General features: G+C 47.4%; 44 protein-coding genes and 1 pseudogene (2 of these 45 cut by a window edge). 28 read left to right on the top strand and 17 right to left on the bottom strand.

Annotation, left to right across the window (positions count from 1 at the left end; all coding sequences use genetic code 11):
- A protein-coding gene (locus tag R7F64_RS01050; protein WP_017634478.1) for a sodium:solute symporter crosses the window boundary here: on the bottom strand, window positions 1-961 show its 5' portion. It extends 581 nt beyond the left edge of the window; the window shows 961 of its 1,542 coding nt (coding positions 1-961); its start codon is at window positions 959-961; its stop codon lies off the left edge, out of view.
- A 339-nt stretch (window positions 962-1,300) separates the two neighbouring features.
- Here R7F64_RS01050 and R7F64_RS01045 point away from each other — a divergent pair, with 339 nt between their 5' ends.
- From R7F64_RS01045 to R7F64_RS01035, 3 genes are all read left to right on the top strand, one after another.
- Window positions 1,301-2,596, top strand: coding sequence for an MFS transporter (locus R7F64_RS01045; RefSeq protein WP_005374774.1), 1,296 nt, complete (start codon window positions 1,301-1,303; stop codon window positions 2,594-2,596).
- Window positions 2,597-2,697: 101 nt separating this feature from the next.
- Window positions 2,698-3,714, top strand: coding sequence for a nuclear transport factor 2 family protein (locus tag R7F64_RS01040; RefSeq protein WP_053350178.1), 1,017 nt, complete (start codon window positions 2,698-2,700; stop codon window positions 3,712-3,714).
- A 177-nt stretch (window positions 3,715-3,891) separates the two neighbouring features.
- Window positions 3,892-4,977 (top strand): porin, encoded by a 1,086-nt coding sequence (locus tag R7F64_RS01035; RefSeq protein WP_062730895.1) that lies wholly within the window; start codon window positions 3,892-3,894, stop codon window positions 4,975-4,977.
- A gap of 63 nt (window positions 4,978-5,040) precedes the next feature.
- Here R7F64_RS01035 and R7F64_RS01030 read toward each other — a convergent pair whose 3' ends face one another.
- From R7F64_RS01030 to hisD, 4 genes are read right to left on the bottom strand one after another with little or no spacing between them, the layout of a single operon-like run.
- Window positions 5,041-5,760, bottom strand: coding sequence for an alpha/beta fold hydrolase (locus R7F64_RS01030; RefSeq protein ID WP_258473891.1), 720 nt, complete (start codon window positions 5,758-5,760; stop codon window positions 5,041-5,043).
- Window position 5,761: 1 nt separating this feature from the next.
- Window positions 5,762-6,766: a cupin domain-containing protein gene (locus R7F64_RS01025; RefSeq protein ID WP_186585589.1), complete on the bottom strand. Its 1,005-nt coding sequence runs from the start codon at window positions 6,764-6,766 to the stop codon at window positions 5,762-5,764.
- Window positions 6,767-6,813: 47 nt separating this feature from the next.
- Window positions 6,814-7,548 (bottom strand): SDR family NAD(P)-dependent oxidoreductase, encoded by a 735-nt coding sequence (locus R7F64_RS01020; RefSeq protein WP_025768659.1) that lies wholly within the window; start codon window positions 7,546-7,548, stop codon window positions 6,814-6,816.
- 1 nt (window position 7,549) lies between these two features.
- The gene (hisD, locus tag R7F64_RS01015; protein WP_186585588.1) at window positions 7,550-8,842 is read right to left on the bottom strand and encodes a histidinol dehydrogenase; all 1,293 of its coding nucleotides are present in this window, start codon (window positions 8,840-8,842) and stop codon (window positions 7,550-7,552) included.
- Between the two features lie 289 nt (window positions 8,843-9,131).
- Here hisD and R7F64_RS01010 point away from each other — a divergent pair, with 289 nt between their 5' ends.
- From R7F64_RS01010 to R7F64_RS00955, 12 genes and pseudogenes are all read left to right on the top strand, one after another.
- Window positions 9,132-9,881 (top strand): HpcH/HpaI aldolase family protein, encoded by a 750-nt coding sequence (locus R7F64_RS01010; RefSeq protein WP_053307977.1) that lies wholly within the window; start codon window positions 9,132-9,134, stop codon window positions 9,879-9,881.
- 150 nt (window positions 9,882-10,031) lie between these two features.
- The gene (locus R7F64_RS01005) at window positions 10,032-10,988 is read left to right on the top strand and encodes a LacI family DNA-binding transcriptional regulator (protein ID WP_104976388.1); all 957 of its coding nucleotides are present in this window, start codon (window positions 10,032-10,034) and stop codon (window positions 10,986-10,988) included.
- Window positions 10,989-11,255: 267 nt separating this feature from the next.
- Complete coding sequence (locus tag R7F64_RS01000; protein WP_025768662.1) at window positions 11,256-12,251, top strand: TRAP transporter substrate-binding protein; 996 nt, start codon at window positions 11,256-11,258, stop codon at window positions 12,249-12,251.
- A 58-nt stretch (window positions 12,252-12,309) separates the two neighbouring features.
- Window positions 12,310-12,873, top strand: coding sequence for a TRAP transporter small permease (locus R7F64_RS00995; RefSeq protein ID WP_025768663.1), 564 nt, complete (start codon window positions 12,310-12,312; stop codon window positions 12,871-12,873).
- On the top strand, window positions 12,870-14,150 hold the full coding sequence (locus R7F64_RS00990; RefSeq protein WP_005383432.1) for a TRAP transporter large permease: 1,281 nt from the start codon (window positions 12,870-12,872) through the stop codon (window positions 14,148-14,150). The genes R7F64_RS00995 and R7F64_RS00990 overlap by 4 nt, the downstream gene beginning before the upstream one ends.
- Window positions 14,151-14,664: 514 nt before the next feature.
- Window positions 14,665-15,638 (top strand): annotated as a pseudogene (locus R7F64_RS00985) (ester cyclase).
- A gap of 49 nt (window positions 15,639-15,687) precedes the next feature.
- Window positions 15,688-16,683, top strand: coding sequence for an ester cyclase (locus R7F64_RS00980; RefSeq protein ID WP_017634491.1), 996 nt, complete (start codon window positions 15,688-15,690; stop codon window positions 16,681-16,683).
- Window positions 16,676-18,409: a sodium:solute symporter family transporter gene (locus tag R7F64_RS00975; protein WP_005374733.1), complete on the top strand. Its 1,734-nt coding sequence runs from the start codon at window positions 16,676-16,678 to the stop codon at window positions 18,407-18,409. The genes R7F64_RS00980 and R7F64_RS00975 overlap by 8 nt, the downstream gene beginning before the upstream one ends.
- 217 nt (window positions 18,410-18,626) lie before the next feature.
- Window positions 18,627-19,634, top strand: coding sequence for a LacI family DNA-binding transcriptional regulator (locus R7F64_RS00970; protein WP_017820101.1), 1,008 nt, complete (start codon window positions 18,627-18,629; stop codon window positions 19,632-19,634).
- 146 nt (window positions 19,635-19,780) lie between these two features.
- A complete protein-coding gene (locus R7F64_RS00965) occupies window positions 19,781-20,425 on the top strand; it encodes a recombinase family protein (protein WP_318071381.1) in 645 nt (214 codons plus the stop codon).
- A complete protein-coding gene (locus R7F64_RS00960; protein ID WP_054576560.1) occupies window positions 20,422-21,606 on the top strand; it encodes a multidrug effflux MFS transporter in 1,185 nt (394 codons plus the stop codon). The genes R7F64_RS00965 and R7F64_RS00960 overlap by 4 nt, the downstream gene beginning before the upstream one ends.
- Window positions 21,607-21,683: 77 nt before the next feature.
- Window positions 21,684-22,328: an START domain-containing protein gene (locus R7F64_RS00955; protein WP_268207997.1), complete on the top strand. Its 645-nt coding sequence runs from the start codon at window positions 21,684-21,686 to the stop codon at window positions 22,326-22,328.
- An 80-nt stretch (window positions 22,329-22,408) separates the two neighbouring features.
- On the opposite strand, the gene R7F64_RS00950 is transcribed toward R7F64_RS00955, so the two are convergent.
- Window positions 22,409-24,163, bottom strand: a complete 1,755-nt coding sequence (locus R7F64_RS00950; protein WP_269128476.1) for a hypothetical protein — start codon at window positions 24,161-24,163, stop codon at window positions 22,409-22,411.
- 427 nt (window positions 24,164-24,590) lie between these two features.
- Between R7F64_RS00950 and R7F64_RS00945 the strand changes: the two genes are divergently transcribed.
- Window positions 24,591-25,544: a M23 family metallopeptidase gene (locus R7F64_RS00945; RefSeq protein ID WP_005374721.1), complete on the top strand. Its 954-nt coding sequence runs from the start codon at window positions 24,591-24,593 to the stop codon at window positions 25,542-25,544.
- Window positions 25,448-25,900, top strand: a complete 453-nt coding sequence (locus R7F64_RS00940) for a polymer-forming cytoskeletal protein (protein ID WP_318071380.1) — start codon at window positions 25,448-25,450, stop codon at window positions 25,898-25,900. Before R7F64_RS00945 ends, R7F64_RS00940 begins: the two co-directional genes overlap by 97 nt.
- An 87-nt stretch (window positions 25,901-25,987) precedes the next feature.
- On the opposite strand, the gene R7F64_RS00935 is transcribed toward R7F64_RS00940, so the two are convergent.
- Window positions 25,988-28,738, bottom strand: coding sequence for a M16 family metallopeptidase (locus R7F64_RS00935; protein ID WP_318071379.1), 2,751 nt, complete (start codon window positions 28,736-28,738; stop codon window positions 25,988-25,990).
- A 364-nt stretch (window positions 28,739-29,102) separates the two neighbouring features.
- Here R7F64_RS00935 and R7F64_RS00930 point away from each other — a divergent pair, with 364 nt between their 5' ends.
- On the top strand, window positions 29,103-30,989 hold the full coding sequence (locus tag R7F64_RS00930) for a methyl-accepting chemotaxis protein (RefSeq protein ID WP_025768674.1): 1,887 nt from the start codon (window positions 29,103-29,105) through the stop codon (window positions 30,987-30,989).
- A gap of 117 nt (window positions 30,990-31,106) precedes the next feature.
- Here R7F64_RS00930 and fecE read toward each other — a convergent pair whose 3' ends face one another.
- The 6 genes from fecE to R7F64_RS00900 form a co-directional block, all read right to left on the bottom strand.
- A complete protein-coding gene (gene fecE / locus R7F64_RS00925; RefSeq protein ID WP_054700603.1) occupies window positions 31,107-31,871 on the bottom strand; it encodes a Fe(3+) dicitrate ABC transporter ATP-binding protein FecE in 765 nt (254 codons plus the stop codon).
- A gap of 2 nt (window positions 31,872-31,873) precedes the next feature.
- Window positions 31,874-32,845, bottom strand: a complete 972-nt coding sequence (locus R7F64_RS00920; RefSeq protein WP_005374716.1) for a FecCD family ABC transporter permease — start codon at window positions 32,843-32,845, stop codon at window positions 31,874-31,876.
- Window positions 32,842-33,801 (bottom strand): FecCD family ABC transporter permease, encoded by a 960-nt coding sequence (locus tag R7F64_RS00915; RefSeq protein WP_372034734.1) that lies wholly within the window; start codon window positions 33,799-33,801, stop codon window positions 32,842-32,844. Before R7F64_RS00915 ends, R7F64_RS00920 begins: the two co-directional genes overlap by 4 nt.
- Before the next feature lie 74 nt (window positions 33,802-33,875).
- Window positions 33,876-34,799, bottom strand: coding sequence for a Fe(3+) dicitrate ABC transporter substrate-binding protein FecB (locus tag R7F64_RS00910; RefSeq protein WP_170897383.1), 924 nt, complete (start codon window positions 34,797-34,799; stop codon window positions 33,876-33,878).
- Window positions 34,800-34,900: 101 nt separating this feature from the next.
- Window positions 34,901-37,048: a TonB-dependent siderophore vibrioferrin receptor PvuA gene (gene pvuA / locus R7F64_RS00905; protein WP_170897384.1), complete on the bottom strand. Its 2,148-nt coding sequence runs from the start codon at window positions 37,046-37,048 to the stop codon at window positions 34,901-34,903.
- Between the two features lie 120 nt (window positions 37,049-37,168).
- Window positions 37,169-39,205 (bottom strand): TonB-dependent siderophore receptor, encoded by a 2,037-nt coding sequence (locus R7F64_RS00900; RefSeq protein ID WP_318071378.1) that lies wholly within the window; start codon window positions 39,203-39,205, stop codon window positions 37,169-37,171.
- Between the two features lie 250 nt (window positions 39,206-39,455).
- Between R7F64_RS00900 and R7F64_RS00895 the strand changes: the two genes are divergently transcribed.
- Genes R7F64_RS00895 through R7F64_RS00875 form a run of 5 tightly spaced genes read left to right on the top strand, consistent with a single transcriptional unit; the run spans window position 39,456 to window position 46,707 of the window.
- The gene (locus R7F64_RS00895; RefSeq protein ID WP_318071377.1) at window positions 39,456-40,667 is read left to right on the top strand and encodes a hypothetical protein; all 1,212 of its coding nucleotides are present in this window, start codon (window positions 39,456-39,458) and stop codon (window positions 40,665-40,667) included.
- Window positions 40,664-42,496: an IucA/IucC family protein gene (locus R7F64_RS00890; protein WP_318071376.1), complete on the top strand. Its 1,833-nt coding sequence runs from the start codon at window positions 40,664-40,666 to the stop codon at window positions 42,494-42,496. The genes R7F64_RS00895 and R7F64_RS00890 overlap by 4 nt, the downstream gene beginning before the upstream one ends.
- A 6-nt stretch (window positions 42,497-42,502) precedes the next feature.
- Window positions 42,503-43,708, top strand: coding sequence for an MFS transporter (locus tag R7F64_RS00885; RefSeq protein ID WP_213969240.1), 1,206 nt, complete (start codon window positions 42,503-42,505; stop codon window positions 43,706-43,708).
- The gene (locus R7F64_RS00880; RefSeq protein ID WP_318071375.1) at window positions 43,680-45,509 is read left to right on the top strand and encodes an IucA/IucC family protein; all 1,830 of its coding nucleotides are present in this window, start codon (window positions 43,680-43,682) and stop codon (window positions 45,507-45,509) included. Before R7F64_RS00885 ends, R7F64_RS00880 begins: the two co-directional genes overlap by 29 nt.
- Window positions 45,502-46,707, top strand: a complete 1,206-nt coding sequence (locus R7F64_RS00875) for a type III PLP-dependent enzyme (protein ID WP_193273225.1) — start codon at window positions 45,502-45,504, stop codon at window positions 46,705-46,707. Before R7F64_RS00880 ends, R7F64_RS00875 begins: the two co-directional genes overlap by 8 nt.
- Window positions 46,708-46,781: 74 nt before the next feature.
- Here R7F64_RS00875 and R7F64_RS00870 read toward each other — a convergent pair whose 3' ends face one another.
- The 3 genes from R7F64_RS00870 to R7F64_RS00860 are packed head-to-tail and all read right to left on the bottom strand — an operon-like array spanning window position 46,782 to window position 50,156.
- On the bottom strand, window positions 46,782-48,026 hold the full coding sequence (locus R7F64_RS00870; protein WP_182038144.1) for an ABC transporter substrate-binding protein: 1,245 nt from the start codon (window positions 48,024-48,026) through the stop codon (window positions 46,782-46,784).
- Between the two features lie 2 nt (window positions 48,027-48,028).
- Entirely contained in the window at window positions 48,029-49,459 is a 1,431-nt protein-coding gene (locus R7F64_RS00865) for a HAMP domain-containing sensor histidine kinase (protein ID WP_318071374.1), read from the bottom strand.
- Entirely contained in the window at window positions 49,449-50,156 is a 708-nt protein-coding gene (locus tag R7F64_RS00860) for a response regulator (protein ID WP_025631180.1), read from the bottom strand. The genes R7F64_RS00865 and R7F64_RS00860 overlap by 11 nt, the downstream gene beginning before the upstream one ends.
- Before the next feature lie 253 nt (window positions 50,157-50,409).
- On the opposite strand from R7F64_RS00860, the gene ptsG reads away from it, so the two are divergent.
- Complete coding sequence (gene ptsG / locus R7F64_RS00855; protein WP_025500127.1) at window positions 50,410-51,852, top strand: glucose-specific PTS transporter subunit IIBC; 1,443 nt, start codon at window positions 50,410-50,412, stop codon at window positions 51,850-51,852.
- Between the two features lie 95 nt (window positions 51,853-51,947).
- On the opposite strand, the gene R7F64_RS00850 is transcribed toward ptsG, so the two are convergent.
- Complete coding sequence (locus tag R7F64_RS00850; protein ID WP_318071373.1) at window positions 51,948-52,394, bottom strand: DUF302 domain-containing protein; 447 nt, start codon at window positions 52,392-52,394, stop codon at window positions 51,948-51,950.
- A 227-nt stretch (window positions 52,395-52,621) separates the two neighbouring features.
- Here R7F64_RS00850 and R7F64_RS00845 point away from each other — a divergent pair, with 227 nt between their 5' ends.
- From R7F64_RS00845 to R7F64_RS00830, 4 genes are all read left to right on the top strand, one after another.
- A complete protein-coding gene (locus R7F64_RS00845) occupies window positions 52,622-54,613 on the top strand; it encodes a U32 family peptidase (protein WP_318071372.1) in 1,992 nt (663 codons plus the stop codon).
- Between the two features lie 105 nt (window positions 54,614-54,718).
- Window positions 54,719-54,964 (top strand): DUF3297 family protein, encoded by a 246-nt coding sequence (locus R7F64_RS00840; RefSeq protein WP_005374689.1) that lies wholly within the window; start codon window positions 54,719-54,721, stop codon window positions 54,962-54,964.
- A gap of 487 nt (window positions 54,965-55,451) precedes the next feature.
- Window positions 55,452-56,162 carry an ABC transporter ATP-binding protein gene (locus tag R7F64_RS00835; protein ID WP_047102441.1) on the top strand — a complete coding sequence of 237 codons (711 nt, stop codon included), beginning with the start codon at window positions 55,452-55,454 and terminating at the stop codon, window positions 56,160-56,162.
- Window positions 56,149-57,671, top strand: partial view of an ABC transporter permease gene (locus R7F64_RS00830; protein WP_318071371.1) — the 5' portion only. 1,009 nt of this gene lie beyond the right edge of the window; 1,523 of the gene's 2,532 nt are visible here — the first part of the coding sequence; the start codon lies at window positions 56,149-56,151; its stop codon lies off the right edge, out of view. The genes R7F64_RS00835 and R7F64_RS00830 overlap by 14 nt, the downstream gene beginning before the upstream one ends.

Genomic DNA, 57,671 nt, shown 5'->3' with positions numbered 1-57,671 from the left:
ATGCGGAAATGATCAAACCAACGACGATTGGGTTAGTGTGGTTGAAGACGAAATCCAAAATCACTTCGTTGCTGTTTTCAAACGATTGATCTTGATAGAAAACACTCAAAAGAACACCGAGTACCGCGAAGAATAAGTACACAAAAAATGCACCGTAACCACACAACAGCATCGACTTCTGCGCCGTCTTTTCACATCTCGTCGCTAACGTGCGTTGGATGATCAATTGGTTGGTGCCGTACACACTCAAATGCAAAAAGCTCACGGCAACCACGCCAGCCCAGAGTGTGGTATCTACGCCTAAATCAAAGTCTAAGTTGATGATATTCAGGTGATTACGAGAAAGGTAATCTGCCGCATTAATCTCTGTCATTAGAATGGCAAAGATAGCGATGCTGCCTGCTACCAATACTGCAGATTGCAACATATCGGTCCAGATCACCGTGGAAATCCCACCCGCATAGGTATAGCAAGCGGTGAAAATACTAATGTAGATAATGGCTTCAGAAATACTGATAGGCAGAACTTGCACTAAGATCAGCGCCACGGCATACAAAATCACACCCGCAGAGATACATTGAACCACAATGAACACAATCGAGTTGATGGTTCTTGCATACACCCCAAAGCGGTGCTCAAGGTATTCATAAATCGAAGTCAAGCCCAGCTTATAGAAGACAGGCACAAAGAAAATGACGGTGAAAAAGATAACGATGGGATAGTTAAGGTGAATACTCATCGCTTCCATGCCAGAGCTATAAACCCAACCAGGCATCCCTACAAACGTCATCGCACTAATGTAAGTCGCAAGTATCGAAACACCCGCCGTAAACCAGCCAAATTGCTTTCCACCCGTAGAAAAGTCGCCACCATTGCTGTAGCGCTTGTTCACTAAATAGCTGATTAATATGGTGATTAACACGTATAACGCAATCACCACAAAACTTGAGTACGTAACCATTTCAGGGTTTCCATAATTCTGGGTGCTAATTATTTGTGCTTGGATATTACTTTAAAAAAGCATATCTAAACGATAATCCCGCCATAACTGTGACTATAATCACCAATATAGACGGTTATATATTCAAAAATGCCAAAAAGACCGATTTAATGAGACTCCCATCACTAAAAATCACAAATTGGGTACGCATTCATTTTAAAATTGATATTGATCACGGATCTAATGACCTTAAAAAAACTATGATTCACCACGACACGAAATCGAAGATGATCCCAATAAGATCGTGTTCTTTAAGTTTGAATAGCAACAAATCCTAAGTGAAATAGAGGTTTATCGGTCATGAATGCCAAAAGACACATGAGCGAAGTTCCTATGATTCAAAGGGTAGCTGCCTATCTAGCGATACTGGTTGGTTACTTTTTCTATTGTTATAACTTTGTAATTATTGACTACGTACGCCCATACATCGTTGAAGCGTATGATGGTATTAGCCTGTCAGACACTGCCCAGTTCTATACATGGCAGTCGGTTGGTGCACTTATCGGTGCATTGAGCTGTGCTTGGTTCGCAACAAAATTTGGTAAGAAATCCACTCTTATTACCATCACAGCCCTAAACGGTGGCGCAACGATCATCAATATGATGTTCACCGACTACACAACATGGGCAGCAATGCGTTTCATCATTGGTTTGTCACTGGGTGGTTACTTCACCGTGGCAGTAAGCTTGATGATCGGCCTATTTACGCCAACGGTACGTGGTAAGTTGACGGCATTCGCGTCTTCTATGTTCTCTGTAGCACTGATGGTAATGGGTGCGTATGCAGCATTTATTGCAAGTATTGATGCACCATGGGAAAGCCTAATGCTTGTCGGTGGTATCCCACCATTGGCAGCGGCTGTTGTCATGATCTTTGTACTACCTAGCGACAGCAAAGTGATCGCTTACGGTGAAGAAGAGCAAGCAAAAGCAGAAGAATCAGATGCACCAGCGAAAAAAGGCTCTTGGGGCGAAATGCTAAGCAAGCCTTACCGTAAGATCACTCTAACGTGTCTATTACTGGCTGGCCTTAACTTCTACGGTTTCCAATTCTTTGGTGGCTTCGTAACCACATACCTACGTGATGTACGTATGTTCGACGGTGCAACCATCGGTCTCATCTTCTCTATCTCAGCATTTGGTTCACTGTTTGGTGCGTGGTTCTGGGGTTGGGTAGCTGACAAATTCGGTCGTAAGGTGAACGCATTTGGCTTCATCCTAGCGGGCATCATGGTTTCAATCTTCTTTGTTGCACCTGGCGACATGGTGATTGGCGGCCTAAACATGCTGGCTCTACTTGGTTTGATTTACAACTTCGGTCTGTCTTCTTCAGCGGTATGGGGTGGTTACTTCTCAGAACTGTTCCCAGCACACCTACGTAGCTACGGCGCAGCGCTATTCCACGGCGGTCGTATCCTCGGTATGTGGGCACCAATGGTACTTATCTTCATCCAAGAGCGTACCGACCTACAAACCGCAATGTGGGGTTCACCAATCGTATGGATCCTTGCTGGTCTTCTATGGCTATCACTGCCAGAGACACTAAAAGGCGGCGTGTTCGATAAGAGCAAAAAAGCCGAAGCAGCAAAAGCGTAACTGAATTTCAAAAACTCCGGCTGGCTCCCCGGCCGGATGAAAAAACTTAGTTTCGAGTCCTGTTCCCAAAGCCGACTCGACAGCAAATAAGAGAGTTTATTATGTCTAAATATCAAGAAGCAAAACGCGTTGTACGTGAATACTTCAGCGCAATGGAAAACGCAACTCACGAGAACGTGGCAGAAGTACTAAAAGCACATACTTCAAAAGATTACCTATGGCGTGGTGTTTACCCATTCCGTGAGCAACAAGGCGCTCAAGCAGCGGCTGACGTTTTCTGGGCTCCTTTGATGAAATCAATGACTCGCATGCAGCGTCGTCAAGACATCTTCATCGGTGGTGAGAACGAAGTAACATCAGGTGAAATCTGGGTAATGAGCATGGGTCACTTCATGGGTCTATTCGACGCTGAATACCTAGGCATGCGCCCAACTGGCAAAATCATGAACATCCGTTACGCAGAGTTTAACTGTGTTGAAAACGGCAAGATCACTAAGACTGGCCTATTCCTAGACCTTCTAGGTGCGATGGACCAAGCGGGTTGTTACCCACTACCACCATCAACAGGTAAGCACTTCGTATACCCTGGTCCTCGTAACCACGACGGTCTACTGTTCGAAGACGCAGCACCAGAAGAAGGCGTAGCAACACTAGCACTAGTGAACAAGATGGTTGATGACCTATCTGCACTAAACGACAGCGGTGCTATGGGTTGCCCACCAGAAGTTCTTGAGAAGAGCTGGTCTAAAGACATGATCTGGTACGGTCCATGTGGTATCGGTGCGTCTTACACAATCCCTCGTTACCAACAGCAGCACCAATTGCCGTTCCGTAACAACCTGAAAGACAAGAAGTTTAACGGCCACGTATGTCGTTTCGCAGAAGGTAACTTCTCTTGTTTCTTCGGCTGGCCAAACCTATCTAACACGCCAATCGGTGGTTTCCTAGGTATGACAGGCGGTGAAGTACGTGCAGACATGCAAGTGGTTGACGTTTACTACCGTGACGGCGACAAGCTATCTGAGAACTGGGTACTGATCGACCTTCCTTACTGGCTAAAACAGCAAGGTCTAGACGTGTTCGAGCGTACTCAACAGATCCTAAACCCTTCTCTATAAGAAGTCCTAGGGGCGGATTGTCAACCCGCCTTTATGTTGCCTGAATCCCCTCTCGGTTCAGGCGACATGCTCCCAACTCGTGCCTCAAGGATGGGGCACAACCTCAAGATAGAACCCTTATTCAAAACGGGCATGAACGCACGGTGGCTTTCTGCGCCCTGAATAATGAGATTGATGATGAAAAAATCGACCCTTTCTGCAGTGATTTTAGCAGCGCTTACTTCTAGCTCAGCCTTTGCTGCACACACTTTTGTTAATGACGCTGGCGACAGCCTAACCATCGATGGCCGTTTCGATCTTCGCTACCAAGACCGTGGCGGTGATGACAACGGCGAATGGAACAGCGGCAGCTCACGTTTCGGTTTGAAAGGCCAAATGGGTCTGGATAACGGCTGGACTGGTTTCGGTCACGCGGAATGGGGCTACAACTCTGGCGCGAACGGCGACAACATTTACGACCGCTTGCTATACGCAGGTGTTGATCACGAAAAATACGGCAAGATTGCTGCGGGTACTAAGCAGTGGTCTACCTTCTACGACGTAGCATGGTACACCGATTTAGGTCGTGTATTCGGTACTCGTGGCTCAGGTGTTTACAACCTAGCTGACTGGGGTATCGCATCCGGTGCTGGTCGTGCGGAAAACTCAATTACGTACCGTAATTCAATTAATGAAAAAGTGAGCTACGGCTTTACTTACCAAACCACGCGTGAAGATGTTGCTCTAGCAAGCAATGCGACAGCCTCACTGAAAAACGGCATGGGTGCGTCTATCACTTACAAACCCGTTGATGGCGTAACACTTGGTGCGGCTTACCATCAAAATGAAGTTGCGGATCTAGACGCAAGCGTGGTTGGCGTAGAAAACGGCGACAACATGCGCATCATGCTATTGGGCGCAAACTACAGCAACGGTGGCTTCTACGCAGGTGCGACTTTCCACGTTGGTGAAAACTGGGAAGCAGTGAGCCAAGGCGGTACGGACGTAATGTTCGATACCCTAGGTGGCGAAATCTACACTTACTACCACTTCGACAACGGCCTACGCCCAACGTTGAACTACAACTACATGGAAGATCGCGGTGACGAGACGCAAGGTTACGAGCGTAACTTGCTGATTCCTGGTGTTGAATACCACTTCCAGAAGAACAAATTCCTAGTTTGGACTGAATACCAATTCGACCTAGGTAAAGATCAGTACGATGGCAGCAAATTCGAAAATCGTGATGATCAATTCGCGGCAGGTATTCGCTACTACTTCTGATAATACTCATCGCTCACCACCTATACCCAAGTAGCCTTAAGGTGGTGAGTGATGAAGTTCTTATCAACACAAAGCAAAGTTATCTTGAAGCCAAGTAGTCATCACTTCACTAACCATTAAAGGCTGCTCCAGCGTAGATAGATGCCCACACTCAGGGATAACATGAAGCGTGACGTTTGGGATGCATCTCTCCATGAGCAGGTGATTGTCTAGCGGACAAAGCTTATCTTCTTTACCTGTTATCACCAACGTAGGAACTTGAATGTCCGCCAATAAAGGTCGAGCATCCGGGCGAGTTGCTAACGCTTTAGCATGCGCTTCAAATGCCTCCAAACCTACATTGACCGCCATGCCTTCAATACGCTCAGTTAACGCTTTGTCTTGCAAACGGCTGGGATGAATCAGCACAGGCATCAGAGTGTCAGGCGTAATGCGTTCAAACTCACCATTTAATGCCTGATTAACCAGTGCATCACGCTTTTGTGTCACCTCTGGCTTTTCATCTGCTGCATTGGTATCCATGAGGATCAAGCCTTTGACTCTGTTTGGCGCTTGACGGTACACCTCAAAGGCAAGAATCCCACCCATTGATAAGCCCCCCAAGACAAACTCCCGCGGTGCGTCTTGCAACACTCTCTGCGCCAGCTGTTCCATTGACGGCAATGAAGCCAGCGTCGGGCATGTAGGCTCAACCCAACTTGGCAACGCTCGGTTGATATCCTCAAACAATGTGCCATCACAAAGTAGTCCGGGTAGCCAAACTAACGAGGTGGGTTGCGTCATTTTATTCTCCTGCCAGCGGCTTTGGTTGATCAGAGCCAAGAATGCAATACGTCAAACTATTACCACGCAAGTTCGTCAGTGAGTATGACGCACCTTCTGGAACATTCAGCACATCACCGCGCGTTAAAACAACACTCGCTTGTTCGCCTTGATGCGTGAGGACCACTTCAGTATCGCCATCAAAGTTGATAAGCACTTGTTTTTCTTCTCGCCAGTGTTGAGGAATCGAGCCACCTTCAGAAAGCTCATAAGCCATGATGCTCACTTCATCTTCACTCTTTACTTGGAAGTCATAACTCGCCAAAGGATGACCCGTTAAGGCGTATTGTTTCACGTTGCTTCCGCTGAAATCGCCTTTGATTTCACGATAATCTTTTTGCAGAGCGACAAATGGCATCATCTCTTCTGCGGTGTAGGTATCGAAGGTCGCGAGCTCTTCTTCGGTAAGCAGCGGCATCAATTCTGATTCTTGTGGCACCGGGTCGCCATTAATGGTGTCCACGAGTGTGCCATCGGCTTTGAGGTATAAACCATAACCTTGACTGTCTTTAATAACGTTTGGATGCCAAATAACGCCGCCACCTGAATCGTCGCCGCCAAGTACCGAGAACATAAAGCCGTAATCGCGGCCAACCACTTCAAATCCACGGAAGAGATTGGTTGGAATCGAGATGACGTCACCGTGAGACAACACCGCCTCATGCTCTCCATCGTTCCCCCAATAAAAACGGAACTGACCTTTGAACACCAAGAAAAGCTCGGCGGTACGATGAGAGTGCAACGAATTTTTGATGCCCGGCGGTTGGCCTGCGGCACCAATGTTAAAGCCCGCCGTATCGCGAATATGAACATGCTGACGACTGCTCTCTGCCACCCCTGCACCGATAATGCAAAAGTTATCTTTGAGATCACTGCCTGGCGTGCGCGCATCAATAAACGCACTCGTACCCGGAATCAGTTCCATGTAGCGGACCAGGTTATTATTCATTTTAGATTGTAGAGTCATTGTAAATCCTTGTTGTCCTTGTTTGGACCTAGCCTTTGAATTGTTAGTTACAGACCTAAAGGTCGCCCACCATCAACCGCGATGGTATTGCCTGTCGAGAAGGTAAGAAGATCTGCCGCGGCGTACACGGCTTGAGCGACTTCTTCATCATTGGCTAAACGCTTAAGCGGTGTGGATTGTTCTTGTTGATTACGCCATGCGTCATCCAAGCCTTTGACAAACTCAGTGTCGACAAGCCCTGGAGCAACAGCCAGAACTCGAACCTCGGGAGACAGAGCGCGAGCTAAAGAACGGGTCATGTTCTCCGCGGCAGATTTACTTGCACAGTAAGCAATGTTGCTCCCCATCGCAGTCTGTGCCGCGATAGAAGTAATGTTCACCACACAACCATTGGCTTGCTTAAGCCAAGGCTCAAACGCTCGAACCATGGCAAAAGGCGCACGGACGTTCACTTGGAAAATTTGGTCAAACAGCTGGTCATCTAAACTTTGCAAATCAGAGTGCGCGACGAATTTCGTCATCCCCGCACAGTTGACCAACAAATCCAGCTTGTCGCTTATTTCACTGACTTGATGTTTAAGCTGTTCAATCGCACTAGAATCTGCCACGTTCAATTTGAATGCTAGATGCTCGTTACGTGGCAGCGAGGAAAGCACATCCTCGGCCGCTTTCTGATTACTGTTGTAAGTCAGAATTACGCGATATCCCGATTCAGCTAGCTTGCGACAAATGGCGGCACCCAGTCCGCCACTGCCGCCTGTGACTAAGGCAAGTTTCGACATATTACGCCTCTTCCACTTTGCCTTTGTAACGGCGCACACGAATATCCGCTTGCTCTTTGTGGCCAGCAAAACCTTCGAGTGCACACAAGCGAGAGCAGTACTCGCCGACTTTTAAGGATGCCGCTTCCGTCACACGCTGGTAAGTACAAGTCTTGATGAACTTCCCTACCCAAAGACCACCGGTATATCGTGCCGCTTTCTTCGTTGGCAGTGTATGGTTGGTACCAATACATTTGTCGCCGTAAGAAACGTTGGTTTCACGACCTAGGAATAAGGCACCGTAGTTGGTCATGTTATCTAGGAAGTATTTAGGATCTTCCGTCATCACTTGAACGTGTTCAGAAGCGATATCGTCTGCCACTTCCACCATTTCTTCGTAGCTATCGCATACGATCACTTGTCCGTAATCTGCCCACGCTTTACCCGCAACTTCCGCCGTTGGAAGAATAGTTAGCTGACGTTCAATCTCTTTGATAGTTTCTTTTGCAAATGTCTCGCTGTTGGTCAACAAGACAGCTGGGGAGTTGTAACCGTGCTCGGCCTGACCAAGCAAGTCCGCCGCTGCCAATTCAGGGTCACAGCCTTTCTCATCAGCAATGACTAAGGTTTCAGTTGGGCCTGCAAACAAATCGATACCGACGCGACCAAACAACTGACGTTTTGCCTCTGCTACAAATGCGTTACCCGGCCCTACAATCATATCGACCGGTGCAATAGTCTCCGTCCCCAGAGCCATTGCACCTACCGCCTGAACACCACCGAAGCAATAGATTTCATCCGCACCCGCCATTGCCATCGCAGCGACAATCGCCACATTCGGCTGGCCATTAAACGGTGGCGCACAAGCAATAACACGTTTTACGCCCGCGACTTTCGCCGTCAGTACACTCATGTGAGCGGATGCAACCAATGGGTATTTACCGCCAGGGATGTAACAACCCACGCTGTTGACTGGAATATTTTTATGCCCCAGTACCACACCAGGCATGGTTTCTACTTCGACGTCTTTCATTGAGTCACGTTGAATTTGAGCAAAGTTTCGAACTTGTTGCTGAGCGAACTCGATATCATGACGAGTCGATTCATCAAGCGCATCCACACAGGCTTGGATTTGCTCTTCTGACAGGCGGAATTGCTCCGGCGACCAGTTATCAAACTTTTCAGACAACTCACGTACAGCGCTATCACCTTTCGATTCAATATCAGCAAGAATGTTTTCAACAATCTGACGCACTTTTGCGTCGTTTGATGCTGATACTTCTTCAGTGATTCCGTTTTTTAAAATGCGTGCCATTGGGTTTCTCCTTGAACATTGAGGCTGACGAACGGTTATTTTTATGCTTTTGGATACGAATGCAAAATAAGATTAAACACTTAATTAACATTTGACAAGTTAAGTCAACAAACCACAAAAACAATCCTTAAGCCTTTGCATTTATTAGTTTAAACAAATAAAAGCAAGTAATAAGGACCTTAATTGAGTTTAATTTTTAATCAAAAATGAGTTTTAGATCACATCATTTTTACTCATCATTTACATTTCTACATGTTAGTTTTTGCATACCTTTGCAAAGGAGAGAATCATGAGCAATTTTAAACAACGTCTGAATCAAGAAACGATATTAGGTACATTTGTTAAAACCCCTCACCCTCACATTATCGAAGTATTGGCACTGGCAGAGTTGCCTTTTGTGGTACTGGATGCAGAGCACGCACCTTTCGATCGCTCCTCGCTTGATCTGTGCATCATGGCGGCCAGAGCGAATGACCTCGCGTGCGTGGTACGAGTACAAGACAGCGCCCCTTCAACCATTTTGAATGCGCTTGACTGTGGCGCGGCGGGTGTACAAATTCCCCATGTTTGTACTGCTGAGCAAGCGACGCAACTGGCGAAAATCTGCCATTACGGAGAAGGTGGCCGAGGGTATGCTGGTTCCAGTCGAGCAGCGCAATACGCCACTAAGCCCATGGTTGAACACTTAAAAGACAGCCGTGCGAATACGATTGTCATTGCACAAATTGAAGACCCTCAAGGGGTTGAAAATGTTGAAGCGATTGCCAATGTTGAAGGAATTGATGCGCTCTTCATTGGCCAAGTTGATCTCACTGTCGCTTATGGTGCTGATAGCGTTCATGATGAGAAAGTCGCACAAGCAAGTATGCGAGTAATCGAAGCGGCCAGAGCCGCCAATAAACCTGTTGGCATGTTTGTCGCGACGGCTCAACAAGCTCGGGAATGGCGTGAACTCGGCGTTAGCTTCTTTTGTGTTGGCTCTGAACACAAAATGATCATTGATGGCTTCAAGCAAGAGAGAAATGTGATGAATTCTTGAGTTTTCTCTGATATTTACGCCTTATCAATGTAATGCTCTAGACACAGAAATCCCCTAGCCCATACACTCAGCACGTATGAGAAGGTTCAATGGCCTTAAATAAGGAGTATCACCATTAAAGCGAAAGTAACTTCGATCGACGTCGCGAAGATGCTCGGCGTCTCTCAATCGACGGTATCTAGAGCATTCAGCCCGACTGCGAGTATTAGCGAGAAGAAACGCAAAATGGTGATGGATGCCGCAGCTAAGCTCGGATACACACCGAATGCCATCGCCCGAGGTCTGATTTCGAATCGTTCAGGCTTAGTGGCGATTGCGTTAGATAGCGAATCAAACCCAATGTACGACATGCAATCTCGTGCTTTGGCTGTCGAAATTCAAAAGCGAGGCGGACAAGTTGTGCTTTGCCCTATCGACAAGGACGACCTCGATCTCGCCATTTCACGCGCCATTGAATACCAAGTGGACGGACTCGTTATCGCCACCAGCCGTTTAACCTCACGCGCGTTTGCCCAATGCGAAAAGTTTGGCGTTCATTTAAGCTTGATTAACCGCTACGCCGAGGGTATTAATGCCAATAGCTCTGGTATTGATAACCGATTGGCGGGCCAACAAGCAGCCGAGTATTTAACGCAGAAAGGCGCAAAACAGTGTGCTTATATCAGTGGCGATGCTGGCTCCATGACCAGTGAAGAGCGTTGGCTGGGTTTCTCTTCAAAATTGCAAGAACTCGGCTCCCCGTCACCAACCTTTATCCAAGCCAAGTACAGCTTTGAAGCAGGCTTAGAAGCGGCGAAAGCGATCTTGTCGCACACTAGCAAACCCGATGCAATTTTTTGTGCAAACGACATCCTCGCCATGGGTGTGATGGATGGCTTGCGACAAGCCGGAGCAAAGATCCCCCAAGACTTCTCTGTGATGGGTGTAGATAACATTCCGATGTCTGCATGGCCGAGCTATGATTTGACCACCATTGCTCAACCAGTCGACAAAATTGTTAAACGAGCGGTTGAAGATTTGATGAATCGAATCAACGGCAACCTGGATGCAACTGGCGAATACCTTTTCGAGCAAGGCACCTTGATCGAACGTAGTAGCACCACTTAATAAATCCATTTTTATTCATTCTTCATAAACAAAATGTCTTGCTTTCGAGTAAGGCATTTTCTGTGATCACGATTAAATTTTCACCAATCGTTATTTAATTCCTCATCAATTCATCAATCTTGTTATTGACTTGTTACTTTAATGTTTTATTTTGGATTCGTATGCAAAATGGATATGAATTGCTCAACTAATTTATAAAAACATAAAAAGTTGTGTGACTTGCCGACGAATGCCCATGGCAGGTCATACCAGAAACAAGGAAGAACGATGAAGAAAGCAATCCTTACTTCACTTACCGCACTGGGACTTGCATTTAGCAGTATGAATACGTTTGCAACCAGTGTTATTCGTCTTGCTCATGACAGTCAAGAAACCTCTCCCGTACACAAAGCAATGCTCTATTTCGAACAAGAAGTGGAAGCTCGCTCAAACGGTGAGATAGAAGTTGAAATCTATCCGGCAAGACAACTAGGCGATGTGCGTGAGACGACTGAACTCGTGCAGCAAGGCAACTTACAAATGACGTTTGGTGCGTCAGTTTTACTCTCTCCCTACGTCCCAGAGTTTAACGTGCTCGACGTGTTCTACCTTTTTGATAGCGAAGAGCAAGCACACAAAGCGCTCGACAGTGAGAAGATCGGACAACCATTGTTGAATGCTATGGAATCAAAAGGCTTTCATGGACTTGGCTTTATGGAGGTCGGCTTTCGTAGCGTGACCAACAACAAACAGCCAATTGATAGTATTGAGGACCTGAAAGGGCTAAAGATTCGCTCGGCATCTAACCCCACTCAAATAAGCGCGTGGAAATCTATTGGTACTGCGCCAACACCTCTGTCTTGGGGAGAAATTTTCACCTCGTTACAACAAGGCCTGATTAACGCTCAAGAAAGTGCTATCTACTCTATTTATGCCGAACGTTTTTACGAGGCACAAAAGTACCTCTCTTTAACTAACCATATATACACCAACTACGTGTTGTTCATGAACAAATCGTTTTGGGATTCACTGCCGGCCGCACAACAAGCGCTGATCAGTGAAGTAAGCAAAGAAACCATCGCAAAACAGCGTGAGCTCGCCGCTAAGCAAAACCAAGAAGTAATCAAAGAGCTCGAAGCAAAAGGCATGACGGTTAACATCGTCCCAGACGAGGTACGCAGCATCATGAAAGAAAAAATGAATGCAGCCGTGTACCAAGATCTGCGTAGCAAGACAGGTGAAGACTTGTTTGACAACGTGATTGCCGAGATAGAACGCCTATAACTCCCACTCTTTTGCACGATCTGGCAACAGGTCGTGCTTTCTCGTTTTGGAGGTGAACATGAAGTGGTTTCGCTTACTAGACAAATACCTAGAACCTACCCTTATCGTTATCGCGATCTCGACGATGACAACTTTACTGTGCTTGCAAATCGCACTACGCCTATTTGACGCAACGATCGCGTGGGCTGAAGAGCTGGCACGTTATTTATTCGTATGGGCGATGTACCTGAGCATCAGCTATTGTATCCGAGATGATCGACACATCCGCATTCGTGTGTTCATCGATAAACTTCCGGGCAATTGGACGCAATTCAGTTTGATTGTTTCTGATCTTATCTACCTTGCCTTTAGTGCCACTGTCGCCTGGTTTGGATTTAAGGTGATCAATCGCAGCCTGCAACTCGGTCAGATTGCACCCGCAATGGAAATTCCTATTGCGTGTTTGTATGCCTCTGTTTTAGTTTGCGCACTATTAAGCTGCGCGCGCCTAGTGACAAGCATTTATCAACGTGTGAACGCGTGCTCCACCAGCAATGAACGAGTTCGCTTTTCTCGCCAACGCTATCGCCATATCAAAGCAAAGTACCGTACTTCTAACCGACTATTGGAGTTTAACGCATGACGTCTGCACTTTTGTTTGGCAGCTTTGGTCTGCTTCTGCTCATTGGCGTTCCGGTCGGTATTGCTCTGGCGGCAGCCAGTATGGTCGCGATACTCAGTCTGCCGTTTCTTAACATTGAGTTTTTAGTCCAAGGAATGGTAACAGGGCTCGACTCTTTCCCTCTCCTCGCCGTCGTTCTATTTACCTTGGCAGGTAACCTTATGAGCCAAGGAGGGATCTCAAAACGATTATTACACGTGGCGGAGGTCTTCTTTGGCCACTTTACTGGTGGGCTTGGCATCGTCGCCATTGTGGCGTGCATGTTCTTCGCTTCCATCTCTGGTACGGGGTCTGCCACTGTTGCCGCTATCGGCCTGACGATGATTCCCTCGATGGTGAAGAAAGGCTACGACCGCAGCTTTGCCGGTGCCTTGATAGCCTCTTCCGGCGGAATTGGCGTCATTATTCCACCCTCTGTGGTGATGATCGTCTACGCGATCACAGCTGAAGTCTCGGTCACCAAGATGTTCATGGCGGGAATCATTCCTGGCTTGGTCGTCGGTATGGTATTGATCGGCTATTGTCTAATTGTGTCAAAAATGCGGGGCTACACAGGTAACGAGCGCAAAGCGACCTGGGCAGAGCGTCTTGATGCGTTAAAAGAAGCCAGTTGGGCAATGCTACTACCCGTGATCATTCTCGGCGGTATCTATTCTGGTATCTTCACACCTACCGAATCAGCCGCCATTGGTGTGCTCTATGGCTTATTCTTTGGCATGTTTGTTTATAAAGAGCTCAAACCAGCGCAAGTGGTGAAAATCATTCTAGAGTCGTCACTGTTAGTTGGCGCTGTGCTCGTCATTGTGGGTGCGTCCGTGACGTTTGGCCGCATATTGACCCTAGAACGTCTGCCGACTGAAATTGCTCAGTTCATTCTATCGATTACCGAAAACAAACTTCTGATACTGCTTTGCATCAATGTCCTGTTGTTGCTCGTCGGTACCTTTATGGAAACGCTGGCAGCGATTGTTATTCTCACACCAATTCTGTTACCCATTACGTCAGCACTCGGCATGGATCCCGTTCATTTTGGTATCGTGATGATCGTGAACTTGGCCATTGGCTTTGTTACGCCTCCTCTGGGAGCCAACCTGTTTATGGCAAGTCAGGTAGGCAAAGTACCGATAGAGTCGCTCTCTAAAGCCATCATGGGTTGGATTGGAGCAATGATAGTGGCCTTGATGTTGATTACCTTCATCCCTGCCATCTCGCTATCATTACCTGCGCTTTTATCCTGATCGTTGCACTCATAGAGCGCTTATGACTGTTATAGCCACTAGATAAATACCTTTCTAGTGGCTTATTCGTTATCTACTTCCGATTTAATAAAAAAGCCTTTAAGCATTCGTATGCAAAAGGAGAATTTGAAAGATATAAGGATAATTGACACCAAAATAGCTGAATATTAGCGATAAAGTCTATTTGGGTGCCTTGATCTGCATGATTATCAGTTTTGGCTTAATCATTTGTTTCCATTCAAACAGATCAAAATAAATTAAGCGATTAAAAAACAATAAGATATTAGGAAATTCATACAAAAAACTTTGACCTCCTTTCTTATTAACACGTCTCGATAAGAGATAGCTTCCATCTCTCCTGTACTTTTTTTAGTTTATTTTCCGCTCAATTGTTAAAAATCTGATCATCAGCACGCTATTTAAACAATCGAAAAACAATCCGTTGACAAAATGGCAACATGATATATTTTGAATACGTAATCAAAACATAATTATTCAATTACGGAGGTGATTTATGGCCATGGTTGGCTTCGATGAAAAGTGGCGTGATTTTCCCGACTACATTCTTGGTATCACAAAAGAGATTTGGGAAGACCGAGGTTTAAACACCTTAGAACACTACTACTCTCCCGACATTGTTGTGCGTACTCCACTCTCTATCGTTCAAGGAAACGAAGGGGTGATCAGTGCAACAATGGCGACACTGGCCGAGTTTCCCGATCGCACGCTATATGGCGAAGACGTCATTTGGTCAGGCACCCCGGAACAAGGCATGCTTTCTTCTCATCGAATCATCTCTACTGCAACACACAGTGGCAACGGCTTCTATGGGCAAGCTTCGAACCGCAAGCTTCGTTTCCGTATTATCGCAGATTGCCATGCTATCAATAACCAAATCAATGACGAATGGTTGGTTCGCGATCAAGCCGATATCGCGAAACAACTGGGCATGACGTCAGAAGAGTTTGCACGCCAACAAATCGAATTTGAAGGTGGCGTGGAATCAAGCCCATTTCCGTTCACTCCTGAAGTCGACATTCCTGGACCTTATTTGGGCGTAGGCAACGACAACGAATATGGTCAGCGCTACGAAGCAATTCTCAGAAGCCTTATGAATGCCGAGTTCTCAATAGTACCGAAAGAGTACGACCGCGCTTGCATCGGCGAATACACTGGCGGTCAAACTGCCCTATCACACTCGGAAGTCGATCATTTTTGGATGGCACTTCGTGCGTCTTTCCCAAATGCTCAATTTACCGTTCACCATCGTATTGGCCGAGATGACGACATGATGTCACCACGCGCGGCAATTCGATGGTCTTTGCACGGTAAGCATGAGGGATATGGGATGTTTGGTAAGCCTTCAGGAAAAGAGGTTTACATCATGGGATCAGCCACGCTGAGTTTGGCCCTTGGGGTCTTCGTCGCGAATTCACTTTGTTTGACGAGACCGCAATCTGGAAGCAAATCCTGCTTCAGCAAGGCTAACGGCTGACTAAACACTATTTATTAAAATCACAGACAGTAAGGAAGCAACATGTCACTCAACATCATCGAACAGTTCTACCAGAACTACTTCAAAGCCGCAGACATCGAGCAAAAACAGGCCGCTCTGCAAACTTTGAACCCTGACGTAAAATGGTGCGTGGCGCACCCTGTGAACGATCTTAATGGCCCAGATGCAACCCACGAATCTTTCCTCTCACCACTTGTTAATGCTTTGCCTGACGCCGAGCGCCGACCAATAATTGTTATGCACGGCGAATACGAAGGCCGCACTTGGTACAACTCTACCGGCTACTTTATCGGTACATTTGAACAACCACTGTTTGGCATCCCAGCAACAGGGAAAACACTCTACTTGCGTTACACCGAAATGGTGTGTGTGGAGAACGACCAAATCACCGAATCTTACATGATCCCAGACTTCATCGACGCGATGAATCAAGCAGGCTGCAACCCTCTTCGTAAAAGCTTAGGTCACGATGGCTTGGTTCCTTCTCCTGCAACTTCTAACGGTATTCAACAATCTGTTGTGTCTTTGGAAGAAAGTGAAAAGAGCGCCCAGCTGGTTGAAGATATGCTGTCTTGCTTGGGTCGTTTTGATGGCAAAGATCTTTTCTCGATGGATTTAGAAAACTACTGGCACAATGACTTCATGTGGTACGGCCCTGCTGGTATTGGTACTACGCGCGGTATCAAAGGTTTCCGTAACCACCATCAAGCGCCATTTGTGTTTGCGTTCCCAGATCGAAGTGTCGATATTGAGGTCAATTTTTTGGCCAAAAATGACTACGTATCCACAGGTGGTTGGCCACATATGCATGGTACTCACACTGGTCACAGTGGCTGGCTCGGTCTTGCCCCAACCGGAAAACACATCGAACTTCGCGTTATGGACATTTGGCGACGCGAAGGCGATTTACTGAAGGAAAACTGGGTGGCGATCGACATCGTTCATATCCTGCTGCAACTTGGCTATGACGTGTTTGCACAAATGAAAGAACAGTTAGAAGGACCTAATTATGCATGAGTTTGGCGCACTTAACTGGAGCATCCTTGGGGGATACATCGCCCTAACGCTAGTACTGGGTGCGGTGATTGGTAAGCGAGTCACTTCAGCTAGCCAATTCGCTTTGGGTGATAAGAGCATCCCTTGGTGGGCGATCGGTATTTCTGTCGTTTGTACTTACGTGAGTGCCATGTCTTTCCTTGGCGGGCCAGCTTGGTCTTACAAAGAAGGCCTGTCGGTTATCGCGATTCACCTCAATTATCCGCTGGTGATCTTCTTCATCGTGGCTGTGTTTATGCCGTTTTTCTACAACAACGGTTTAACCTCCATCTACGAGTATCAAGAACGACGCTTCGGTAAGGCTTCACGACTGACTTTGTCGTTTATCTTCCTTATCAAACAAGCATTGAGCTCGGCAGCCGTACTCTACGCGACAGCAATGATTTTAGAGTTCATTACTGGTATCGACGTGATGTACTGCATCATGATCGTCACTGCAATTGCCCTTATCTACACCGTAATGGGCGGTATCGCGGCTGTCATTTGGACCGATGTGATTCAAGCAGTAATCTTATTTATTGGCGCATTCATCATCATTGAAGCCGTTTGGAATGGCATGCCTGCTCCAATGACGGAGGTCATGGCAGAACTCAAAGCGAAAGGAATGACCGATGCCCTACAAACAAGTTTTGACCTAAGCCAAGTAACGACTGTATGGGCCGGCGTTATCGCAATGACGATGTTCCACACCACCGTGTATGGCGGTAACCAGATGATGGTACAACGTTGTATGGCCGCGAAAAACATGGGCGATGCGAAAAAGGCAATGTTGATGATGGGCTACGTGGCCTTCTTTATTTACTTTGTCTTTATCTTGCTTGGCGTCCTGTTCAACGCTTATTACGACGGTAAAGAGTTTGAAAACGGCAACACCATCATTCTTCATTATGCGAGTGAATATGGAATGCCAGGCTTGATGGGCATCATTGCCGCTGCGATTCTGGCGGCAAGTATGTCGAGTCTCGATTCCGCATTTAACTCAATGGCGACCGTTTCTGTGGCTGACTTTTACAAACGCTTCTACAAGCAAAACGAGTCGGAAGAGCATTACTTAAAGGTATCGCGTTTCTTCACGGTGGCGTGGGCGATTTTGGTCATCATTCCAGCGATCATGTTTGCCACCAGCACAGGCTCGGTACTGGAAGTGCTGAGTAAGGCAGGCTCTTACTTTGTCGGTGCGAGCTTCTGTATGTTCGTCCTTGGTTTCTACTCAAAACACATTACGGAAAAAGGCTTGTTAATTGGCGTTGCTGCTAGCTTCTTGGTGATCTGGTATGTAGCCGTTGCGACCGATATTGCGTGGCCTTGGTATTGCGTGATTGGCGTCCTTGTGAATGCCGTTGTCGCTTACATTGCTAGCCTTCTCCTGACGGGTAAACAAGATGAAATGCATCTTTACACAGTGAAAGGCCAGCAAGCGGAATATGCTCGTCTAAATAAACCAATCAAGGAAGATGGTTGGTATGTCGTTCCCGGCAAAATCGATGCTCCATGTTATGGCTTACTAGTGATGTTTGTATTCTCGATCGTGATGCTTTGGGGGATCAACGCGTTTACCGACAACGCTCCTATGCTGATTAACTTTATGCGTGGCTGCTCTATTCTTGTCGCTACCGCTTGCATCGGATACATGGGGTATTCACTCCTCTCCCCGAAACGTAAAGTTGCAGTCAAACAAGCAAATTAATGTTCTTTACGTAGATACTGTACGTCCAACAAACGGACAGTATCTACGCTCTAGATCTAGTGCTAGCTCAAAGCAAATCGAATGGGTTAACCCACATTTTGCTTTTTAACACTCCAAAGCCATTATTCTACTTAGGATACCCCGTCAGAACATTTATGAATACGTACCTATTTATGCTAGTCTTATGACCTCAATTACTGGCAACTAAGTTTTATTCATGAAATCAATTAAACACGTAGTCACATCAAAAGATGTGGCAAAGATGGCAGGCGTCTCTCAATCTACTGTATCGCGCGTGTTTGTTCCGGGTAGCTCAGTATCCGAAAAGACCAAGCAAAAAGTCTTTGAAGCGGCTAAAGCCCTTAACTACCGCCCTAACGCCTTTGCACGTAGCCTGACCACAAACGAATCGAAATTGATAGGTTTGGTGTTTCCTGATGCGGATTACCCTATCCATATGAAAACACTGCAGTTAATTTCCAGTGAGTTACAGAAAAAAGGTTATTCTGCCGTATTGATTCCATGGCAAGTGGATGAAGAAGAGGGCCACTCAATCCCAAATATCTTCCAGTATCGCGTCGATGGTGTCATTGCTGCTTCCGCAACCTTCAATAAGTCCCTTTATGAAGAATGTGAAGAGTTTAATATCCCAATTGTTCAATACGCACGAGTTGTTGAAGGTACTAGGAGTAGCTACGTTATCAGTGACAACTACGAAGCAGGCCAACAAGCCGCGCAACTTCTGCACAAAAGTGGCGTAAAGAACGCGGTTTATTTGACGGGAGAAGTGCCAACCTTTACGAATGACGAACGCCAAAGCGGCTTCTGCTCTGAATTTGAAGACCTAACCGGCAAGACGCCACGCATCATTGAAGCCAGCTATGACTACGCGAGCTCACTTGATAAAGTCCGTGCCATACTGGCAGACAAAAATCGGCCTGAAGCAGTGTTCTGTGCAACCGATAACCTTGCGATGGCGGTCATGGATATCGCCCGTATAGAATGCGGGTTGAGGATTCCTCAGGACTTACAAGTCATTGGTTTTGATAATATTCCTCAGACAGAATGGTTAAGCTATCAATTAACCACGTTCCGCCAGGATTTCCGTCGCCTCGCTCGCGAGTGCGTGAAGATCATTGTTGATCAAATTAATACGAAAAACGGCAGCCTAGTAAAAATGATGGTGCCAGTGAAGTTAATCGAGCGCCAGACAACAAAAGCTTAAATAGCTATAGCCAGCCATTCGGTTGGCTTTTTTATTTGCCTCTGAATCCCAAACGGCTCATTTAGTGTTGTAAGCATTAATGAACCCATGTATATTTATGAGCTATTACACTATATGAACCAAAAGAAAAGAGGCTCATAATCCTTATGACCACGTATCTTTACACTCGCTATTCGCCAAAAAATCGAGCTTACCAAGAGCACCTTAATACTCTAAAAGCTTTTGCGCCCGAAGCTCAGCACTTTGAGGATAAGGTTCGTGGTTGCATGCCTCCAACCGAGAGAGAGGCATTCTTACGACTGCTCGATTCCGTCAGAACTGGGGATACGATTGTGCTCTGGTGGCTGACCGCATTTGGTCGCGACTTTAGTCAAGCATTGAACACAATAAAAATGCTACTCGATAAAGGGGTAACATTGAAAACCGTATGTGAATCACTAACTTTTGAGCCAGGTTCTGTTCAAACTCAAACACTACTCACAGTGTTATCTGGATATGGGAAAGTGCAGACTGAACATCGCCTGTTTGCCGCAGAGCAAGGGCGACAGGCCATTAAAGAGCAGCCAGAATTATGGAAACAGAAGTTTCGCGGCCGCCCCGCAAACAAAACCAAACACCAACAGATCGCAACGTTGCTGCTAGAAGGCTACACATTGCAAAACGTAGCAGAGCAATGCGAAGTCAGTCTATCGACTGTGAAGCGGGTCAAAGCAAAGCTAAATGAAGTGGATGACGAAGGCGGCTTAAGATCACGAAGCCAAAAAGGTTGTTTGAATGGAGACCAGTCATGAGTCGCCCAATCAACTCTCATACTATACTACTCGCCTGTCTTATTATTAGCGTTGGCCAGTTGAGCATGGGGCTAGTCATGCCCTCTTTGCCATGGATAGCAAAAGACTTTTCCATCTCCCTCGACCAAGCTCAACTACTTGTGAGTATTTATTTGCTCGGCTTTGGCCCCTCTCAATTTATCTACGGGCCAGTGTCAGATGCTTTAGGACGAAAAAGAGTATTACTTACCGGTTTACTCATCGCGATGTCTGGTCTGCTGATGATTATTTTCTTCAGTGACACATTTACAGGGATGGTGATGGGGCGCTTTTTACAAGGGTTAGGTACAGGATGCTGCGCGGTACTCGCGAGGGCGTCGACTCGAGATAGATTTAGCGGGGATGAACTCCCAGTGGCAATGTCTTACATCGCCATGGCGGCTTCAATCACGCCACTTATTGCACCTGTGATTGGCGGCTTTATCAACTTCCACTTCGGTTGGAGTATGGTGTTTATTTCTCTATTGGGCTATGTCTCGCTGGCCTGGGTAATCATCGCCTTTAAGTTCACAGAAACCATCACAAAACGTTCTGTCATTCCGTCACCCCGAAAAATGTTACTCCAATACAAGAGCTTACTTACGTCTCGTTACTTTATGAGTTTCGCCAGTATCAGTTGGTTAAACTTCAGCTTAATGATTACGACAGTCTCTGTGATGCCATTTATCATGCAAGATCAAATTGGCATGACCTCCGCTCAATACGCGATATGGGCGCTCATTCCCGCTTTGGGTATGTTATGTGGTACCACGATTTGTAACCGAGTAAGGCCAATTATTGGCAATAAAAAAATGCTGCTTTGCACCCCATTTCTTCACCTCGCTGCCGCAATATGGTTATTTTTCTGCCCTGTTGAGCCTCTATTTCTGATGCTAGGACAGCTATTAATGATCTTGGGTAATGGTATTGCCCTACCTTGTGCACAAGCGATGGTAATGCAACCTTATAAAAAGCAAGCAGGTGCCGCAGCGGCAATGTCTGGTGGTGGACAAATGGTCGTCTCCTCATTGGTCAGCTTAACTCTGGTGCAGCTTGGATTGAGTCAAGCATGGCATCTAGCGATCGTTATCGTAATATTTGCATCGCTTACCTTCACCAACATTCAACGTGGCTTTAGTGCAGAGCAACCTTCAGAACAATAACAACAAACATACTATTGTCCTTATAGCTACAACAAATCGTATAAATTTAAATTTAGGAAAAGTTGGCGGATACTAACATGATGTTGCATTTAAGAATGGGCGCCGTAACACTCGCCACATTGATATCCGCTGGTACTGATGCGAGCGCCAACGAGAACTGGCAGTTCGAGAGTGACAAGAATGGAATCACAATTTACTCCCGAGAACATAGTGACGGTTTAGTTGAGATCCGTGCCCGGATGTTCACACCCACCAGCTATGGTGCATTTTTAACGCTACTGGAAGACAGTGACAATATCCCGAACTGGATTGACAATGCCAGTCATAGCCAGGTTTTAAATCAGATATCGGCCACCGAGAACATCGTTTACACCCAGTTTAAAGCACCATGGCCTGCCAAAAATCGGGATATGGTCACCTACTCAAAGTACTGGGTCGATGAGCTGGGATTCACCATAGAAATCAAAAGCGCACCTGACTCATATCTTGCTGAACAAAATGGTTATGTTCGAATTCGCTCGGTTGATGCGACTTGGGAGTTACAAAAACTCACAAACGATACAACACTCGTGGAATACAAGGCGTTTGCTGACCCCGGAGGTCTATTGCCAAACTGGCTGATCAACAAACTCTCAAAAGAAAGTGCATGGGCGACATTTAGTAATTTAAGAAAAGAGTTACCTGAATATCAACAATACTCTCATCCTCAAATAGATGAGTAAGCGTCGCTCTTCCCACTCGCTTTTTAATACGGTACATAATAACAAAAGGCGGCATATGCCGCCTTTTTCTACTCAATGTGTTACTGCTGTGCAACCGTTACAGGTTTAGTTGCACCACGGTAATCAAACTCAAAACCAATACCTTGGTCTGTCACGTCCATCGTCATACCACCAACAAGCTCGCCTTGTAAGCTTTTGACAACATCATCCGGAACCGGCTCCCCAGTGATTGACGACGTACTCTCTAACACTTCCAAAATACGTTCTGAATCAAAATCAAAGCTGAACAAGCCATTTGGAGAAAGTGATTGCGCCATCACTTCTTTGCTTGCTTCCGCAGCACTATCACCACTGTAAAGGGTGAAATGGTTTTCGTTTAGACGAGCAAACACGTCCACCTTCATGCCAGTATGCATTTCTAATAGGTCACTGACATTAACAGGTTGGTTATCCGGTTGAATTTGCAGTTGAGCAAGTTCAGGAACGAACATTTGCGCAGTTTGAATAAGCATCATTGGATCATTGGCAGAAAGAGACAACATACCATCTAGCTGGCTAAATACTTCACCATGCTGAGCATTAGTATCTACTTTGATATCAAACATTTGCAGGCTTAACCCTTTAAGGCCGTTAACCATGCCTGACCCCATGCTTACAGCGGCTGCTGGATTCTGGCCGCCCATCTCTTGCTGCATTTGTGTCAATAAAGAGCATTGGTATTGAGGCTGAGTCAAGTCAGCCCAAATCTGACCAATCGATGGCGCTAGCGTATTAATGTCTAAACCAAGCGCCATACTAAAGAAACTCTTATCACTTTTAGACTCTGCCAATACACCACGAATCGACTTGAGCGCATCGAGAATCACTTTATTGTTGGACTCAACAACAAAAGAACCTTTAATGAACGCCTGATCGCCTTTCATCTTGTATTCTGCAAACGCGACGGACTGAGGCCAGTTTTCTGCAACTTGAGTAAGCTCAGTATGGCAGGCTGGTGAACGCATTTCCTCAATAGTTGGTTCAGGATCTATTGCATCCAACGTGCTAATTTGACGAGCAAACATATTGCCATCTTTCGTCGTCAAACCTTTAATCACTTCGCGATGATCAAAGTAACCAAAAGAGTTGTTGTTTTCACCGTATTTGGCTTGCAACGCCTCAAGACGTCCACTCTCAACAATATTTTGACTTGGTGCTTCAAGCCCTAATGCCATTTTAATCGGGTTTTGAACGCCCAGTTGCGGAACATCAACCGTTAACGTAAGCACGTTATCAACCACGGCTACAACCAAGCCAATACCGTCCTGCGGGTCAATTGAATCAGTCATCTCGTAACGACGATACTCGACTTCACCAAGCTTAACCAACTCATGCTTAGCGCCGCTCATCTGCTCTTCATGATCCAGTGTTTTCCATAACGCGGCAGGGTCTTCAATATCCACTTTGTACACCGGTACCATACCAATTGTGTACAACACAGGATTAATGTTTTCCCCGGTGCCCAAATAAGCTTTTAATGTTTCTGGCGACGCAGCACTCTCTAGGTACCCATCGAATAAGTTAACTGCAAACTGCTGTTGTGGAGACAGTGGTTCATCGGCAAAAAGTTCTGCAATCGAGCCTTGGTTCGCCGTACCGAATGCGTTCATGTATTTATAATGGTTAAAAGGTTCTGTCTGATACGTCACCATAAGTGAATCTGCAGGAACTTGCGTTAACAGTGAGCCTGCATCACTTGCGGTAGTATTGTTTTGGTACAGGTAGCCAGCGCCCCCTGCAGCTGCGACCACTGCTGTAGCCAATAGTAGTTTTTTCACGACCAACTCCGTTGTCATAGTTATGTGTTCCTAAACGAAATGTAACGCTTAGGTTTAAAGCCAATGAATAGTGCTTTATATCAACCGCTATCATAAACAAGTTATCGATGTAATGAATGTCGGTTTGATAAATTATCCAACATTTATAAGGCAAACCGTGAAGTAAGTTGAATTGCGTGCGGATGCTATTGGCAATATTCACAATCCAATTTCTCGGATAACCGCCTTAAAAATCATAATATTCAGTTAAATGAAGCGATTTGGAGTAATTACGACCAAAATCAGCAGAATATTAAATCTTTATTGAGTCTTTTATCTAATATCTGAAAACGCCTCACGACCTGACACTTCTTTCCAATTTGCCTCTGGCAGTCCCTACTCGTTTTCCTTACATTCCTACTAACTCAGTGACGAGACGTATACCAAATACGAGCAATAGAAGACGATGAAAGACCAGTTGACGATCTCTATATCAACTATCAATGGCTCAAGACATTGGTACTTCAGTAAAAGGATGCAACGCAACATAAAAACGTTTTTCGTTTTTTTTGTTGTTGCTCTGGCCGCGACCGTAATCTTAATTCATCACTTGTACACTCGCGTTGATAATGCAGCGTTAAAACAAGCTGAATTGACAGAGCATTCACGCACCATGGGTGAAGAACTCAGCACACTGAAAACACTTAAATCAGAGCTAGAAAATGACCTTTCAGAACGTGAAGAACGGGTACAACTTGTTTCGGAACGTTTGGGTGAATTAGAGAAAGTGCTTGGGGTTGGAGAACATACCTCGACAAATAACTTGGATGCTAGGCTCGATGCAGCGGCGATAACCTCAAACGTTCGCATGGTGTTATTAAACCAAATACCAAGTGGCTCTCCAGTCGGCAACGTACGGCTATCTTCCGGATTTGGTAAGCGTATCCATCCGGTGACAAAAGTTGCCAAGATGCATCGTGGGCTCGATTTTGCCGTAAATATCGGCACCAAAATTTATGCCCCTGCCGATGGGGTAGTGGAAGTCACCCGCCGCAGTAATAAAGGCTCTGGTAACTTCCTCAGGCTACAACATTCTTTCGGTTTTTCGAGTTCTTATTCGCACTTGAAAGCGTTCAAAGTAAAAAGTGGTCAGTTCGTCAAAAAAGGGCAGCTGATTGCAATTTCCGGCAACAGTGGGCTCTCTTCTGGCCCTCACCTGCATTACGAGGTGCGATTTGTTGGGCGAGCACTGAATCCGAAACCATTTGTCGATTGGAGCCTTAATGATTTCGAAGACATTTTTACTAAGGAGCGAAGAATACGATGGGAATCTTTAATCAAAACAGTGGAACAACGAGTAGCTCAGCAGCTTCAACTCTCATCGCCAAAGGCTGTTCTCTTAGCGGAGAACTCAAAGTAGAAAACGATGTCCAGATTGATGGCATCGTCGATGGTCAAATTAACGTGGAAGGCACTCTCGTTGTCGCAGAAAGCGGGCGAGTAAACGGTGAAATTTACGCTAAACAGCTGATCATTAACGGCATGATGGACGGAAACTGTCACGCAGAACACATTCAAGTGCTTGCCAAGGGATGCGTAAGCGGTAGGATCTGGAGCAATAACCTCAGCATTGAACCTGGTGGCAAATTCTTTGGTGAAGCAGCTGAATTACCTGAAAAAGAAGTGGTAACGCTCAAGGGTAAGGCTCAAGACAGTGCGATCACAAAAGAAAACAACACCAACAATGAAAAGCGACTTTCGCGTAAATCAGCATAAAAGCTTTGATTAAAGTGCTTAAAAAAGACGGCTTTCACGCCGTCTTTTTTATTACTATTGCCACGATTTTCGTCAGAAACTACGTGATTATTCGGCCGGATTTAAAACCATCACCGAGCGTTTTGCCTGTGGACCAAAAGCTGATTTTGCATGCGCTTTCACTTCATCTAACGTCACACTTTTAGCCACTTTCTCAACGTCAAGTAACACATCGACGCCGTAATCATGCACCAAATAACGAGTATATGCCCATGATCTCTGTGCTGGGTTGTCATCCAATCCTTGCATCGCGACTGCCAGTTGTTTCGCGGCCGTATCCACTTCTTTTTGGGTAATATTTGACGCTAAACCATCAAACACTTTGCCTAGTTTACTCTCTAAAAGTGCCACGTCTTCGGGCTCAACTTGAGACTCCAAGAGCCAATCAGAGATGGGTTCGCGATCTTGTGTCATGGTGTAAATGCTCGGGCTGTAATCAAGGCTAGACTCTTCTCGCACAATATCCAAAACACGTGCATTACTAATACGTTGCAAAATATCTTCGATAACCGTGTCTCTTGCCGTACGTTGGTAATCGCTCGTATTAGTCAAACGCATTACATACAACGATGAAGGTTCATGCCCATCCGCAACCACAGTTCGCTCCGGCACTTCCGGGTTAAACGCAACGTGATAATCAATCGAACGACTCGGTTTCATTTCGATAGAGGCCACATACTTACGCAAAAGTGGTGTAATTTCTTCCGGCTCTACGTTTGCAACAATAACCATCTTAAAACCATCATTGGTTTTGAAAAGTTGCTCATGCACCGCTAGTACCTGCTCGGAAGTCACTTGTTCAACATCATCACTGGACACTATACGATGACGACTCCCCGGCAAATAAGAATTGCCGTTTGCTTTTTGAATCAGTTTTCCCATCGGTGATTCAAAAAAAGCGCCGCTCTGCTGTTTAAACTCTTGCTTCGCTGCTTCCATCTGGCGCTCGTCGACTTTAATCTCCGTCGCTAGGTTGTATAGTCCATTCAAAGCATCAGTTAGGTGCGTATTTGGCGCCGTAATTTGAGCTCCGTGACTGGTCGCATCAAGCATCGCGCCAAGCGCAATGTTGTTTTTGCGTAAGTAGCTATCTAGCTCTGAACCAGAAAATGTCCCTAACCCACTGCGTATTGCCGTTGTTGCTGCGATTTCATAAGCGGCATACAACGTCGGATCAACAGCGGCTTTACCACCTTGGCTCGCATAGTAAATATACGCTCGACCACCCGCTTTAGTATCTTTTGGGAACCACACTTCGATACCGTTTGATAGCGTATAGACTTGAAAACCACCCGCTTCCTGACGCATGCTCGTGATGCTGCCTTCCTGGGTAGGCTTTAAGAATCCATCCACTTTGTCATACATCTCTAACGGTTTTTCGCCAGTTTGAAGATAGGCACTGTTTAGAGCGGCAAATACACCATTGAACTGTTCTGACGTTTCGCTTTTCCCCAAACCAATAAAAAAGCTTGGCTGCTGAGATAACAAAGCCGTCAATTGTGTGTTAATGCTCTCTAAATTCTCGTTGTTGATGAATTCTGCCAAACTCTGGGCATAATTCTCTTTTGATTGGCTGACACTGTCTTGTCCAATTTGAAAAACACGTGCTTCTGCGTAACTGTTTGGCTTACGCTGACTCCAATCTGAATCAATATTTGCAAGTTCACCTTGCCAATTTGACATAACGCTATCTAACTCGGATTGAGTCGCACCATAATCTCTTAACGACGCCAAGGTACGAATGAAAGTCTGGTGCATTTGTTCGCGGCGATCTGGTGCAAACGAAATCCCTGCCGACATCATACGCTGATAGTTAGAGTAATAGGGCTCTGCATAAGCGTATTGAAAAGGTTCAGCGGCATCACTGAGTACACGGATCAAACGCTGTTGAATGAGTTGTGTTGCGACTTCATCACGCCACACTTCATGTTGTTGCTCAATCGTCGCGCTGCCACTTAGACCACGCTCAATCACTAAATGAAGACTTGGTGATTCCATCGTGTTACTTGGCAAGATTCTGTTTTCGTTGTTCACTCGAATATCACGGCGCTTCTCTATTACCGTATCCGAGGTACTTTCCCAGTTCGAGAACTTGCTTTTGATAATCTTGGACAGTGAATCTACGTCGATATTACCAGTCACAATCAACTCGGCATTTTGTGGCTGGTACCACTTGTCGTAAAACGCCTTTAACTTACTCGAGGAAGCGTTTTGAATCGCTTCGCGAGTACCAATTGGGTCATGTTCACCATACATAGTGCCTTCAATCGAGGCTTGGTAAGCATGCATAGAAAAGGACTTATCATCTGGATTAGCACGTCGCCATTCCCCAAGAATCACCCCTTTTTCTTTCTCTACTTGCTCAGGAGCAAACTCAAGTCCGTTACCGATATCTCTCATCCACTTCAGGGCATCTTCTAGCTTCGTATTATTCGCAAGGTCAAGTTGGTAAGACGTTTGCTGATAACTGGTAAAAGCGTTGATATCAGCGCCAAAGCTACCACCAGATTGCTCAAAAAGTTTGACAACGTCGTTACCGGTAAAATGCTCACTACCATTAAACGCCATATGCTCAACAAAGTGAGCGTAACCCTTTTGAGAAGATGTTTCTTGGAATGAGCCGATATTCATCACCAAACGGACCGAGACTTCTTGGTCTTCTGTTGGATAGAGATGGTATTTCATACCGTTCGATAACTGGTCCACGTGCCAGTTGGCGTCAGGTTGAATCGGCGTCGACTGTTGTATCAGAGCACACCCTGACACTAATAACGCGGGGACTAACAATATACTGCGCATAACGATTGCCCATAACAATGATTAAGCTAATCAATATATATCCGGTGCTATAACCTTCACATTTTTAATGGATTATCAGACACGCAAATGTGATAAAGATCACCATTTATTGAAATCAATTCTCATTTACAAAAATCGACAAATCCTTACTTTACAAATACATAAATAATATCGTTCCAAATCCTTTTGCTTATTTGGTGTAAAACTCAAATTCGCGACATGGAGTCAGTATTTATTTTGAGCAATAAAATATAATTATTGAACAGATTCGAATCTGACTTTCTGCTGCATATTCAACAGCGCAGAGAGCACTGATGAGAATAAAAACACAACAACTATTATTCAAAGATCTATTATTCGCTTTATGTTCAAAAATCTATCATTAAAAAACAAACTGGCAATCTCTGCCAGTGCCGCCATCATTCTAGGGGGAGTGCTGGTAGAGGGGCTGTCTTTTCGAGATTCATTAAATAGGCTCGATGTCGAAGTCGCACAGCGACTAGAAAGCACTAGCGCATCTTACAATCAATACGTAAAGGACTGGCTACTCTCTAAAGAGCGCGCACTAACTTCACTCTCTTCTGATTCAGAGAAACGTTCTCTGGTTACGCATTTGAAACAAGTCCGAGACTCTGGCGCGTTCGATAACGTTTTCCTCGCTTACCCGGACGGGTCACAAGACAACGCTAATGGGGTGGTTTTGCCACCAGGTAATAACGATCCTCGTAAGTGGGGCTGGTACACCAATGCAATCGCCAACCCATCGAAAGTCTTTATGGATAACCCGACCGTCGCAGCTGCCACGGGGGCTAACGTCGTGTCGCTCGGTAAAGCCCTGCAATTGCATGGTCAAACCGTCGTTCTGGGTGCTGACGTAGAGATCGGTGATATCCTGAACAGTCTCAACCAAGTGATCCTACCGGGTGAAGGTTATATGTTTATTGCCAATGAACAGGGCAATATTTTCACTCATAACAACGGTAAACTGCTGAATCAACCGGTTAGCAAGCTGGGCCTCAACAACAACGACATTACGTCTGCCGCACGTTCAGGTACAGAGCGTCGCGTCTCTATTAACGGCACCGAATATGTGATTTACGCGCGCCACATAGAGGGTACCAAGCTCACAACAGTGACGGTGTTAGATCAAAACTCGTTGGTTGCCCCACTTTACGATGCTGTTTGGGATCAGATCATCGCAACCACCATCGTCGTCGTTATCTGCGTAGCTTTGTTTAATCTGCTATGTAACATCTTGTTCCGTCCGCTCTACAACGTTTCGAATGCGCTTGCACAAATCGCAAACGGTAGCGGCGACCTAACTCAACGCATCAAAGTAGAAAACCGTGACGAAGTTGGTGAGCTGGCTGAAAACTTCAACCAGTTCGTTGAAAGTTTGCAGCAACTTATTGGTCACATTCGTCACCAAGCGGAAGAACTGAGCCAACAATCGGAGCTGAGCACGAATCGCGCGAATCAATCGGTTTCCGATCTGAACCATCAGCAACAAGAAATCACGATGGTGGCGACCGCTGTGACTGAAATGGCATCGGCAACGCAAGAGATTGCAGCACATGCAGAGCAGACGGCTAAAGCCGCTCAAGACTCTTCAGCGAGCACACAAAATGGTCATGAGTTAGTGATCAACTCCAAGTCATCCATCAACAATTTGTCTTCTGAAGTCAACCAAGCGAGCGTTGTCATCGGCGAGCTCAACCAGCACGCGCAAGACATCTCAACCGTACTATCAACGATTCGAGACATCGCAGAACAAACCAACTTACTGGCTCTGAATGCGGCGATTGAAGCGGCGCGTGCAGGTGAACAAGGTCGCGGTTTTGCCGTTGTTGCAGACGAGGTTCGCGTGCTATCACAACGCACACACACCTCAACCGAAGAGATTCGCTCGACGATCGAGACCTTGCAGCAAACCACACAACGCGCTGTGACCATCATGGATACAAGCTCTCAGCTCGCGCAAGGTTCGGTGGAAGATGCAGATCGCGCAGCACTGGCTCTGGATGAAATCAACGCGGCCGTTGCGCTGATCAGCGATATGGCAACGCAAATCGCGACCGCCGCCGAAGAGCAAACGCACGTAACCAATGAAATCACGCAAAATGTCACGTCCATTAAAGATGTGACCGATCACTTGGTAGTTGGTGCCGAAGAATCGATGAATCAATCTGCTGAGCTGAAATCGCAAGCTGAGGATCTCAACTCGAAAGTGGCGACGTTTAAACTGGCTTAAACGCCACATTAAGGACGCTCTTAAAAACAACAAACCCCGCTAGCAACTTTGTTACTAGCGGGGTTTGTTTTTATGGATCGACGTTTTTATTGCAGATAGCTTTCCAAAGACGTAAACCTACACCGCCACACACATCGGCGTGCCTGAGATTGGGTCATTAAATACTCTCGCTTGTAAATCAAACACCGATGACAACATGCCTTCTGTCATTACCTCTTGCGGTGTTCCCTGCGTGACTAACTGACCTTTTTCCAACACCACCAAATGATCGCAGTAACGGCACGCTTGGTTTAGATCGTGCAGCACTACGACCACTGTTTTGCCTTTGTCGTTCATCTGCCTCATGAGTTTCATCAGCTCAACTTGGTGAGAGAGATCCAAGTAAGTGGTTGGCTCATCAAGCATCACTACGTCGGTATCTTGCGCCATTACCATCGCAATCCACGCTCTTTGCCTTTGACCGCCAGACAACGATTCAACTGGCTTGTCAGCAAACTCAATCACGCCAGTATCTTGCATTGCTTGCTCGACCAAGGCTTTGTCTTGTTGACTTAACCTGCCCCAATGAGAGAGATAAGGCGAGCGGCCATATTCGACCAGTTTTCTGACGGTAATACCTTCAGGACTGACAAGAATCTGCGGCAGCAAAGACAACGAACGCGCCAAGCGTTTATCACCGTAGCTGCTTAGTGGTTTGTCGTCATACAACACTTGGCCAGAAGCAGGTTTATTGATGCGTACCAAGGTTTTTAATAGTGTCGATTTACCGCAACCATTTGGACCAACTAGTGCGGTAATTTTACCTTGAGGAATCGACAAAGAGAGATCTGGAATGATGGTCTGTTTGCCGTACGCGACGGATAAGTTCTGCGTTCGTAACATGCTTACCAACCTCTGTAACGATACAAAAGAAAAATGAAATATGGTGCGCCAATAACAGATGTTAGCACCCCCGCTGGTAGCTCAATTGGCGGCTGTAAGCCTCTCGCTAAACCATCGGCGCAAATCACCAACAAAGCGCCAAGGGTTGCAGCGGCTGGAATCAACAACTTGTGGTTGTGGCCAAACAGCAAACGCGCAAGATGCGGCGCAAGCAGGCCAACAAAGCTGATCGTGCCTGCCACAGACACACTGATGCTCGCCAATAGCACGGCAGCAATCAGCGCAAGAATTTGGATCTGTCTTGGTTTCGTGCCAAGTGTAGTGGCGCTTTCTTCTCCCAGTCCCATAACATCTAGCCGCCAAGCCAGCCAAAACGCCAATGGCAGTAGCAGCAATAAAGCACTCCAAATAAACGGCACTTGTTGCCAGTTTCGTCCCCACAAACTGCCGGTTAGCCATACCATCGCCGTGTTGATTTCAATAGGGTGCACAATCAGAAGAAAATCGATACCGCTGGCTAAAAATGCGCTGACAGCAACACCAATCAGCGCCAAACGTGCTGGTGTTGGTTTCGACCAGTAAGCCAGCACAGCAATAAAGCCAGCAGCAAGCAAGCCTCCCGCCATGGCGACCATCGGCAACATTGCCACTGGCGCATTCGGATACAGCACCAAACAAGCGGTAGCCGCCAGTCCTGCTCCGGCGCTTATCCCCATTAAATCTGGTGAGGCAAGTGGATTACGGATGACGCCTTGAACTAAAACGCCTGACAGCCCCAACCCAGCGCCCACGCCAATGGCGAGCAACATTCTCGGTAATCGATATTGGTGAATCACAAAGTCCGAGTCAGAGAAAGAAAACAGTAATGCAAAAACCTGTTGAGCCGACATGTTCGCCGCGCCAACAAACAGCGTGAGAGAAGACGTAATCAGCAACAATCCAACTAATGCAAACAGTTTGGTTTGATTCATCATGATGATTTCCTCATTGCAATCGCGATAAAGCAAGGTGTGCCCAACAGCGCGGTAATCACGCCCACTGGCGTTTCAGCCGGAAAAGCAATCGCGCGTGATAAAGCATCTGACCACGTCACTAATGTCGCGCCACACAAGGCGGAAACCGGAATGAGAATGTGATAGTTGTGACCAACAATCGGGCGCACCAAGTGCGGCACTAACAACCCGACAAAGCCAATTGGTCCAGCAATCGCTACGCTAGTTCCTGCCAACAGCACAACCGATAAACCACTGATAAATCGCGTAAGACGAATGTTACCACCTAGCCCAACAGCAACTTCGTCCCCCAACGCGAGTAAATTTAAGTTTCGCGCTAAGCCCATGGCGAGCACCAAACCTAAAGTCGCAAAAGGCCACAGTTGCTGCCACTGCTCAGAATCTACCGCAGAGAGTGAACCCGTTAACCAATGCAACACGCTGTAAGCCATGTCATCCGCCAAAATTACCGACGCACGAGTTAACCCTATCAGCAACGCACTGATGGCAATGCCCGCCAGCACCAAACGCAATGGGTGAGAACGCGCAGAGAAAAAACCACCCAACAACATGACCGCACCACCACTTAGTAGCGCGCCGAATACCGCGTTGATGATTGGGTTCAATTGACTAAAGAATGGTGCGCCGATGGAGGCCAAGGCCATAAAACACGCCGCACCAGCATTAATGCCGAGAATGGATGGCGACGCCAAAGGGTTGCGAGTTAACCCTTGCATCAGCACGCCAGATACCGCAAGCGAAGCGCCAATCAATAACCCAGCATAGGTGCGAGGCGCACGCAGCGTCGCGAGGATTTGATGCAGCATATTGCCCTCATCAAACGCAAACCAATAGCTTGTCAGATCATTAACGCTCAAAGAAAAGTTAGACCAGCCAATCATTGAGGCGGTATAGCCTGACAGCGTACACAACGCCATAGCACAGACAAACAAGCTCGCTTTCCAATGCGGTTTTCTAACCGAAGTCGGGCTTTCTGAGATTATCGACGCACTCATGAGCGCTCCAATAACGCTTCAAGATTGCGGGCAATTTCTTCCGCAGCCAACATGCCGCGATTTAACGACCACAGCTCAGGAGAGACCTCAACAAGTTGCTGTTTTTTCGCAGCGGTTAGCAGCTTAAATAATGGGTTTTTGCGCCACTCATCCACAATATTTGGTTGAGAGTAAAGTCCAACTAACAACCAATCAGGGTTGGTTTTTAGTAAAAGTTCGAAACTGGTTGGGATATACGCTTTTTGCTCAGATGGAGCCAGCGGGCTTTGGATGCCCAGCGTACTCAAAACGCCCCCAGCGTAAGAAACCGGGCTATGCAGCCACATCCCTTTGTCAGAAACCACACCAAACTGAATGGTTTCTTGTGTCGCAAAATGCTGTTTGAACTCCGCCATTGTCTGTTTGTGCTGCTCAATTCGTTGTGTCATTTTCGCTTGTTTGCCAATTGCCACGCCGATTTTGTGTGCGGATTCGAGATTTTCTTGATATGTCTCACCACGGCTTTTTAGCAGCAAGGTTGGCGCAATTCGCTGCAAATCTTGATAAATCGCGCGATGACGTTCTGCATCAGCAATGATCAAATCCGGCTTGAGCACCGCAATCGCCTCTAAACTCGGTTGCGAGCGCATGCCGACCGATTGCCAAGGACCAACCTTGGCACGAACAGCAGGAATGACTCGTGTGGCATCGTTGTCATCGGCGACGCCTACAGGTGAGACATCGACTGCCGCTAATGCATCGACAAACGAAAATTCTAAAACCACAATACGTTGAGGTATCGCTTCTAGCTCAAAAGTGCCTTGCTCATCTTGCACGCTACGCACCTGAGCACTTGCGGAAAATGACATAAAAACTGAGCTCAACAGCATCAGCAAAACGGTTGAAAAGTGTTTGATCGTAAATTGTTTTTTATTTTTCATCTTGCTTTTTTCCAGTGCTAAGTGTTTTCCAGTACCTAAGATCGGCAAAGTCGCCAAGGTAAATTGGCGACTTTTCTTTTCAAACTCGGTGAACGAAACGCTTAAAACTGATAGTTCAGATCCAGTGTGTAAGAGCGTCCCGGAGCTGGGTATCGACCAACTGGGCTGGTATCAATCCCACGGAAGTAATACTCCTCGTCAAACAAGTTGTTTACTGCAACATTCATGCGTAACTTGCCTTTGTCGTCTTTGTATAAATCCGTACCTAAGTTGAAGTTCCACACCATGTAAGACGGCACTTTGCCCGTTGCACCTGTTGCGTCTTCGGCACTGGTGTTGGCGTTATCGGTATACGAATCACTGAAGTAGAAGCCCGATAGCGTGGTGTCCATGCCGTAAAACGCGTAGGTCGCATCCCAACCAAGTTGATGTTTAGAGGTGTAAGGCAGCTGGTTACCTTTATTCGCACCCTCTTCTTCAAGCGTGGCATCGAGGTAGTTGTAACTTGCGCCCAAGCTCAGAGCAGGTAGAACTTCAGGCACGTAACGAGCAGAAAGTTCTAAACCTTGGTGAAGTGTTTTTCCGATGTTATCGAAGGTCTGCGTTGAGCTTTGCCATTGCAGTTGGTCTTCAAAATCGATGCGATAAAGTGCAGCGTTAAAACTGGTCGCATCTTGGGTGTAACGCGCGCCGACTTCGTAGTTCCAAGCCAGTTCGCTCCCTTCTTCACCCAAGCCTCGGATGTAGGCAATTTGTGGCGCACGAAGTGATTTTTGCGCGTTCGCATACGTCACCCACTGATCAGTTAAGTTGTATGCCACCGTCAAACCTGGCAACCATTCCGTCACGGTGTTGTCTGCTGTTTGTTTTTTACCACGATCGGTAAACGTCATTCGAACCGACTCAACACGCAACCCAGGCGTTACCTTCAATGTATCATTGAACAAACCAATTTCGTTGCTAACGTATCCAGCAAACGCGTCCGTATCTAAATGCCAATCACGCGGAACGCTGGTTGCACCACCGGCGATTGGAGTCTGAGTGAGTTTGTAGTCGATGTCTTCGTTAACATAACGGGTACCCACGATCCAGTTTTGAGTAACGGATTTACCTTCGCCAAAGTACATCGCCATTTTTGGCTCTATACCATACACGGTAAATTCACGTGGAGAGGTACGAACGTCCGTCGCTGGCAAAGCCGGATCAGCCCAATGGCCACCCGCGCTGTTAAAGCCCCACTTGAAAAGACGCTCTGACTTATGGCCAAACGTTAGCACTTCTAGCTCAGCACTGTCGGCAAATGGCAAATCGTGGATGTACTTAACACTCCAGCGTGTCGACTTACCTTCATAATCATCGTAAGGACGTTTCGATTGGTGACGATCTTGTTCGTAGTCTTGTGGCGAAAGTGCGCCCGGCATTTGCGTTTCAGCATCGTAACGTTGCAGGAATGCTTGAATCTCTTGAGTGTCACTCAATAGCCACTGTGCTTTGGCTTGGAAGTTCTTCACGTCCGTATCGGAATGTTCACGGAAGCTTTCACCTTTTAGGAAGTTACCTTCCAACTGTAGTGCAAATGTGTCGCTTAACCAGCCGCCCGTGCGTAGGTAAAAATCATTCAGCGGCGCATCACCGCCATCAAACACGGTAAGGCGGTTACTGATTTCAGTTTGCCACGTGTGTGGAATCGGTTTGGTCACTAAGTTGATCACACCACCGACGTTGTTTGGGCCGTACTGTACTGCGGCACCACCGCGTACAATGTCAATACGATCAAGCATCGACAGTGTTGCTGGGAAGATAGACTGACCAGTGTGACCATATGGCGCAAGTGTTAGCGGTACACCATCCATCAAGAACTGAGCATGACCACTACGGCTTGCTTTCAAACCACGTACGGAAATGTTAGGCAATACGCCCGTTCCGCTTTCATCCTGAACTTTAATACCCGGCACGCGCTGTAGCGCGTTATCAATCGAGCCTGCGGCGGTTTTCTCGATTTGATCGCGGGTAATGACGGTACGAGCACCTGGGTACTCTTTGACGTCTTCAATTTCAGATTTACCAATCACGCTACCAGTGACAACGACGGTTTCCATCGCGGTAGTTTGTTCTTTTTTAGCAGGATTAGCAGGAGCGGCAGCCGCGCTCATGGATGTGGCAGAAGCGATTGCAATCGCAAGCACACTGTAAGTGGTAGACAAACCAGCACGTACACGCACTTTACCATCCAAATTCTGGTAAGACATTAAGATCTCCTTTGCGAGAAATTGAGCCTCGGGCAGAATACATCCCGTAGGCTCTCGGGGCTAAACATCCTCAATATGAGGAAAAAATCGGCTAACAGGCGCTAACTACGCACAAAAAGCCTAGAACTGATATCCGTAGCTGAGCATAAACTCGGCTGGTGCGCCGTAGCCAATCTGGTTTAAGCCAGACGTGCCGTTTGTTGCGCCAAGAATGTATTTCTCATCCAAAATGTTGTAAGCGTTCGCTTGGATTTTATGACGACCAGTGGTGTACGCCGCCATCAAATCCACCGTTGTGTAATCGCCAAGTGCGACAGCTTCGTCGTTACCTGCGTAACGGTCGCCCACGTACTTCACACCACCGCCTAAACGCCAGTTGTCATTCAATTGGTAAGTGCTCCAAAGAGAGAACAAGTGGTCTGATACATCGTTCGGCTTTTTGCCTGTGGCTTTGTCTTCCGCGTCCAAGTAGCTGTAACCCACAGAGATGTCCCACTGTTTGGTGATTTGACCGCGAGCCTCTAATTCAATACCTTGGTGACGCACTTCAATTTTATCGATCACATCGCCGTCCACGTTAGTTTGTGGTTGCTCTTGATCAATCTGGAACAGTGCCGCATTCAACATTAATGCGTTATCCAAAAGGTACGCTTTCGCACCCACCTCTTTTAAGTCGGTGTGGAAGAATTCCGCCAATTTTGGATTGATGTAGATACCAGCGTACGGTAACTGCCAAGAGCGCGCTAAACTGGCGTATACGGATGTGTCGGAATTGATGCGGTATACCAAACCAGCACGGTAGCTGACTTTGTCATCATCCAACTTTTCCTTATCTGAGCCCGCTTTTTGTTGTTCGAGCTCCATCGAGTCGTAACGCACGTTACCGATCAAAGAAAGGTCGCCCCACGTATAGACGTCTTGCACATACAAACCTGTCGTGGTGGTGGTATTGTCACGAAATGGCTTAAAGCCCGGATCAGGCGTTGGACCAACGACTGGGTCGTATATATTTTGCGGAGGAAGCGTTTTGTCACTTGCCAACGTTAGGTCGATATCGATCTGGTTGAAATCTGCACCCACCATCAATTGATTGTCCCTGGTTTCCCAAACCAACTCAGATTGTAAAGTGGTCGTAGTACGTGGATCGTAACCAAAGTTGTTGACGGTTTGAGACACTTCATTACCCGTCACTTTGCCCTGACGCGTGCCTTTTTGCTCAAGTTCGATATGGTTGAACGCCGCTCGGTTGTTCCATACCCATTGATCATTCAGACGCCATTCGTAATCCACCGCAATACGGAGACTGTCTGACTCCTGATAGTCGTTTGTGCCGCCAAAGTAAGTGCTTACTGGCAAATCAACTGGCTTGCCATTTTTTGATGGCACACCACGATATGGCACTAATTCTTGATGGGCGTATTCCACGTCAACATCAATGGTGTGACCATCCGCTGGTAACACACGAATGGTCGGTGCAATGAAGAAATCGTTTGAATCAACATGATCAACGTACGAGTCGGCTTGACGGTATTCCAAGTTAATACGCCCGTTGACCTTATCTGTAAACGCCATTGAGCTGTCGACCTGACCAACATATTGGTTGTTGCTGCCTACACTACCGTTTACGTGAGTAAAATTCTCACCGTTAGCGCGTTTCGTCACCAAGTTGATGATGCCCCCAGCCGAACCACGGCCATACAAAGCACTCGCAGGGCCTTTCACAATTTCAACGCGTTCAACGTTCGCTAAGCTGCGGTAAGACTGCAACGTACCGTCATCTCGCAAGCCATCACGGTACATATCGTTGAGTGAATCAAAACCACGGATCATGAACTGATCGCGGCTGCCTTCGCCCAAGGTGTTATTGACCCCGGCTACCCCATCTAGCGCATCCACTAAACGCACCGCGCCTCGGTCTTGCATTTCTGTTTTCGTTACTACGGATACCGCTTGTGGCACATCAAGCCATTCCACATCGGTTTTGGTGCCTGATTGAGGCATGTGTTCAGCATAACCTTCGTACTGATGACCGAAGACTTGAATCGTTTCAGTTGCTGATGGGGTTGAGTTCGTCTCTTCTGAAGCCACTGCGCTTGGTGCTACTAATGAAGAACCAATCGCGACCGCCAAGGGGGTCAGGGTCAATAATTTATTCATTCCATAATTCCGTTTAGTTGTTATAAAGCCAACGGATGGAAATAAGAACAAATATTATTTCTATTTGCAATATTAATTTTATGCTCTATATTTATTTACCCTAAAAACACAACTAACAACAAAAAAAACCAAATATCATAACAATAAATACTAAAACTTCTGCCCTCCGTCTCGAGAGAGGCACATTGGAAGACGACCGTGAGCGACTTTATCAACGTTAGAAGAAAATGTTAGAAAATTAGGAAAGCTCATGAAATCTACGATGATTATCGTAAGTCATGTCGTTAACGATGCAGTCACTCACGGCTTTGTGCCTGCAGCTAAAGCGATGGACCTTCACGTCGTTCTTATCACCGACCATAAGCTCAGCCATTTAGAGTTGGCAAGTCATGATAGTCACTTTAATCCGGATACCATTCTAGAATGTGATGTCTTCAACCCATTAGAACTCATCGAAACCATCACGGAGCATGAATTAAAGCCAGACGCTATTTTCAGCAATAGTGATCACTTACAAACTTCCACCGCCATCTGCGCGCAATTTTTTGGCCTCCCATCCAAAGATTGGTCTGTCACGTTAAAGGCCAAAAACAAACACTTAACTCGACAAGTGTTAAATGAAAAATCCTTACCCAACACACAAAGCTGTTTGCTGCATCGCCATTCGAATGTGGCATTAGGCATGGCCTTCCCTGTCGTAGCAAAACCCAAAGAAGGCGTGGCAAGTTTAGATGTACAGCGCTGTGACTCCCAAAGCGAGCTCGATGCTTACTGCGAGGCGTTTTGGCAAAAGCACCCAAACGCCGCCATTCTGGTGGAGCAGTTTCTTCAAGGACCGTTGGTTACGCTCGAAACTTTAGGAGACGGTAACCAACTTATCGCCGTGGGCGGTTTTGATGTGTCGCTCTCTGAGCCGCCTTACTTTATCGAAACCGCCGCAGACTGGAACGGACCAAACGGCATTGCTCACCGAGAAGCTTGCTTGGCTCAACTGAAAGCGTTCGGCGTTGGTTTTGGAGTTTGCCACAGCGAATTTATTATTACGGAAAATGGCCCGGTTCTGGTGGAAATTAACTACCGCAGTATTGGAGATGGCCGCGAATTCTTGCTCAACAATCTCGCTCACTTCGGCTGGTTTAGCACGATTTTGGGTCTGCATCTGGGTCGAAGATTGGACGGCGATTACCAAATTCATGGGTCAGCGCACGTGCACTACGTAGTTGCGGGACACAGTGGTGTGATTGACGGAGGTTCGACGTCGTTCATCCAACACGATGACGATATCATCACCCAGCAACAGGTACTAAAAACCGCTGGAGAACACTTCCAACAGAGTTATTCCAATAAGGATTATCTCGCCCGAATTTCGATTGTCTCACTATCAGGGCGAAACCTCGACCAAGCGCTGCAGAACGCGCTTAGCAATTTCGATCTCGCTCCGACTCGTGAGGTGGCAGCATGAATGACAACGCTTTGTATCTAACGCAACGATTGATCGACACTTGCTTGCGCGAAGACATGTTTGGCATTTTGTCGAAGGCCAAGTTCAGTAGAGACGCGCCAAAAGGGGTAATTGTTCCTCAAGACGAGCAAGTCTGGCTGATATTTGCCAACTCTGATTTCACGTTGTATTTACCTGTTGCGCCAACGTATTACATGCAGCACTGGCGCTACGGTCACGCCAATGACGAAACACCACCAGGTTGGTGGGTGGAGAAAAATGGCCAAGTCGAGCATCAACAGCATTACAAAGAGTGGATTGCGCTACTAACGACACTGGCGCATGAGAGCTCTCACGAGTTGCTGGCGGGATACCTTCAAGAACTGGAATGTGCAGAGAAACACAAAGCGCTGTGTGACCAAGCGTTTCATCATCACGCAGACCACATTTCTCAACCAATATCCGAGCTTGGATCTTGGCATAAAAAGCTGCTGCTAGCCGACCAGATCGCTTCTTACCTTGACCATCCGTACTATCCAACTGCGCGGGCGAAGTTTGGTCTGAGCGATGAAGACCTTGCTAAGTACGCGCCCGAGTTTGCACCAAGCTTTGCTCTGCATTGGATTGCGATTGAAAAATCACTGGTGACATTAACCAGCGAACAACCTGATTGCTGGCCAACCATGGAGCAAGTTGGGCTTCCTGCTGATTTTGCACTGAGCCACGTTCTGTTCCCTGCGCATCCGCTCACTCTGCGATCTTTAGAAGCCTTACCCGAAGGTATGATAGAAGCGCCTTTAACGTATCTAGACGTGACGCCGACGCTTTCCGTTCGTACTGTGGTCGTCAGCGACGCACCGCACATTCACATCAAAGTTCCGCTTATCATGCGATCGCTAGGTACGAAAAACATTCGCTTAATCAAGCCTTCAACACTGTATGACGGCCACTGGTTTGAACGCCTACTCAGCCACCTTGAACAAACGGACGCCGACTTAAACAGTCGCTTGTTCCATTGCAACGAAAAACACGGTGGACACGTCGGCGAGGATAAAACCTTCGCGTACATCGTACGTGAGTACCCACTTACTCATTGCGAAGACAAAGCGTTAGTTCCGGTTGCAGCACTGGCTAGCCCAATGCCTGACGACCGCTTGTTCTTAGAACACTTGGCAGAGCAGTACTATCAACAAGATACGCTAGCGTGGTTCAAAGATTACGTCGACCTATTATGCCAAGTACACCTTACCTTGTGGCTTCGTTATGGCATTGCATTGGAGTCCAACCAGCAAAACGCCATCGTTGCATTTGATCAACAGGGCAAAATGACGCTCGCGATGAAAGACAACGACGCAGCGCGAATTTGGCCAGAGCGCTTCCACTTTGCAACAGAGCATGCCGCCCAAAAACAGGGCGCAGGAACAATTCCAGTGGATTGCGATGAACTGCTCGACCAACGCATCAAAGTCGACAATGAATTGGCGCTCGGTCAGATGTTTACCACCATCACATTACAATTGGATATCGCAGCGATTGTAGAAGCAATGGCTACAAAGGGCATTGCCTCTTCAGCATCGCTTTACGCCATCGTGGCCAAAAGCATTTCAGAACAACTCAACCGATTGGAAGGCGAAGGGTTAGAAACAAAACTGGCACGCGAGTTACTGCAAGAGGCGCCTGATTTGTACGCCAAGTACTTGTTGAGCTCTGGCAGTTTGCTCTCGAAAGAAGCCTCCGGCGCGAGTGACATCAATAAGTTCTATGGTTTGTCGGCTCCGAACTTCTTGCTGCTTTCTAGCGAAGAAGCGCAACGCGCCTACTTAGAAGCCATCAAAAAAAGCGTACGTTAAACGATTATGACCAAACTCATCTACAGCGTGTTGTTGTGCCACTTTATCGCTGCGTTTGCCGCGTTAGGTATGCCGCTATTTCTACCCGTCGTGTTGCCAACGTTAGGCGCAAGCATTGATGCGGACTGGGCAGGGGTATTGTTTATCCTACCTACGTTTTGTACTGCGTTGGCAGCGCGATTTTGGGGCAACTTTGCCGATCGCTACGGTCGCCGCCGCTCACTCTTGCGTGCGCAACTTGGCCTTGCAGCAGGGTTTGCGCTGTGCGGCTTGGCAGACAACCTCGCCATGTTTGTGTTTGGTCTTATTGTTCAAGGAACCTTTGGCGGCACCATGGCCGCATCGAACAGCTACTTATCTAGTCAAATTAAAGAAGCCAAAACACTCGGCAAGTCACTCAATAAAACCCAACTATCTGCTCGCTTGGCGCTGATCGTTGCGCCCATTGGGCTCGGCTGGAGCTTGTCCGAAACCAATCCACTCAACGCGTACCTGTGGTTATGCGTTTTGCCTTTAATTGCTATGGGCATCACGCTAACACTGCCAGCGGATAAACCCGCCAACCAAAACCTCGAAAAGCCAAACTCAGAACCTCAGCAAGAAAAACCGGTTGCACAGAAAAACGCAATGCATGCCATTCGTTGGATCTTCTTTGCTCAGTTCGGGTTTGCGTTTTCTATGGTGGTGACCTTTCCTTATTTCTCGCCGTTTGTGCAGCAATATGGCATCACTCACCACGCATGGATCGGTTTTTTGTACGCACTGCCGCATGGCGTCTATCTGTTGCTGGCAGGCAAAATCCACGTGTTGTCAGATGGGTTGAATCGCCATCAACCGCTGCGTACGTTGTGGCTTGGGTTTGCATTGCTTGCCGTGAGCTCTGCCTTGCATTTGATTGCGTCCGAAACCGCACTCATTGCTGCGAGAATTATCTTCGGCATCGCGATGGTGTGTTGCTATCACGGATTGCATCAGCATCTTGCGAGCAATCTGGATCGCAAACTCAGTGGCAAAGTATTTTCTCGCTTTGATGCCATGTCCAAATGGGGTGGCGTGGCAGCGGGATTTTGCGCTTCTTTCATTTCTAGCTTGGGGCTACTTGAGGTTCCTTTCCTACTTTCTGCGATAGTCAGCGTAATCACCTTGATCGCGCTGGTTCTCCACTCAAAATTTGGAAATCAACATGTTACAAACTCAATCCTCTCAGACTAGCGAGTTGCGCGCGCATGAGGTGCAGCTCAACCGTGAGAAAGCCCAACTCAACACGATAATGGGTGTTCTTAATTGTTACTTACGTGAATTTGCGCTACCGAATCAACAAGTGGAATGGCACTACCAATCGACATCGCTACCCCAAACGTTAAAACGCAACTATCCCGCTAAACAGCGGATAGCCGTTCATCTTTCTCAACAAAATGGCGTGTTGGTTTTGCCGATTCACTACGCGAGCAAACTGGGCAAAATCAAATTGGCAGAACTGCCGTGGGCGAAAATGCCGGGATCTGGTTGGGCGAAATTGGATGCCACGCAAACTCTTACGCTTTTGCTTAACTATCTCAAGCAGGTGTTGGCGATCCCATTTAACCATGAGCTGATCGAACAACTGGAAAATAGCGTGCTGGTTACCGAGCAGTTTCTCAACGTCGCGCCCAAATCGCATCACAACGAATTTATCGCTTCGGAACAATCTCTGATTTGGGGGCATACTTTCCATCCGACCCCGAAAAGTCGTTCGGGCGTCACCATGGATGATCTCTTAGCGTTTTCTCCAGAAGTCGGCGCGCAAGTCCCGCTGTACTGGTTTGAAGTGGATACGTCCTTACTTGATGTGCTGAGTTCCGACGGAGAAGCTAACCCTGCTCAGCGCATGCTACAACAGCTCGCGCCACAACACGCCGCCAGCGATGGGAAGACCCTCTACCCTTGCCATCCTTGGGAAAGCTACACCATTTTGAGTAACCCAAGCGTGAAGCGCGCCATTGAACAAGGCAAGATCACACCACTGGGTTTAGGTGGTGAAAAGATGCAGCCGACCTCTTCAGTTCGTACCCTCTACCACCCAGATATGGATTGGTTTGCGAAATTCTCCATCAACGTACGATTAACTAATTGCGTGCGCAAAAACGCGTGGTACGAACTCGACAGCGCCGTGCAGCTCACGTCGATTCTCAAACCGATTCGAGAAAACGAACAGCTGCACAACCCTGTATTTAAAGTGATGACAGAGCCTTACGCCACCACATTAAATCTAGAAAGTGTCGCTGAGCGTAATTGGGATGACAACACCAAAGCGCGCGAATCGTTTGGGATTTTGTATCGCGAAAATTTCTCGCTGAGCGAAGTCGATATCTTAAAACCAACCCTCGCTGGCGCTCTGTTTGCTTACGACAAAAACGGCAACAGTTGCATTGCTCAACGCCTTAAAAACAAAGCGCGTACTACGCAAAATCGCTATTCCGACATCGCGACACTGTGGTTTGAGCGCTATTTGCATTGCCTAATTCCGGGCGTGTTTAATTACTACTTCAAACACGGGGTGGCGTTTGAGCCGCATTTGCAAAACACCTTGATTGGCTTTGAGCAAGAGATGCCGTGTTGTGTTTGGATTCGTGATTTGGAAGGCACTAAATTACTGCCGGAGTTTTGGCCAGCAGAAACATTAACTGATTTGTCTGAACGCGCGCGACAATCGGTTTACTACAGTCGCGAACAAGGTTGGAATCGCATCGGATACTGCACCTTTATCAACAACATCAGCGAAGCGATTTTCTTCATCGCAGAAGGTGATGAGCCACTAGAGCAAACGCTGTGGAATGCGGTGCAAAGTGCCATTGTGCGTTGGCAATCAGTGAATGGGAAACAGCCGGAACTAGAAGCATTGCTGAATGGCGGTCACTTCCCAAGCAAAAATAATTTCACCACACGTTTGATGCAAAAAGCCGATAAGGAGTCGGGCTATACCCAAGTCGCCGCACCTTGGCAACAACACGAAAAAGGAGCGCAACATGCCTAACTCACTCTCTCTACCGACACGCGTTAGCCAACAAGTTCACACGCTCGCACAGCAGCAAAATCAGCCCTTGTGCGCGTACGTGTATGACCTAAACGCCTTAGAAAAACACATCAAACAACTGCGTCACGTTTTGCCGAAAAATGTCGAGCTATTTTACGCAGCCAAAGCCAATCCATCGGGCCCGATTCTCAAAACGCTCGCGCCGTATGTCGATGGTTTTGAAGCGGCATCTGGCGGGGAGTTGGCACACCTCCACCAGCAGCAACTCGATAAGCCATTGATCTTCGGTGGCCCAGGAAAAATGCCAAGTGAATTGCAACAAGCGATTGATCTTGATGTTGATGCAATTCATGTCGAAAGCCTCACCGAGCTGCAACGCATTGGTGCGCTAACCGAGCGCCTCAACCACCGCCCTGCTTCGATCTTTTTGCGTATGAACATTGATATTGGCGACATCACGCTCAGCAAGTTGGCGATGGGCGGCAAGCCGACTCCTTTTGGTTTGGACGAGTCCGAACTGAGTAATGCTTTGATGTTGCTGCGCGATTTCCCGCAAGTGTCACTCAAAGGCTTCCATTTTCACTTGATGTCGCATCAGCTCGATGTTGAACGTCACTTAGCGTTAATGCAGCGCTATTTCCAAGTCGTGAAGGCGTGGCAACAAGAGTTTGAACTCGGTGAGCTGATGATCAACTTGGGTGGAGGCATGGGGATTAACTACCAAAACCCTGAGCAACACTTTCCGTGGATGGAGTTTTGCGACAAGTTGGAATTCCTCATCGCCAAAGAGCAAGTGCAAGACTGGACACTGCGTTTTGAATGCGGACGTTTCATCACGGCAGCATGTGGTTATTACGTGATGGAAGTGCTGGATATTAAGCAAAATCTTGGCGAAAACTTTGTCATCGCGCGCGGGGGGACTCACCATTTCCGCACGCCAGCAGCGCAGAGCCATGATCATCCATTCGTCATCCTGAAAAGCGAGCAACACCATGAGATTTCTCACCCAATTCAGCATGCACAAGCGACCTTTGTCGGCCAGCTTTGTACGCCCAAAGATGTGCTGGCACGCAATCAACACGTCGCCCACGTCGATATTGGTGATTACGTTGTGTTTACCTTAGCGGGCGCGTATGCGTGGAACATCTCCCATCAAAACTTCTTGATGCATGAACCGCCGATCTTCCACTATTTTTAAACGGCATACTTCGCTTCATTCAAGCCCCAATCATTGGGGCTTTTTTATTCCATCTCAGCACAAATTCATTGCCATTAACCGCTTTGCGAAATAGCAATAATGCGTTTTATCAGCTCGTCGGGTTCCATCTTGGGATTGCGGTAAAAACGGAAGATTTCCGAGTTTATCGCTTGCTGAGCAACCGGATTGACCGCCATCGAATCAATCATACTCGGCACAGCGAGGTTGTGTTTAACGCCGTAATGAAAATCTTGATATGACTGGACCTGACACGGATTAAAATCGCTGATGTCGATATCGGTGCGTACCGGAATCGAGCCTTTTACCTTATTGAACTTGGCTTGAAACTCGACGTCTGCCAGCGCGCTTGCGGTTTGCTGAGCAGCCTCGGCAGAAAACGACTTGCTCGACATAAACACCAAGCTGTCCATGTTGTAGAGGAATACACCATCGCTGTCAGGCGTTGGGTAACAGCCGACCTCTTGCGGAACCGAGACTTGATTGGCGAGCAGCTCACCCAAAATCCAATCTCCGCCGATTTGAAACAGTGCTTGACCGTCGGCTAGCGCTTGGGTCGCCGTATCCCACTTACTGTCGGGCAATTGGTTGTCGATCAACAAACTCAGGCGGCGAAATTGCGTCAACGCTTGGCGCAGGGTATCGCTGTCGATGCTGTCTCGCTCAAGTTTAACCATTGCATTGGTGTAGAACTCAACGCCGCCAGTGGAGATCACTAAGTTCTCGAAAAGTTGGGCGACTTGCCACGGCTGCTCACCAACCGCGATCGGTACAATGCCATTTTGCTTAGCAAGCTCCATGGCGGCGAACATCTCTTGCCAGTTTTTCGGCGCGGATAGATTCAGTTGTTTAAGCAGCTTGTGGTTGACCCACAGCCAGTTCAAACGGTGCAGCGTAAGTGGCAGGGCGATATAGCCGTTTTGTGTTTTATTGATTTCGATAGACAGTGGGTAGAGCACCTCGTCCCAGCGCTGCTCATCGGCAACCGCGTTGACGTTGTGCAAAATACCGATGGCGTCCCACGCCTTAATACTTGGCCCTTCGATTTGCGCGAAGCTTGGTGGATTGCCCGCCAGCGCGCGAGCTTGCAGTACCGTCATCGCACTGTCTCCACCACCACCTAACACCGGGCTTTGCAGCAGCTCAATATCGTGCCATTTTAGCTGAGCTTTGAGTGTTTGCAGCGCTTGCTGCTCGCCGTCAGAAGTCCACCAATGTAAAAACTCTACCCCTTGTGGCGACTCAGCGTGAGCGACGCAAGGGGCGAGCAACAGTGGGAACAAGAATGCCAGTTTGTTCATAGTCAGTCTCTCGGGAAAATCAGCGTGGCGCAGAGGCCGCCAAACTGAGAATGGCTCAACAACAAGTTGCCGCCATGAGCCTTTGCAAGGCTCTGTGAAATGGTTAACCCCAGCCCACTGCCTTCTTTATCGTTGCTAGCGCGGAAGTATGGCTGGCAGAGCTTTTCAAGTAATAAATCGTCAACACCGTCACCGTGATCTTCAATTTCAATCTGGATCGACTCTGGGCTTTCACTCAGCGTAATGTCCGCTTGATGGCCGTATTTGAGCGCGTTATAGACCAAATTCTGAATGCAGCGCTTAATCGCTAACGGTTTACCAGCAAAGTGGGTGCGGATTTCGCCGTGGATGCGAATCGTGTCCGGCGCATCGGCGATATTGGAGGAAATGTGCTGAATCAGTTGGGTGAAATTGATCGGCTCGATTTCCTCGTGGATATCGGTCTCTTTAATGCATTGCAATGCGCCTTTGACCATCAAATCTAGGTCGTTACTCAGGCGGATAAAGCGTTCTCGGTCGGCGTCGTCATCCAGCATCTCCGCTCGCAGTTTTAGGCAGGCAATCGGCGTTTTCAGATCGTGGGAGATGGCGCTGAACAACATTTCACGGTCTTTAATATGGCTGTCGATGCGTCGATTCATCTTGTTAAACGCACGTACCGCCGCTTTCAGTTCGTTACTGCCGCGCTCAGAGACTTCGGGCACGTCTAGTCGGCTCGACATCAGGGTTGCGGCTTTTGCCAGCTCTCGAATGGGTTGAATTTCTTTACGAACGATAAACCAGGTACACAACAGCAGCATTAGCGCGGACACCAATAGCGTCAGCCATTGGCGCAGCTCAAAATAGTTGGTCTCTAGGTTGATGTAAGGCGCGGGTAGCACCGCCGCGAGATAAAACCATTCGTTCTGTGCGACTTCGACCTGCATCACCAGAATGGGTGGATTGAGGTCACCAAACGAAAGCGAATAATGCGCCCACAATAGCGGCAGTTCGTCGATAGGTAGCTCGTTGTTGAACACTTTGAGTTTGTCTCGCTGGGTGAACTCCACCTCGATATTAGGAATGCCGCTCAACTCACTTTCTAATACCTCGCGAACTTGGTTGATGACCAACGTTTTGCGTTCGCTCTCCGGCAGCGGGTCGACGTCAATCTGGTGATTGTTGAGTGAGACGAAAAAGCGCGTACCACCCATGTTGCGTAGTTGATTGAGCACCAAGTGGCGATATTCCGAAGGGAGGGTTTGAAAGAAAGCAATGGTGGAAGAAGCGCTCAATGCTAAGCTTTTGACTGTGGTGGTCAGGCCTTCTTTATCGCGTTCGCTGGCGTGTTGATACCAGATAATCCCGGATAATACCTGCGCCAGAATGATCACCAGCAACAAGAACACACTGGTGCGAACGACCAGTGATCCCGTCCAGCGTTTAATTCTCATAATGTACGTCCGTGGTCAGCATGTAGCCTTTGTTGCGCACCGTTAGGATCAGCGAACGGTCTTTATCTTCAAGGTGATGACGCAAGCGGCTGATCTGCACGTCAATGCCGCGTTCAAACGGGTCGGCATCGCGTCCCCAGATCTCGCGCGCAATGTCATCACGAGACAATATTGATTGCGCGTGGTTGACGAATAAACCGAGCAGCGACAAATCCGCGCCACTCAGTTGCTTAACCTCGCGGCTAGCAACGTGGGTCAGTTGCCGGGTTACGGTATCTAACAACCAATCGTCAAAACGCACTTTACGCGTCAGTTTGCTATTGGAGGTCGTTTGGCTGCGTCTCAGAATCGTTTTGATGCGCGCGAGCAGTTCACGCGGACTGAATGATTTGGTGATGTAGTCGTCAGCGCCCATTTCTAGCCCCGCGACTCGGTCGGCTTCTTCAGTGACTGCGGTCAGCATGATGATCGGGATATCGGAGTTTTTGCGCAGTTTCTGGCACAGGGTAAAACCGTCTTCACCGGGCATCATAATATCGAGGATGATTAAATCAGGATGGTGATCGTTGAGCAGTTGCCACATCACGCCGCCGTTTTCCGCACAAAGCACTTCAAACCCTGCACGGCCAAGGTAATCTGACAACGCTTCGCGAAGGTCGAGGTTGTCATCGACGACCAGTATCTGCTTGTTTTCCATCCTACTTTCCCTGTGTCCGTCCCTGAGTTTGGCGCTGGCCAATATGATGCATTCTTAAACGCACATTCACAATCGAGCCGATTACAATTTTCACTTCTCGGTGTAAGAGATTTGTAAGCGGCCACTTACAAACTGATTGCCTTTTGTAACCTTAGGCGCCGCCTTGCTCGCTATGATCATCCTGACCTTACGTGAAACAACATGACCTGAAGGAATCAGGTCCTACAACACTGGCATTCGTCAGGAGGAAACCATGTTTGCAAGTATATTTGGACAACTACAAAAAATAGGGCGGTCGTTGATGCTGCCTGTGGCGGTGTTACCAGTGGCCGGCTTGATGCTGGGTATTGGTAACGCGGGTTTTGCGTTTATTCCAGACGCGGTCAACAAAGTGATGCTCGCCGCCGGTGAGGGCGTGTTCGGCAACATGCAGTTGATGTTTGCGGTCGGTGTAGCGCTCGGGTTATCAAAAGGCAATGACGGTGCGGCTGCGCTCGCAGGCTTAGTTGGCCTAATTATTATGAACGCATCGCTCGGTATTGTGACTGGCCTACGCGGCTTAGAAACTGATGCTACCATCATGGGCGTTGAGACGCTGCAAACCGGGGTGTTTGGCGGCATCTTTATCGGTGCGGTCGCGGCAATCATGTACAACCGCTTCTACAACATCAAACTGCCGGAATATTTGGGCTTCTTCGCGGGTAAGAGATTTGTGCCCATTGTCACCGGTCTATCGGCGATCGTCGTTGGTGCGATTCTCGCGTTTGCATGGCCACCTGTCGGACAACTTCTTGATGCATTCTCTCATTGGGCAGCGTACCAAAACCCTGTACTCGCGTGGGCGGTTTACGGCGCGGGCGAACGTTCACTACTCCCGGTTGGTTTGCACCACATCTGGAATGCGCCGTTCTTCTTTGAAGTCGGCAGCTATGTAGACCCAGAAACCGGCAAAGAGTTTACCGGTGAGCTCACTCGCTTCTTCGCGGGCGATAAAACCGCAGGTTATCTGTCTGGTGGCTTTATGTACTCCATGTGGGCGCTACCAGCAGCGGCATTGGCGATTTACCACTGCGCGTCTCCTGAGCGTAAGAAAATCGTCGGCGGTTTGATGATGTCTGCGGCGTTGACCTCTTGGTTGACTGGTATCACAGAGCCAATCGAATTTACCTTCCTATTCGTCGCGCCAGTGCTGTACGTGATCCATATTTTCCTTACCGGTATTGCGTTTGCGATCACCGCATTTTTGGAAATCAAACACAGTACGGACTTTGCGCACGGCGCGATCCAGTTCTTCCTTTACTACCCAATGTCGACCAACGCGTGGATGTTCATCATCATCGGTCCAATCTGGGCGACGCTGTACTATGGCTTGTTCCGCTTCCTAATTGTGAAGTTGGATCTGAAAACGCCGGGTCGTGAAACCGACATTGCAGAAGTGAAGATTGCCGGACAGCCTGATGAAATTGCGGTGGATGTAGTCGCTGCATTGGGCGGCAAAGCCAATATCAAGTCAGTCGATGCGTGTATCACTCGTCTGCGTGTCTCGGTGAAAGACATTGCCAACGTTGATGTTGCTAAGCTAAAAGCACTTGGCGCGCGAGATGTGTTAGTGATTGGCGACAGTTTACAAGCGATTTTCGGCACGCAGTCTGACTCAATTAAGTCAGAAGTGCACAGCGTACTCGCCACCTCCTGATCTTACCTCCCCCAATCTAGGTAAGATTTGCCAACCTCCTTGTGAGGTTGGCTTTTTCGTTTTCGGAGTAAAAAAAGCGAAGCCAATAACCAGCCCTACTTCGCCGCCGCGTTGGTTAAATTGCCCAGCACGCCGCTGATTTTGTTCAATGCCTCGTCACAGCCTTCAATATGATGGCGCTGCTTTAAATACATAGGATCGTTATAAGCTAACCACGTTTTGCCTTCATCATCTTCATACACCAACACTTTTTGGGGTAAATCGAGCGCCACTTCCTGCGCACAGATCATCAGTGGCGTGCCTACTTTAGGGTTTCCAAACACGATAACTTCGGTTGGTCGCAACGTCATATCGACTTTCGTGGCATTCTCTTGATGGTTAATGCGCGCAAAGACGTTCAACCCTTTTTCTTGCGCGATAGCGACAAATTTATCCGCCGTATTTTTTGCTGAATGCGTGCTCGCAACGGTTACCACACCCTCCCCAGCCAACGTACTCAATGACGCCAACGCCACTACCAACCCCATCATTACTTTTTTCATTTGTCGTCCCTTCCTCTCTCTGAGTAGAAAACTAAATATAGAAAAACCAAGTGTAGGAAAACTATAGAAGTCAGATTCCGCTATGGCGAATTGCACTCTACCCACTCAAGAGTCGACCGTGTAACACGGATTAATTGATTCAGATTAATAAAGCATTAACTAGCCGAGCATCAAAAGCGTGAAATACGTAACATTTGCAGCCTATTTTAGTAAGAAAGAGAAAAGTAGTGACACGCGATCAATTTGAGTTATTAGCACCCGGTGGTGATTTAGATTCCATCAAAGCCGCCATTGCCGCTGGCGCCGATGCAATTTACTGTGGGCTCGACCGCTTCAATGCTCGTAACCGAGCGACCAACCTCACCTTAGATAACTTAAATGGCGTGTTAACGTTAGCCCATCAGCACAGCTGTAAGATTTTCCTAACGTTGAATGTGCTGATTTTAGAAAGTGAAATTCCAGCGATTGTTCGCTTACTCAGCCAACTGAACACCACCAAAATCGATGGCGTGATCGTGCAAGATCTCGGTCTGGCCTACATTCTCAAACATCACTTTCCCGATTTGGATGTGCACGCTTCAACACAACTGAACACGCATAACGAAGGCCAGATCCTCTTTCTCAACCAGCTCACCGCAAGCCGAGTAAACTTATCTCGCGAACTTAACATCGATGAAATAAAACATCTGGCGCAATTTGGTCGCGAGCACAACGTAATGATGGAAGTGTTTGTCCACGGCTCATACTGCATCGGATTCTCCGGAATTTGCTATATCAGTTCCGCTCGCAATGGTGCATCAGGTAACCGTGGACGTTGCAGTCAACCTTGTCGCGAACAGTACGAAACGACCAAAACGGGCAACAACTACCCACTCAATATGAGAGACAACTCCGCCTTTGGGGACTTGGAAGCGCTTGCCGATGCTGGCGTGTATTCTTTAAAAGTAGAAGGGCGAATCAAGAAATCGCACTACGTCTATGCCGTGGTCGACAATTGGCGTCAGCAAATCGATCGCATGTGCGAGGGTTTGGAACTCTCTGAAGACACCACAGAGTTATACACGGTGTTCAACCGTGATTTCTCCAACGCATTTTTGCAAGGTGATTTCGGCAAGGCGATGTACATCGACAACCCGCGCGACCACGCTGTAAAACATTTTTCGAAGGTTTATCAATGCCAGTCTGCTGATGATGTGCAAGCGGTGAAAAAGAAACTCTACGACGACAAAACCGCGATCATTGAGAAAGTGGCAGAGCAAACTAAGTCGTTCTATGTCGCTTCGAAACAAGTATCCGGCAGCAGCTTGAAAGGGGCGATTGATGTGCCAACTCTGCCAGCGTTACCTCAACCAGAAACTCGCCAAAGTGCGCCAAAATTATCGGTTCTGATCTCGTCAGCACAAGAAGCTATGCTGTGCGAATACCACGACGTTGATGTTTACTATCAATTGCCAATGGGATTGTCTGGCGAACTGAGCGCGATGATTGAGTTATTCCAAGCCAATCCAATGCTCAAACCATGGCTCCCGGCCATTTTGATTGGCGAAGACTACCACGCCGCGCGCGTATTTTTGGAAACCATCCAACCTGAGTTGTTGATCACCAACAACTCAGGCGTCGGCATGATCGCAAAAGAGCTCGGCTTAGGCTGGGTGGCAGGCCCACAAATGAACACGGTGAACTCATACGCGTTTAAATGCCTTCAAGACGAGTTCGCGGCAAGTGGCGCGTTTGTTTCTAACGAGCTGAATATGAAGCAGATGCGTCACATAAAGCGTCCGAAAAACATGCGCAGCTTCTACAGCATTTATCATCCAAATACCCTACTCACGAGCCGCCAATGTTTGTTCCAACAAACCGAAGGATGCCGTAAGGTGAAGGTCAACAAAGGTTGTTTGAAACGCTGTGATAAACGCACGTCTATCATCAACTTAAAAGACAATCCTTACGTGGTACAAAAACAAAAAGGCAGCCACAATTCAATCTACAGCGAGCACAACGTCTTAAACCTGCAAGTGCTGCACGATCTGCCGCAATTGTTTACCGATGTGTTGATCGATCTGCGTGATATCCAGACAGAAACGAAAGTCTCAGCAAGCAAACCTGAGTTGATTGACGCGTTCTTAGCTCTACTTGAAGATCACAGTGAACAAGCCGTCCAAACGCTGAATGACATGATTCAACCAACAGCCAACGCGCAGTATTTGAAGGGGTTGTAGGCGGTACTTGAAAGTTAAACAACGCATCCACTCTCAACATATCTTGAACACACACAGTGCACTGACTACAATAGCGCACTTTTTACGGAATTTAGGTCACACAAAATGACAGATACAGCTAAACCAGCTCTACCAGATCGCCTAGCGGGTAACCCACGTAGCCCATTCTTCATCAAAGAATGCTTCGAGCACCAAATCGGTATTCGTATCAACGGCCAAGAGCGTACTGACGTAGAAGAATACTGCATCAGCGAAGGTTGGGTAAAAATTGCTTCTCCTAAAGCAAAAGACCGTTTCGGTAACCCAATGCTAATCAAGCTTAAAGGCGAAGTTGAAGCGTACTACGTGTAAGCTGACCACGCTTAATATCTTTGAAAGCTCGAGTCTGACTCGGGCTTTTTTAATGCCTGTCATATCCCTTCCTCATTTAATCTCTTCCCTCTTATTTTCAGTACAAAGTAGGGTCTGTTTATCTTTCGAGATTAAGTTTTGTTCGAGGTAAAATCGTTTTAGGCGAGGCAAGGAGTGTGTAGCCTAGCATCCTAAGTAAATACTCCTTAACAAGGCATAGAACGATTTTAGCCGAACCCTTTGGGCAGCGTTTGTTGGTCATTTCTCCTGCGTTATCAGCTTTTTCATGTAGGCTAACTACACATCAAAGCTTCTGCCTTGCACAAATACCCAACAATTCGCTGCAAAAATCAGCTCGAAAGGTCAACAGACCTTAAACTCGATGTAAATCGCTGTTTTTATCTAATTGTTGTCTAAAGTTTCTAGAGAACTAACTGCAATAGCCATTGCCAAAAGAAACGACACCTTTTGAATACAGGGAGAGGAAATGGAAAGCCCACTTGTCACACTCAAACACGCCAGCAAAAGCTTTGTCGATGGCAAAGAGACACATCGCGTGTTGGAAGGCGTCGACTTTACGTTGAACACAGGAGCGAGTGTTGCGCTGACAGGCGCAAGTGGCAGCGGCAAAAGTACCTTACTCAATGTCATCGCTGGCTTTGAGCCACTTTCCGAAGGTGAGTTGTGGTTAGATGGTGATAACACGGCGGCTTGGAAAGACCCGCAATGGAGCCGATTTCGACACCAAAAACTCGGTGTTATTTTTCAGCAATTCAACCTATTAACGCCGCTCAACGTGCAGCAAAACATCGCCTTCCCTCTACATTTGAATCAACAAAAATGGAATGACTGGTGCGATTATTTGGTCGAGACTCTAGGCATCAGCCAACTGCTTGATAGACATGTTTCTGCCCTTTCCGGTGGTCAACAACAACGAGTCGCGATTGCGCGCGCTTTAGCACACAAACCTAAACTGCTACTTGCTGATGAACCCACAGGTAACCTCGACCAAAAAGCAGGCTTGGAAGTGATGAAACTGCTCAGTGAAATCACCACCCAGGGCAATACGGCGGTGCTATTGGTAACACACAGCCATGAATGCGCTGAATTTATGAAAGCACGGCTGCGATTGGATAACAGTCAGCTACAGAACAGTCATCAAGTAAACAAACATGAGCTTCGCCATGAAGCAAGCTAAGCTATCAACCACCAGATTCACGCATACTCGACTCGCCCTGGATCTGTTTGCGGCACATTATCGACAAGCACCACTGCAAGCCGCCGCGATTCTGATCGGTATCGTGTTGGCTGTGACCTTATTTGTTGCGGTGCAAGCCATCAACCTCAATGCCAAACGAAGTTATGCGGAATCTACCGAGCAGCTTAGCGCACAAGCTCAGAACTTAATTATTCCACCAGCAGGGCAAAACTATCTGCCCGAGTCTCTTTATTTCACCCTTAGACAAAACGGGCTCAGTGCAGCACTACCTGTAATCGAAGGGCGAGTGAGAGACGAACAAGGTCGTCGTTGGTCAGTACAAGGTAGCGAGTTAATTGCTGCCATCTCTTCACGTTCGCGCTACTCAACGGATAACAAGCAAAAGTCATCAGATAACCAACAGAACGTGTCTTTGTTCGACAGTGCTTTGCCTCTACCTGAGCTTTTAGCTGGCAAGCCAATCGTGATGATGAGCCAATCTCAACATCAAAACTTAGGAGAGGTAGAAACCCTAACTCTGGACGACATTCCAACCCAAGTGGTGGTGTTGCCTGACGAATGGCAGTTAGGTAGCCGAATGTTGATGGACATTGGCTTTGCCCAGCAACTGCTCAATAAAAAAGGGCAGCTCAGTTACATTGCGGTTTTCCATTCGGGTGATAAAGGGAATAAAGACACGCAAGCAAATTGGCAAAGCATCATTGGCGAGCAAGGACAATGGATTTCCAATAATCAAAGCACAGACCTTGGCTCACTGACCGACAGCTTTCACCTCAATCTCACCGCAATGAGCTTACTCGCGTTTTTAGTCGGGCTGTTCATTGCTTACAACGGCGTTAAGTACAGCTTGCTTAAACGCAATCGGCTGTTAGTGCAGATTCAACAGGCGGGCGTTGCGCCGAGCATTGTGCTCTCTGCGCTGTTAGTTGAACTCACTGTTCTCGTTACCATCGGCGCTTCCCTCGGTTTTGTATTGGGCATGCAGCTTAGCCATTGGCTACATCCGACCGTGGCACTGACTCTAGAACAACTTTATGGCGCGACACTTCTGCCCGGAACTTGGCAGTGGCAATGGTGGGCGCAAGCGCTGCTGCTCACGTTAACCGCAACCCTGTTGGCGTGTTGGCAGCACTTTAAACAGCGAGTGCGCCAACCGCTTTCCTCTCATGGCGGGTTTTATCAAGCGCCTGAAGCCTCTAACGAAAACCAATTGTTCGTGATAGGTGCTGCGTTGACGACTCTCGCACTCGCAGGGTTATGGCTGAGTGAGCATCACCGCTTCACCATGGCGTGGCTCGGCGTGCTTGTAGTGTCGATTCCTTTGTACCTACCCAAAACACTCAGCGTCTTAGCCAATTGGTGTGAGAAGCGCACCAATTCCGGTTTGATGCAGTATCTGTTTGCTGAGCTGCGTGAGCTGATTTCTCCGCTTTCTCTCGCCATGATGGCACTGCTACTCGCCGTTACTGCCAATATGGGGATGAACAA

The organism is Vibrio sp. Vb1980, assembly GCF_033338615.1.
In the GTDB taxonomy this organism is placed as follows: Bacteria; Pseudomonadota; Gammaproteobacteria; order Enterobacterales; family Vibrionaceae; genus Vibrio; species Vibrio alginolyticus.
The sequence above is the reverse complement of the archived record's forward strand: the minus strand, read 5'-3'. Positions and strand labels throughout refer to the sequence as shown.

Coding starts and splice junctions, on each gene's coding strand:
- R7F64_RS01045 (WP_005374774.1), top strand. CDS start 1,301: ATGAATGCCAAAAGACACATGAGCGAAGTTCCTATGATTCAAAGGGTA.
- R7F64_RS01040 (WP_053350178.1), top strand. CDS start 2,698: ATGTCTAAATATCAAGAAGCAAAACGCGTTGTACGTGAATACTTCAGC.
- R7F64_RS01035 (WP_062730895.1), top strand. CDS start 3,892: ATGAAAAAATCGACCCTTTCTGCAGTGATTTTAGCAGCGCTTACTTCT.
- R7F64_RS01030 (WP_258473891.1), bottom strand. CDS start 5,760: ATGACGCAACCCACCTCGTTAGTTTGGCTACCCGGACTACTTTGTGAT.
- R7F64_RS01025 (WP_186585589.1), bottom strand. CDS start 6,766: ATGACTCTACAATCTAAAATGAATAATAACCTGGTCCGCTACATGGAA.
- R7F64_RS01020 (WP_025768659.1), bottom strand. CDS start 7,548: ATGTCGAAACTTGCCTTAGTCACAGGCGGCAGTGGCGGACTGGGTGCC.
- hisD (WP_186585588.1), bottom strand. CDS start 8,842: ATGGCACGCATTTTAAAAAACGGAATCACTGAAGAAGTATCAGCATCA.
- R7F64_RS01010 (WP_053307977.1), top strand. CDS start 9,132: ATGAGCAATTTTAAACAACGTCTGAATCAAGAAACGATATTAGGTACA.
- R7F64_RS01005 (WP_104976388.1), top strand. CDS start 10,032: ATGCTCGGCGTCTCTCAATCGACGGTATCTAGAGCATTCAGCCCGACT.
- R7F64_RS01000 (WP_025768662.1), top strand. CDS start 11,256: ATGAAGAAAGCAATCCTTACTTCACTTACCGCACTGGGACTTGCATTT.
- R7F64_RS00995 (WP_025768663.1), top strand. CDS start 12,310: ATGAAGTGGTTTCGCTTACTAGACAAATACCTAGAACCTACCCTTATC.
- R7F64_RS00990 (WP_005383432.1), top strand. CDS start 12,870: ATGACGTCTGCACTTTTGTTTGGCAGCTTTGGTCTGCTTCTGCTCATT.
- R7F64_RS00980 (WP_017634491.1), top strand. CDS start 15,688: ATGTCACTCAACATCATCGAACAGTTCTACCAGAACTACTTCAAAGCC.
- R7F64_RS00975 (WP_005374733.1), top strand. CDS start 16,676: ATGCATGAGTTTGGCGCACTTAACTGGAGCATCCTTGGGGGATACATC.
- R7F64_RS00970 (WP_017820101.1), top strand. CDS start 18,627: ATGAAATCAATTAAACACGTAGTCACATCAAAAGATGTGGCAAAGATG.
- R7F64_RS00965 (WP_318071381.1), top strand. CDS start 19,781: ATGACCACGTATCTTTACACTCGCTATTCGCCAAAAAATCGAGCTTAC.
- R7F64_RS00960 (WP_054576560.1), top strand. CDS start 20,422: ATGAGTCGCCCAATCAACTCTCATACTATACTACTCGCCTGTCTTATT.
- R7F64_RS00955 (WP_268207997.1), top strand. CDS start 21,684: ATGATGTTGCATTTAAGAATGGGCGCCGTAACACTCGCCACATTGATA.
- R7F64_RS00950 (WP_269128476.1), bottom strand. CDS start 24,163: ATGACAACGGAGTTGGTCGTGAAAAAACTACTATTGGCTACAGCAGTG.
- R7F64_RS00945 (WP_005374721.1), top strand. CDS start 24,591: ATGAAAGACCAGTTGACGATCTCTATATCAACTATCAATGGCTCAAGA.
- R7F64_RS00940 (WP_318071380.1), top strand. CDS start 25,448: ATGGGAATCTTTAATCAAAACAGTGGAACAACGAGTAGCTCAGCAGCT.
- R7F64_RS00935 (WP_318071379.1), bottom strand. CDS start 28,738: ATGCGCAGTATATTGTTAGTCCCCGCGTTATTAGTGTCAGGGTGTGCT.
- R7F64_RS00930 (WP_025768674.1), top strand. CDS start 29,103: ATGTTCAAAAATCTATCATTAAAAAACAAACTGGCAATCTCTGCCAGT.
- fecE (WP_054700603.1), bottom strand. CDS start 31,871: ATGTTACGAACGCAGAACTTATCCGTCGCGTACGGCAAACAGACCATC.
- R7F64_RS00920 (WP_005374716.1), bottom strand. CDS start 32,845: ATGATGAATCAAACCAAACTGTTTGCATTAGTTGGATTGTTGCTGATT.
- R7F64_RS00915 (WP_372034734.1), bottom strand. CDS start 33,801: ATGGCGTTGTGTACGCTGTCAGGCTATACCGCCTCAATGATTGGCTGG.
- R7F64_RS00910 (WP_170897383.1), bottom strand. CDS start 34,799: ATGAAAAATAAAAAACAATTTACGATCAAACACTTTTCAACCGTTTTG.
- pvuA (WP_170897384.1), bottom strand. CDS start 37,048: ATGTCTTACCAGAATTTGGATGGTAAAGTGCGTGTACGTGCTGGTTTG.
- R7F64_RS00900 (WP_318071378.1), bottom strand. CDS start 39,205: ATGAATAAATTATTGACCCTGACCCCCTTGGCGGTCGCGATTGGTTCT.
- R7F64_RS00895 (WP_318071377.1), top strand. CDS start 39,456: ATGAAATCTACGATGATTATCGTAAGTCATGTCGTTAACGATGCAGTC.
- R7F64_RS00890 (WP_318071376.1), top strand. CDS start 40,664: ATGAATGACAACGCTTTGTATCTAACGCAACGATTGATCGACACTTGC.
- R7F64_RS00885 (WP_213969240.1), top strand. CDS start 42,503: ATGACCAAACTCATCTACAGCGTGTTGTTGTGCCACTTTATCGCTGCG.
- R7F64_RS00880 (WP_318071375.1), top strand. CDS start 43,680: ATGTTACAAACTCAATCCTCTCAGACTAGCGAGTTGCGCGCGCATGAG.
- R7F64_RS00875 (WP_193273225.1), top strand. CDS start 45,502: ATGCCTAACTCACTCTCTCTACCGACACGCGTTAGCCAACAAGTTCAC.
- R7F64_RS00870 (WP_182038144.1), bottom strand. CDS start 48,026: ATGAACAAACTGGCATTCTTGTTCCCACTGTTGCTCGCCCCTTGCGTC.
- R7F64_RS00865 (WP_318071374.1), bottom strand. CDS start 49,459: ATGAGAATTAAACGCTGGACGGGATCACTGGTCGTTCGCACCAGTGTG.
- R7F64_RS00860 (WP_025631180.1), bottom strand. CDS start 50,156: ATGGAAAACAAGCAGATACTGGTCGTCGATGACAACCTCGACCTTCGC.
- ptsG (WP_025500127.1), top strand. CDS start 50,410: ATGTTTGCAAGTATATTTGGACAACTACAAAAAATAGGGCGGTCGTTG.
- R7F64_RS00850 (WP_318071373.1), bottom strand. CDS start 52,394: ATGAAAAAAGTAATGATGGGGTTGGTAGTGGCGTTGGCGTCATTGAGT.
- R7F64_RS00840 (WP_005374689.1), top strand. CDS start 54,719: ATGACAGATACAGCTAAACCAGCTCTACCAGATCGCCTAGCGGGTAAC.
- R7F64_RS00835 (WP_047102441.1), top strand. CDS start 55,452: ATGGAAAGCCCACTTGTCACACTCAAACACGCCAGCAAAAGCTTTGTC.